This is a genomic window from Streptomyces sp. NPDC091377, from assembly GCF_044757045.1.
Taxonomy (GTDB): Bacteria; Actinomycetota; Actinomycetes; order Streptomycetales; family Streptomycetaceae; genus Streptomyces.
Genome location: NZ_JBIVUE010000020.1, coordinates 1 through 55930, shown reverse-complemented (window position 1 = coordinate 55930; position 55930 = coordinate 1). Strand labels below are relative to the sequence as shown.

The window sequence follows — 55930 nt, the reverse complement described above, 5'->3', positions numbered from 1 at the left end:
AGGAAGACGAGCAGGGCGTAGGCGGCGGCCAGGGCAACGCCGGTGACGATCAGCGGGGTCCGGTCGATGACGAGGCCGACGACGAAGGCGGCCAGCGACGTACCGATCACACCCCCCGTCAGAAACCCCCATGCGAGGGCTGTGGGAGAGACCTGCGCGAGCGGAGCGCCCGTGGTGATCGTCATACCGGCGATTGTGCCGCTACCCGGATGCCGGTCGACAGACTTCGACGCAACCGAGTGCCCGTCGCTCAGGCCCAGACCGCCGCGGCCACGGCGGCACCGGCGAACGCGGCGCCGACCCCGGCGACCACGCTCGCCAGCACATTGGCCGCCGCGAAGAACCCCGCCCCCGCCTCGGCCAGCCGCATCGTCTCGTAGGCGAAGGTCGAGTACGTGGTCAGCGCCCCGCACAGCCCGGTGCCCACCAGCAACTGGACCGAGCCGGACGCCGCTCCGTACGTGACGGCACCGGTCACCACGCCCAGGATCAGACAGCCGGTCACATTGACGGTGAAGGTGCCCCAGGGGAAGAGGGTGTCGTGCCGCTTCTGCACCGCCACATCGGTCAGATAGCGCAGGGGCGCGCCGACGGCGGCCCCGGCGATCACCAGCAGCCAGTTCATCCCCCGCTCACCCCGCGGGTTCCCGGTCGCGGCCGACGTAGCGGATGACCTCGCAGTCGTCCAGGATCACCAGCCCCTCGGCGACCAGTCCGTCGAGGTGCGGCAGGAACGCGCGGACGCGGGGCTCGTCGTCCACGATGACCACGGCGACCGGCAGATCCTCGCTGAGTGACAGCAGCCGGGCGGTGTGGACCAGCGACGAGGCGCCGAACCCCTCGATCCCCCGGAACACCGACGCGCCCGCGAGCCCGGCCCGGTGCGCACGGTGCACGATCTCGGTGTACAGCGGCTTGTGGTGCCAGACGTCGTTCTCGCCGATGAAGATGGTCACGCGCAGCGCGCGCCCGGTCAGTCTCGTCATGCTTGCCTCCACGCCACGATCCGGCGGGTCACCCACGCCGCGCTCCACACCGCCGTCAGCGCCGCCGGCGGCGTCACTCCCAGATACACCAGCCCGGTCGGCACCCGGCCGCCGTCCACGAGCCGCTGGACGTCGGCCGCGTAGGCGGAGAAGGTGGTGAACCCGCCCAGCACACCGGTGCCGAAGAAGGGCCGCATCAGCCGGTGGGCGGCCCACACCTCGCTGATGACCACCATGAAGACGCCGATGACCGCACAGCCGGCCACGTTCACCCAGAACGTCGTCCACGGGAAGCCGTCACCGGCGGTCGGCCACAGCAGGGCCGCGCCGTAGCGGGCGCAGGCTCCGACGGCCCCGCCCAGGGCCACCACGGCGACCATCGGATGAGGCTCCATCAGTTCCGTGTCTCCTCCCGCTCGCCGGTACCCCCAGTGTCGGGGTACGCGCGACCGGGGACCGGGACCGCGGCGGCCCCGGTGTGCCGCAGGTCCGGTCACGGTACGGCAGCGGGAGGAAGGGAGGGGACGGATGGACGGGAGGAGCGAGAGGAGCGGGAGGTCACCCGCGGCTGCGGCCCCGGGGGGAGTTGTTCCTCGGCTGGGGCGTGTGGGGGGTGGAACGTGCCGGTTCCTGACGGCCGTTCGTCGAGGACGGCGACACGGACCGGTCCCGTTCGGTGGTCCGCGAGGTGGTGGTGTCCCGCGCCGCGGCCACGCCGAGGGGCCCGGCCAGGGAGCTTCGCTCGGGGCTTACTGGACTCACGGGGCTTACGGGGCTCGGTGGCGAGGCGGCGTCGGATCGGGCGGCGTCGGGTGCCTTGGGATCGGCTGCCTTGGGATCGGGAACCTTGGGACCGGCCGTGGTCCGCAGTTCCTCCCCCCTGGTCGTGGCGAAGAGGTTGCCGTCGTAGTGCTGGTTCGACTCCAGGTCCCGGATGGTGGCGGCGGCGGACGAGGAGTCCCGCTGCTCCTGGCCCTCCGGCGCCTCACGCACGAACCGCTGCCGCTCTTGCCGGGCGTCGTCGGCCCCGCGCCCTTGACCGGCCCGGTGGCGTGCCTCCACGGCGTCCCACAGCGCGGGGCCGTCCGGCAGTCTCGGGGCCGTCCGGGGCCGGTCGAGGCGCGGAGCACCGCCGGTCAGCTTGCTCTCGTACGCGCGGTTGGCGTAGTGCGAGACGGTCGGCATCTTCTTGCCCCAGCCGTCCTCATAGGCGTTCCGCAACGGCCCCTCGGCCTGGAGCAGCCGTAGCAGCGCGGTGTCGAAGGCCCTGCGCGCGGGGTCCGGCAGACGGTCGATCACGTCCACGAGCCGGGCCAGCCGCTCCTGCGGCGACTCCTCGGCCCCAGACGCCCCACGGTCCCGCCCACCCCGGTCCGGTCCGCCCCCGTCCCGCTCGGGCGCCGTCCGTCCGGACGAGCCGGTGTCCCGGCCTCCGGCGCGGGAGGCGTCCCGCTCGTCCGTCCCGGGCCTCAGCCGGCCCGTCAGTCCGCGCCACGCGTCCCGCAGCGCCTGCACGATCTCTTGTACGGCGTCCCTGAACCCCCCGCCGCGTTCGTTGCTGAGCGCGTACTCGGTCTCGACCAGTTCACGCGCCAGTGCGACTTCGGGGCGCTCGCGTGTGCCGGGAGGCTCCTTGGTCAGCCGCCTCGGTCGCTGGGGAGGTGGAGTGCTGTCGGCCATGGCTGCCCTCGCTTCCGAGCCGCTCAGGACGGGCCCGAACGGCCACCGCCGTGCCGCTTCCCGGACCGTGCCGATGAGGTCGTGTGCGCCGGGGCGTCGGCCCCGTGCCGGTGGCGACGGCGGGACGAGGTCACCTGGTACCACGCCTCGGCCGCGCCGGATGGCTGCGCCGACGCCTGCTGGGCCACCGAGTAGGGCCCCCTGTCGTCCCGGACGCCCTGACCGGCGTAGGGCTGACCGGCGTAGGGCTGACCGGCGTAGGGCTGGCCGGCGTAGGGCTGGCCGCCGTACTCCTGACCGCCCCCGTGAGGGAAGCCGAGTCCCACCGTGTAAGGGAGGGTGCTGTAGGCCACCTGGCTGAAGTCCCTCGTCGAGACGGGACCGAGGGCGTCCTGCGGCACGACACCGGCGTTGGGAGGCGCCGGAACGGTGTAGGTGAAGTCGGCGTACGCCGAGATCTGCTGCCCCGAGTACACCGGGTCCTGGACCGGTTCCCGCACCGACTCCTCCACCCCCTCGGAGAGGGCCTCTTCATAGGTCGGCGGTGGGGACTCAGGGTAGGAATCCGCGGGATCCGCCGCTCCGCGGTACGAAGCGCGGCCCCCCTGCCGGTTGCCGTGGCCCTGTCGGTTGCTGTGCCTGGGCATGTCGTCCTCATCCCCTTCCCCTGCGCGAGTGCGCGAGACCGAAGCCACAGGCACAACGGGGCGCCGGTGCCGGTCGGTTCACCCGGCGACTGAACCGACGGGCCTCGGCCCGCCGTAGTGCTGTGCGACCGCTCGGCAGTGATCGCGACCGAGTGAGCGAGTGAACGGAGCACCGCATGACCCTCGCGCCGGAGCAGAGGGAGGAGGGACCGCAGGAAGCGCAGGAGCAGCGACCGGCGTTCATCCTCTACATGGACGGCCCCGAGTACGACGACGCCCTGTACCGGCTGACCCTGTGGGTACGCCATCTGGTGCTCCCGGTGTACGGCCGTGAGGTCACCTCAAGTGACCCGTGGTGCCCGAGCTGGTGGAAGCACCCTGAGGCGGTGGCGCAGTTGTACGGGCTGTGGATGGCCTGGCAGGACCTGACGGGCCCCGGCTCCCCGCCGACCGGCCCCGCCAACTGGCACCGCGACTACCTCGGCCCCGTCATGGACTCCCTGCGCAACCCGACAGGCCCCTTCGCGGGCTGCAAACCCAACGGCCACCGCGAGAAGGAGACCCCGGGGATGAACCCGTTCCCTTAGGGCGGCAGACGAGTCGGGGCATACGCCGGGTTCTGTGCTCCAGGACCTCGCGGTCGGTGGAGTGACGGCCATCCATCTAGGGCCGGTGTTGCCACCGGCCTCGTGCGGTCTACCCGCGGACTCGGGCGGGCAGCCCTCGAACGTCCGCGCAGAGCGCTTTTCACGGCGCTCCTCTTGACCTTGCTCCGGGTGGGGTTTACCTAGCTGCCCAGGTCACCCTGGGCACTGGTGGTCTCTTACACCACCGTTTCACCCTTACCGAGGACCGAGGTCCCCGGCGGTCTGTTTTCTGTGGCACTGTCCCGCGGGTCACCCCGGGTGGCCGTTAGCCACCACCCTGCCCTGTGGAGCCCGGACGTTCCTCGGGGAGATCCATCAGGACCTCCACGCGGCCGTCCGCCCGGCTCGTCTGCCGTGTGGACCATGGTACCGGGCGCGGGGAGCGCCTCGGGCCGCCGCCGCCCGACGCCGTCGCCAGGACGGAGCCCAGGAGGATCAGGGTGAAGGCGGCGACCGTCCCCGCGGTCAGGGACTCGTCCAGGAACAGGGCGCCCGCCGCCACGGCCACCGCCGGATTGACGTAGGTGATCACCGTCGCCCGGGTCGGGCCCGCCTCCTTGATGAGTTCGAGGAACGCCACGAACGCGATCGCCGTGCAGATCACGCCCAGGGCCGCCAGCGCGAGGAGCACCTCCGTCGACGGCAGCGCCGACGGGCGGCTCACCACCGCCGCCGGGGCGTACACCAGGGCCGCCAGGGCCAGGCACGGGGCCGTCAGATGCAGGGACGGGACGTCCCGTAGATGGCGGGCCGCTATCAGCGGGGCCGTCGCATAGCCGAGGACCGTCAGGAACACCTCGCCCAGCGAGCGCGCGTCGCCGCCCGTGAGATGCGGGACGGTCAGCACCCCCACCCCGGCCAGGCCCAGGGCCAGGCCCGTGATCCGGCGCGGGCCCAGATGCTCCTCGCTGCCGAAGAAGCGGGCCAGCAGCACGCCCACGATCGGGACACCGGCGATGAGCAGGCCCGCCGTCGAGCTGGACAGATGGCGTTCGGCGTCCGTCAGGGTCCACCACGGGCCGATGACCTCGATACACGCGAAGGCCAGCATGGGCTTCCAGTGGCGGCGGACCGTGTCCGTCAGACCGCCCTGCCGGATCGCGAACGGCAGCAGCAGCGCCGCGCCCAGCGCACAGCGGACGAACACCACCGTCGACGGCGACAGATCAGCGTCCACCGCCACTTTGATCAGCAGGTAGGGGATGCCCCACACCACTCCCATCAGGGAGAACAACAGCCAGCCTCGTGCAGTCATGAGCGCAGTGTGCGGGGGGTGGGTGAGGGGTGTCTTGAACGTCGTTGCGTCCCCGACAAGATCGAGTCCGTCGCTACGCCTTGCGGTACGCCGCCGGGGTCACCCCCAGCACCCTGCGGAACCAGCGCGTCAGATGGGCCTGGTCGGCGAAGCCGACGAGGGGGGCCACCTCGGCGGGGCGCAGCCCGGTGTCCAGGAGGGTGCGGGCGCGGGCCACCCGGTGCTGGGCCAGCCAGGCGTACGGCGGCAGCCCCATCGCCGTACGGAAGGCCCGCAGGAGTTGGTAGCGGGAGAGGCCCAGTTCGGCGGCGAGGTCGGTGAGGGAGGGCGGGGCGAGGAGTTCGTCGGCCAGCCGGTCCCGGACCGTGTGGGCGATGCGGGCCGCGCCGGGGATCGCGTCGGGCGCCGCGGGCGCGGTGGAGTGGCGGCGGGCCAGTGCCGTCAGCAGCCACGGCAGCCGGGACTCCACCTCCAGGGGGTCGGGGTGGCGGTCGGAGAGGTCGGTGTGGGCCAGGTGGAGGGCGGCGGTGAGTTCCGGGTCGTCGATCACCGGTTCGGGGAAGTGGGGCAGGCCGCGGCCGAGGACTCCGTCGGTGAGGAGCGCGGGGGCGGCGTACAGGGCGCGGTACGCGTAGCCCTCGCAGCCCTCGGGGCCGCCGGTGTGGGTCTCGCCGGGGGCCAGGACGACGAAGGCTCCGGGGTGGGTGACGATCCGCTCGCCGCGGTAGTCGATGAACTCGCGCCCGGCCACGGTGACGCCGATCGTGTACTCGTCGTGGGCGTGCGGGGCGTAGACATGGCGGTCGAAGCGGGCCGTCAGGAGGTGGAGGGGCGGGCCGTCACGGCCCAGGCTCGCTCTCGTCCAGGTCGCCAGTTCCATCGTCTCCCCCTGTGCTCTCCGGTGCGCTTGCGGTGCTCTCCGGTGCGCTTGCAGTGCGCTTGCGGTGCTCTCGCGTGGCTCACACCACAGCACGGCCCTTTCCCGTGGCTCAACACCGCTCGGCGGTGATCCCATACCGAGGGCGCCCGCCGCGCCACGCGGCTCGCTTGACCTTGCCGTGGCGTCAACGTTTCTACTGAGGGCATGCGGATCGGAGAACTCGCCGCGGCGGTCGGTGTCACCACCCGTACCGTCCGGCACTACCACCATCTGGGCCTGCTGCCCGAACCGACGCGGCTGGCCAACGGCTACCGGGACTACACCCTGCGGCACGCCGTCGTGCTCGCCCGGATCCGGCGGCTGACCGAGCTGGGGCTGGGGCTGGCGGAGGTGCGGGACGTGCTCGCGGAGGACGCCGGGCGGGACCTGGCCGAGGTGCTGGAGGAACTGGACGCGGACCTCGCCCGCCAGGAGGCCGCGATCCAGGAGCGGCGGACCCGGCTGCGCGCGTTGCTGCGCTCGGAGGCGCTGACCCCGGAGGGGCCGGTCTCCCCGGAACTCGCCGAGCTGTTCGCCGGGATGGTCCCCTCCTCCAGCTCCCCGATGGCCGCCAAGGACCGGGAGATCTTCGCCCTGCTGGAGACCAACGCGAACCCGGAGGACCGGGAGCGGATGATGACCACGCTGCGCGACGCCTTCGACCGTCCGGGGGCGGTCGCGGCGGCCGAGCGTGCCTATGCCCTGCTGGACGCCCTGGCCGACGCCGACGCCGACGATCCCCGGGTGGAGGAGGCCGCGCGGGCGCTCGCCGGCTGTCTGCCGCCGGGTCTGATGCCGGCGGAGGGCGTCCCGGCCGAGGCGGACCACAGTTTCCTGCGGGCGTTCTTCTCGGACTTCCCGCCCGCCCAGGCCGCCGCGATCCGGCTGGCCATGCGCTTGATGACGGAGGGGTCGTGAACACGTCGGTTCCGTCGGTCCGGATGCGGGTGCCCATGGCGATACGGGTCGTGCTGCGGCTGGTCCGGCACGAGGTACGGCTCCTGCACAGTCTCGTGCTGTGGATCGCGCGGCGGCGGCAGGGCGCCGCGCTCGGTGAGCTGTTCCCGTCCGCGCGCGGTTCGGGGGCGCTGATGTTCGGGCTCGGGTTCGTGTGTGTCGTCGAGACGGTCATGCTGTCGATGCTGCTCGCCCCGTGGCCGACCGTGCACCTGGTGATGCTGGTGGTGGATGTGTACACCGTGTTCTTCGTGATCGGGCTGTACGCCGCTTCGGTCGTACGGCCGCACGTGCTGGAGAGTGACGCCGTACGGGTCCGGTACGCGGGCCATGTCGATCTGCGGATCCCGCTGGAGCGGATCGCGGGGGCGCGGCGCGAGCTGATGCTGACCCACCCCAAGGCGGAGGGCGTGCTGAACATCGCCGTGGCCGGTCAGACGTCGGTGACGATCGAGCTGGCCGAGCCGTTGACGTACCCGCCGCTGTTCGGGCGGGCCCGGGAGGTACGGACCGTGCGGGTGAACGCCGACGCCCCCGCCGCGTTCGTACGGGCGGTGAACGACGCGGTCACCCGGGCACGCGGTGACTCCCCGTACGCTGGCGCGGGGCCCGAACGCTGACGCCCGACCGAAGGAGAACCCGTGCTCGTCCTGCTCCCGCCCTCCGAGGGCAAGGCCGCCTCCGGCCGTGGCGCCCCGCTGAAGCCCGAGGGGCTGTCGCTGCCGGGGCTCGCGCCCGCCCGGGAGGCGGTGCTGACGGAACTGGTCGAGCTGTGCGCGGCCGACGAGACCAAGGCGAGCGAGGTGCTGGGGCTCAGCGAGGGGCTGCGCGGCGAACTGGCGAAGAACACGGAGCTGCGCACGGCCGGGACCCGTCCGGCCGGGGAGATCTACACGGGGGTGCTCTACGACGCCCTGGACCTGGCCTCGCTGGAACCGGCCGCCAAGCGGCGGGCGGCCCGCTCGCTGCTGGTGTTCTCGGGGCTGTGGGGCGCGGTGCGGGTCACCGACCGGATCCCGTCGTACCGCTGCTCGATGGGGGTACGGCTGCCGGGGCTCGGCGCGCTGGCCGGGCACTGGAAGGCGCCGATGGCGGAGGTGCTGCCGGAGGTGGCGGGCGGCGGGCTGGTGCTGGATCTGCGGTCGGCGGCGTACGCGGCGGCCTGGAAGCCGAAGGGCGGGACAGCGGAGCGCACGGCGACGGTACGGGTGCTGCACGCGCCGACGCGGAAGGTGGTCAGCCACTTCAACAAGGCGACCAAGGGGCGGATCGTACGGAGTCTGCTGACGGCGGGGGCCGCGCCGCGCAGGCCGGCCGAGCTGGTGGAGGCCCTGCGGGACCTGGGCTACGAGGTGGAGGCGGAGGCGCCCGCGCGGGCCGGGCAGGCGTGGTCCCTGGATGTGCTGGTCGCCGAGGTGCACTGAACCGGCGGGACATCGACAGCCCCCCTCTCGTTGCAGCCCACGCAACGCGCTTTGCGTGGGCTGCATCGCACCGGCAGGATGAGGCCATGGCTGCCTCCACCCCCTCCGCCCCCGGCTCCTCCGGCTCCCCCGGCTCCTCCGACGCCTCCGTGCTGGATCTCGCGCCCGTCGTCCCGGTCGTGGTCGTCGACGACCCCGCCGACGCGGTGCCCATGGCCCGGGCCCTGGTCGCGGGCGGGCTGCCCGCGATCGAGGTGACGCTGCGGACGCCGGGCGCGCTGGACGCGATCCGCGCGATCGCCGCCGAGGTGCCGGAGGCGGTCGTCGGGGCCGGTACGGTCATCGGCCCCGCGCAGGTCGAGGCGGCGGTGGCGGCCGGGGCGCGCTTCCTGGTGAGCCCGGGCTGGACGGACCTGCTGCTGGAGTCGATGCGGGGGTCCGGGGTGCCGTTCCTGCCGGGGGTGTCCACCACGTCCGAGGTGGTGGCGCTGCTGGAGCGCGGGATCACGGAGATGAAGTTCTTCCCGGCGGAGGCGGCGGGCGGGACGGCGTATCTGAAGTCGTTGTACGGCCCGCTGCCCCAGGCCCGTTTCTGTCCCACGGGCGGTATCGGGCCGGGGTCGGCGCCGACCTATCTGGCGCTGCCCAACGTGGCCTGCGTGGGCGGCAGTTGGATGCTCCCCGGGGACGCGGTGGGGGCGCGGGACTGGGCCCGGGTGACCGGGCTCGCGGCGGAGGCGGCCGGGCTCAGCGCAGGTGTGACGTCTCGTTGAACAGCCGGACGCTGGCGTTGCCGTCGGCGTAGTAGGCGACCACGGACAGGGACGCGGCCGACAGTTCCATGCGGAACACCGACTCCGGCGGGGCGCCCAGCGCCAGCCGCAGCAGCGTCTTGATGGGCGTGACATGGGTGACGAGCAGGACCGTACGGCCCGCGTACGCCGCCACCAGCCGGTCACGGGCCGCCGCCACGCGGACCGCCGTGGCCGCGAAGCTCTCGCCGCCGCCGGTGGGTTCGGCCTCCGGCGAGGAGAGCCAGGCGGTCAGGTCGTCGGGGTGACGCGCCCGCGCCTCGCCGAAGGTGAGGCCCTCCCACGCGCCGAAGTCGGTCTCGCGCAGACCGTCCTCCACGGCGACGGGGAGAGCGAGCCGCTCGGCGACGGCGGCGGCGGTCTCACGGGTGCGGGCGAGAGGGGAGGCGACGACGGCCTCGATCGTGCCGCGCCGGGCGAGGGCGGCGGCGGCCCGCCGGGCCTGTTCCCTGCCGACGTCCGAGAGGGACGGGTCGGAGCCGCCGCTGCCCGAGAAGCGCTTCTGGGGGGTGAGGGGGGTCTCGCCGTGGCGGAGCAGGACGAAGGTGGTCGGCGGACCGAGATCGGGCGCGCTCCAGCCGGCCTTCGCGACATTGCTCGCCGCCCGCAGATCGGCGGCGGCCTTGCCACTGACGGCGGCGGTCGCGGTGGTGGCGGCGGGCGCGGCGGGCGCGGCGGGCGCGGCGGGCGCAGGTTCGGTTTGAGCTACGACTTCGGCTTCGGCTACGGCATCTGCTTGGGCTACGGCATCTGCTTGGGCTACCGCCTCCGCCGGGGCGGTCTTGCCGGTCCCCGCGTCCATCGCCTCGTTCGCCAGCCGGTCCGCGTGCTTGTTCCGCTCGCGCGGGATCCACTCGTACGTCACCCGCGCCGCCGGGAACACCCGGGCCGCCTCCGACGCCAGCGGCTTCAGGTCGGGGTGCTTGATCTGCCAGCGGCCGGACATCTGCTCGACCGCCAGCTTGGAGTCCATCCGGACGTGAACCCGGGCCCCGGGGTCGAGGGCGTGGGCGGCGCGCAGCCCCGCGAGCAGGCCCCGGTACTCGGCGACATTGTTCGTCACCACACCCAGGTACGCGGACTCCTCCGCCAGCACCTCCCCGGTCACCGCGTCGAAGACCACCGCTCCGTAGCCCGCGGGCCCGGGGTTGCCCCGCGAGCCGCCGTCGGCCTCGACCATGAACTCCCGCACGCCGCCACGCCCTCCGAACGAACCGTCCGACCGTCCCCTGCTACAGACCCGACTCGCCCGTGCGCACCAGGATGCGGCGGCAGTTCTCGCACCGCACCACCGTGTCCGGCGCCGCCGAGCGGATCGCGTTGATGTCGGTGATGGCCAGCTCCTGGCGGCAGCCCTGGCAGGTGCGCTGGTAGAGCTTGGCGGCGCCGATGCCGCCCTGCTGCTCGCGCAGCTTGTCGTAGAGCTTGAGGAGGTCGGCCGGGAGGGTGGCGGCGATGACCGCGCGCTCCTTCGTCACCGACGCCGTCTCCCCGTCCAGCGCCTCGAACGCGGCGTCACGGCGGGCGGTCGTGTCATCGACCCGGCCCTGGACGGAGCCGACCCGCTCGGTCAGCTCGGTGACCCGCTCCTGCGCGGACTCCCGGCGCTCCATGACCTCCAGGACGACGTCCTCCAGGTCGCCCTGGCGCTTGGCGAGGGAGGTGATCTCGCGCTGGAGGTTCTCCAGGTCCTTGGGCGAGGTGACCGCGCCGGAGTCCAGGCGCTGCTGGTCGCGGGCGGCGCGCTGGCGGACCTGGTCGACGTCCTGCTCGGCCTTGGTCTGCTCGCGGGCGCAGTCGCTCTCCTCGGTCTGCGCGGCCACGAGCAGGTCGCGCAGCTGGGTGTGGTCCTTGGTCAGCGACTCCAGTTCGGCGTGCTCGGGGAGCGACCTCCGCTTGTGCGCGAGCTGCTGGAGGCGGACGTCGAGATCCTGGACGTCGAGGAGTCGGATCTGGTCGGCGGGCGCGGCGTTCAGTTGGGGGCTCCAGGTGATCCAGGTGTAGATGAGGACGAAAGCGGTGCGGACGAGGGCGGTGCGGAAGCGGAGGATCCGGACGCGGGCTGCGCGGAGGGGTGCTGTGCGGAGGGGTGCCGGCCGGTCCACGGGTCGGTGACCGTGGCGGAGACATGGACCCGCAGGCCCCATCCGTGCCGGTCGGAGAGCTGGTCGAGCTGGGTGGCGGCCAGTTCGCACCAGGGCCACTCGGTGGCCCAGTGCGCCGCGTCGAGCAGCGCGAGCGGGGCCCCGGCGTGGTCCGCCATGAACTCGGACGCCGGGTGGTGGCGCAGGTCCGCGGTGAGGAAGGCGTCGACACCGGCGGCCCGCACCTGGTCGAAGAGGCTGTCGCCGGAGCCGCCGCTGACGGCGACCGTACGGATCGTGGCCTCCGGGTCGCCGGCCACACGGATGCCCTGCGCGGTGGCGGGCAGCCGCTCGGCGGCCCGCGCGGCGAACTCCCGCAGCGGCAGCGGATGGTCCAGCTCGCAGATCCGGCCCAGGCCCCGGCGCCCCCGCGGGTCGGACGCGTCCGGCACCAGCGGTCCCGTGATCCGCAGGTCCAGGGCGCCGGCGAGGGCGTCGGAGACCCCGGGGTCGGCGGTGTCGGCGTTGGTGTGGGCGACGTGCAGCGCGATGTCGTGCTTGATCAGGGTGTGCACGACCCGGCCCTTGAAGTGGCTCGCGGCGACGGTCGTCGTCCCCCGCAGATAGAGCGGATGGTGGGTGACCAGCAGATCGGCACCCAGCTCCACCGCCTCGTCCACGATCTCCTGGACCGGGTCGACGGCGAACAGGACCCGGGAGACCTCCTGGTCGGGGTCGCCCACGACGGTGCCGACCGCGTCCCAGGACTCGGCCCGCTCGGCGGGCCACAGGTTCTCCAGCGCGGCGATGACTTCTGACAGACGGGGCACGGGTGAAAGGCTACCTGGCTGTTTCCCGGGGCTGAACCGGTGGCGTACGGCTCCTTCCACGGCCCGCGACGGCCCGTGCCCCGCCCGCGGTCCCCCACGCGGAGCGACGAGAGACCCGCACGCCGACGCACGCCGACCCACCCGCGTCACATCCAGCACATGGTTCACCGGTTTCCCGGGCGAACTGCCGGGTGGCCATCCTTATGTGTGAAGCAGTCGCCCGCCGGTCCCCGACTGTGCGTACGAAAACTACCTTCGTCGCCGGAGGTGACCGAACGATGACAGCCTGTGCGACCGAGCCCGTGACGGTGGACCGGGACGACTCCGCGCCACCGGCGGGCTGTGTGATCACGGTGGACGGCGGCTACGCCGCGCGGCTCGCCGTCCGGGGGGACTCCTGGTTCCCGGAGCGCTGGACGCTGGCCGGGCCCGAGCCGTACGCGGTGCCGCTGCCCGCCCATCAGCCCGAGGAGCCCGGCTCCGGCACCGAGGTGCAGCCGATGGGCGACGGGCGGGTGCTGATCCGCCGTACCGCCGACGGCCGCTGCTTCTTCTCGCTGCTGTATCCGACCGGTCCCGGCACGGGCGAGGCGCTGCTGGGCGCGGTCGAGTGCCCGGCGGACACCCGGCTGCGGCTGCTGCCCCCGGCGCCGGGCGGCGCCCACGCGTACGCGCTCGCCGTGGGCCCGGAGTCCAGCACGGTGTGGCTGGTGGCGGGCGGCTCGTTCGGGCCCGAGCAGGTGGCGCGGATCCCGGGGCGCTGTTCCGGCGGGGTCTGGCTGGACCGGGCGGGGCGGCTGCTGGCCCTCGACCGGACCGACGACACCGGCCGCACCAAGGCGGTGGTGGTGGATCTGGGGCGGGCCGGTGAGGTCGCGCCGCTGCTCCAGATCGCCGACGACAGCGACGACCGGGTGCTGCTCGCCGATCCGGACAGCGCGCTGCTGCTGATCGGCTCCGACGCGCCCGCGCCCGGTGAGCCCGCCCGGCTGGGCTGGGGGGTGCTGGGCTCGACGCTGCCGGTGCGGTTCCCGGAGTGTCTGCGGGGCGCGGGCGGCGCGGTCACTCCGTTCGCGATCCAGCCGGGGCAGGTGCTGACGCCGGAGACCTGCGGGGTGGCGCTGCGGGTGGACGGACCGGCCGGCGCCTGGGTCGCCGTATGGCGGCCGTCGGACCGGCGGCTACGGCATCTTCCGGCACCGCGGGGATGGCTGGCGGGGGCCGGGCTGTGGACCCGGGAGGGCACGCTGCTGCTGCCGTACACGACGGAGGCGACCCCTTGCGGGGTGGGGCGGTGGGAGACGCCCTGGGGGCAACGGGCAGAGAAGGAGCAGGAGAAAGAGCAGGAGCAGGAGCAGGGCGGAGAGCTGGAGGGACGAGAGGAACCAGGGGGGCCACAGGGGCCACAGGGGCCGAAGGGGCCACAAGGGCCACAGGGGCCGGACGGAGGTGGTGGGGAAGCGGGCGCGGAACCCGCTTCGGCCGCCGCCGCCGTCACCCGCCCCGTCCCGCTGGCCCAGGCTCCCCTGGCCCGGTCCGCCGCGCCGTCCTGATCCTCGGCGCCCCCCGTCTTCACCCAGGTGACCGGCGCGAGACCGGTGGGTTGTAACGAACTCGCTGCGGTTGGTGGTGTCGCCTGGATCCGGTGCCTGGAGGGCCGGTTAAAATCCCCGGGCGGTTTTGAACGATCATATTTTGACGGGGTGGGTTCTTCCGATGAGTGACGCCAACACGGCCGAGCCGCTGTCCGCCGACGCCGAGGGGGCCGACAACGGCCACGGTCGGCACCGGGGGGAGATCTCGGCGCACGACACCGAGTCGCTGCCCAGCGGGCGGCACCGCAAGCCGGTGGAGCAGCAGACCGGGACGGCGGCCTGACGGCACGTCGCCCCGGTGGCTCGGACCCCGCTCACCCGAGAGGTGGGCGGGGTCTTCTCATGCGGTGCCCGACCGCTCCCGCCGCAGGCCCAGCACCTCCGTCGCCGCGAACGTCTCCCCGACCGGGCGCCCCGCGTAGTGCGGGGTGAGCAGCGCGTCGAGTTCGTCGTACGTGAAGGTCTCCTGCTTGCTGTCGAACTGCACCGCCACCCGGGGCCGTTCCATCACGGCGACCATGCCGCCGTGCACCACGAGCAACTGCCCGTTGACCCGGGCGGCGGCGGGCGAGGCCAGATAGCCGACGAGCGGGGCGACATGCTCGGGGGCGAGCGGGTCGAGGCCGGTGTCGGGGCGGGCCAGGCCCGCGAAGACGTCCTCGGTCATCCGGGTGCGGGCCCGCGGGCAGATGGCGTTGGCGGTGACCCCGTACTTGGCGAGGGCGAGGGCCGTGGAGGTGGTCAGCCCCACGATGCCCCCTTTGGCGGCGGCGTAGTTGGGCTGGCCCGCCGAACCGGCGAGGAACGCCTCGGAGGAGGTGTTCACGATCCGCCCGTACACCGGCGCGCCCGTCGCCTTGGACCGCTCACGCCAGTGCGCGGCGGCGAGCCGGGTGGTGGTGAAGTGCCCCTTGAGATGGACCCGGACGACCGAGTCCCACTCCTCCTCCGTCATCGAGAAGACCATCCGGTCGCGGAGGATCCCGGCATTGTTGACCAGCACGTCCAGTGCCCCGAACTCCCGTACGGCGAGGTCCACGAGGGCGCGGGCCTGTTCGGCGTCGGCGATGTCCCCGGTGTGGGCGAGGGCGGTGCCGCCCGCCGCGCGGATCTCGGCGGCGACCTGTTCGGCGGGGGCGGCGGACGCCTCGCCGGTGCCGTCGCGGCCGGGCTGCCCGTAGTCGTTGACGACGACGGCGGCGCCGAGCCGGGCCAGTTCCAGCGCCTCGGCCCGGCCGAGGCCCCGCCCGGCGCCGGTGACGATCGCGGAGCGCCCTTCGAGGGGCAGTGCCATGGGGTTGACCTCCTGGGGCTCAGATCTCGATGCAGGTACGCAGCGCGGTCCCGGTGCGCATCTGGTCCAGTGCCTCGTTGATCCCGGCGAGCGGCACCCGGTGGGTGATCAGCCCCTCCAGGTCGACCCGGCCCGCGCGCCACAGGGCGATGGTGCGCTCGTAGGAACGCAGGACGTCGCCGCCGCCGTACAGGGACGGCAGGATCCGCTTCTCGTCGAAGAACAGCTCGAACATGTTGAGCTGGAGGAAGTCGTCCATGGCACCGGCGCCGACGACGACCAGGGTGCCGCCGCGCCGGGTGGTCTCGTAGGCGGTGCGGGCGGTGGCGGACCTGCCGACGACCTCGAAGACATGGTCGAAGCCCTCGCCCGCGGTGACGGACTGCTTGGCGTCGGCCAGTTCGTCGGGGGCGACGGCCCGGGTGGCGCCGAAGCGCAGGGCGGCCTCGCGGCGGGACGGGACCGGGTCGACGGCGACGATCTCGGCGGCGCCCTTGAGCCGGGCCCCTTGGATGACGGAGACGCCGACGCCCCCGCAGCCGATCACGGCGACCGACGAACCGGCGGCCAGGTCAGCGGTGTTGAGCGCGGCGCCCAGTCCGGTGGTGACGCCGCAGCCGATGAGGGCGGCGATGTCGTACGGCACGTCGTCGGGGATCGGGACGGCGCAGCCGGCGTCGACCACGACCTCCTCGGTGAAGGTGCCGGTGCCGGCGAAGCCGAAGACGTCGCCGGTGGGGCGGGCGAAGTTGGGGGTGCCGGCGTTCATGAAGCCGGCGAGGCAGAGTTCGGTCTGGCCGCGCTTGCAGGCGGGGCAGGCGCCGCAGGAGGGCAGCCAGCAGATCACCACCCGGTCGCCGGGCTTCAGTCCGCTCACCCCCTCGCCGACCTCGGTGATCTCGCCCGCGCCCTCGTGTCCGGGGACGAAGGGGGCGGGCTGGGGCAGGACACCGTTCATGGCGGACAGGTCGGAGTGGCACAGTCCGGTGGCCCGGATCCGGATCCGTACCTTGCCGGGGCCGAAGCCCACCGCCTCGACGTCGTCGAGGACCTCCAGTTTGTCCTGGCCGATCTCGTGCAGTACGGCTGCGCGCATGGTGCGGCTCCCCTGGGTGGCTGGTTCAGGTGTGCTGGACGAGGGTGTCGGCGAGGACGGGCGCGTCGTCCCGTTCGACGGCGCTCACCGCGACCCGCACGGTGCCGCCGCTCCCGGCAGCCCCCGTGCCCGGCCCTTCTCGCCACATCCGGATGCGCAGGGTCTCGCCGGGATGGACGACACCGGCGAACCGGGTGTCGTAGGAGCGGACGCGGGTGGGGTCGCCGTCGAGCAGGGTGTCGACCACGGCCTTGAGGGTGATGCCGTAGGTGCACAGCCCGTGCAGGATGGGCCGTTCGAACCCGGCGACCTTCGCGAAGTCGGGGTCGGCGTGCAGCGGGTTCCAGTCGCCGGAGAGACGGTAGAGCAGCGCCTGGTCCTCGCGGGTCGGCCGCTCGACGGTCCGCTCGGGCTCGCCGGTGGGTGGTTCGAGCCGGGTGGAGGGGCCGCGCTCGCCGCCGAAACCGCCTTCACCGCGTACGAAGATCTGGGCGTCGTTGGTCCACAGCGGGCCGTCGGCGTCGGCGGCCTCGGTGCGCAGGACGAGGACGGCGGCCTTGCCCTTGTCGTACACGGCGGCGAGGCGGTTGGTGGTGGTGGCCGTGCCCTGCACCGGGATCGGACGGTGCAGTGTGAGGCGCTGCCCGCCGTGCAGGACACGGGAGAGTTCGACCTCGACGCCGGGCAGGGAGAGCCCGCTGATCACCCCCGGGGCGCCGGAGCCGGCGACGGTGGCGAAGCTCGGCAGGACGTGCAGCCGGGACTCCAGGGTGTAACGCAGTTCGGCGGGGTCGGTGGCGGGGACGCCCGCGCCGATGCCGAGGTGGTAGAGGAGGACGTCCTTGTGGGCCCAGCCGATCTCACCGGTCCGGGGTTCGGCGGCGAGCGCCTTGGCTGCGTCGATGGGCATGGGGCTCCTGAGGCGGTCGGCTGCGGGAAGGGCGGTTCGAGACCTCGGCACGGCCGTCCGCACCGTCGGCCGCACCGAGGTCGTCACGGGCCGCGGAACCGCTCCGCTAGAACGCGTTCCAGTGCGGCGACCCTCTGTATAGCCGAGCGCACCGGAGTTGGGAAGACTCCTGACGGTATGTCAGATGCGCCGCGATCCGGTGGCGGCCCTACGCTGGGGCCGTGAACGAGATGCCGCGTGATCACCGGCCCGCGAAGTCCGTACGGGTCCTGCTCGCCGAGGATCAGGCGATGCCGCGCGGGGCGCTGGCCCTGCTGCTCGGGATGGAGCCGGACCTCCAGGTCGTGGCCCAGGTGGCGGCCGGGGACCGGATCGTGGACGCGGCCGAGCTGCACCGGCCCGACGTGGTGCTCCTCGACCTCGCCCAGCTCGACGGCAGCGGTCTGGACGCCGCCGCCGAACTGCGCGCGCAGGTGCCGGAGTGCCGGGTGCTGATCCTGGCCACCTTCGGCGGGCCCGGGGATCTGCGCCGGGCCCTGGCGGCGGGCGTGGCGGGCTTCCTGGTGAAGGACGGCCCCGTGGAGGAACTGGCCGACGCGATCCGCCGGGTCCTGACCGGTGAGACGGTGATCGATCCCGCCCTCGCGGCGGCGGCCCTGCCCGAGGACCGGCAGGACTGAGCCGGGGGCTCGTGCCGGGCCGGGCCGCCGCTCAGGGGCAGCGGGTCGCCAGGACGCAGAACTCGTTGCCCTCGGGATCGGTGAGGGTGACCCAGCTGACGTCGTCGCCCTGGCCCACATCGGCGTGCCGGGCGCCCAGGTCGAGCAGCCGGCGGACCTCCTCGGCCTGGTCCCGGTCGGTCGGGTTCACGTCGATGTGGAGCCGGTTCTTGACCGTCTTGCCCTCGGGCACCCGCGCGAAGGTCAGCGTCGGCGGCACCGGGCCGGGCCGCTCCCTGCCCTCGGGCAGCAGCGGGGAGCCGATGCTGACGAACGGCCCCTCCTCGGCGCCCCCGGCGCCCCCTGCGCCCCCGGTGCCGCTCGGCTCCTCCGTGTGCTGCACCTCGTAGCCGAGGACCGCGCACCAGAAGCGGGCGAGGCGGTGGGGATCGGCGCAGTCGATCGCGAGTTCGGTGAACTTACTGGCCATGGCGGAACCTCCTGGTCGACAACGGGCCGCTCGGAGGGGCACACCCTAGTCTCCCCCCGGCCCCCTCACGGCTTCGCCGAGGGGCCTCCGGACGCGTGGGAGCGAGCCCTGATGAGCGTTGCGCTCTCGGGCTGATAAATGAAGGGGAGCCCCGCCGAGCCGGAGAATGGGACTCGGCGGGGCTCCCCTTGATCACGCGCTGAACCAGGCGGTCAGACGGTGTCGAACGATCCGCCCTTGACCCCCGACACGAACGCGGCGAACGCGTCGGCGGGGAGGCTCAGCATGGGACCGGTCGGGGCCTTGGAGTCGCGAACAGGGACCATGCCCGTCACGGACACGTCAGCGGGGGCCCATTCGACGCAAGACCCGCCGTTATTACTGTAGGTGGATTTGACCCAAAAGACTGCATAAGAGTCGGTGGTCACTGGGTGCCCTTTCGTGCCTGATTGATCATGGCGACAGACTCCGCTCTGGAGAGCGATTCGGCCTGCAATTGATGGTAGGACCTCACAAGCGGCAGGACTGAGGCCAGTTCGCGGTGGCCTGCGGGAGTTCGCCGCCTCCCGGGACTGGCTGACGATCTACTACCTGCCGCCCTACGCACCCGACCTCACCCCTGTCGAAGGGATCTGGTCCCTCCTGCGACGCGGCTGGCTCTCCAACGTCGCCTTCTCCACCCCCGAACACCTCATCCAGTGCATTCGACACGGCCTACGCCACATCCAATACCGCAGCCACCTCATAGACGGCTGCCTCGCCGAGACCGGCCTGACCATCAGAACCACCTGAGCGACCCAGCGACATCACGAGTTCAACATCAGTAGGCCGTTTCGGTGGAGGTGGCTTGGCTCGGCAATCCCCAGGCGGAAGCCCACGCCCCAGATTCAGGCCCGTTGACAGCGCCCCGCCGTACTTCCTTCGCAGGGGGTACGGCGGGCTTTTGCTATGCCGGAACCAGCTCAGGTCGAACGGTCTCGCGTGCGCGCTGGTACAGGGCTTGGGCGTCATGGTTTCTGATATGGGGGCGAATTAGGTTGAACATATCCGTCATCCGCTTGTCAATGCGCCCCGAGTTGACCAGAGGGTAATCATCCAGTGCGAGCCCCCATGTCCGGCACGCGGCTTCAAGGTGGCCCACGGCTAGTTGCCGCTCGGCAAGAATCGCCCGTTCCTTGACGCGCGTACGCCGATAGATGTCGTACCGAAGTCGGTCCGATTCCTGCATAGCGGCAACAGCGCCGTTCACGTCGCCCATTTCAAACCGCACTTGACTGGTGTGGTAATTGAGCGACGCGGGGTCATACGAGCCGAACACCTTCCCGCGCGACTCCGCCTTCTCCATGGCAACTTCAGCTTCCTGCAAGTACATGAGCGCGGACCGGCGGTCTCTGATCTGCGCGGCTGCATGTGCCTGCTGGCCAGCGAGGAAGGCACGCATCCGCGGACCGGCCTGCGGGGAGGAAGCCGCCGCAGCATCCGCGAGCCGCATAGCCATCGGCCCTTGATTCAGGTCCACCGCTTGCACGCTCATACCCCGGAGCGTGGTGCAGTACGTCAGGTGATCTTCCGAGGCTCCTGCAAGCTCTAGCGCTTTCAGGTAGTAGCGCTGCGCGAGACCGTGCAACCCCTCGTCAACGGCCATGTATCCGGTGAGGTAGCAGAGATCGGAGGCCGCAGACATCATCGCTTTGCGTACGTCCTCGGGACCGTCAGTCCGCAGGAACGGCGCAACCGTGTTCACCAGGAAAGTTGCGGCAAGGGGGCGGGCTGTCCGGCCCCCAAACTGGTCGTCCATTGAAGAAAGCTGTTCTGTCATGGCCGAGACCGTTTGCACGTCGGACATGCCGAGGCGAGTCCGGGTACCTTTCTGCGCGGCTTCCATGCGGCCCACGACGTCCGGCCAGCCGGGAACGGTGAGCGCGACGGAGAACAGCCCTGCGCCTAGGACGCTTCGGCGTGACGGGTCCATGTCTTGCCTCCCGAGATCGATCAGCCCTTCCACGGTAGTCGGGTGGCTGTCCGACTCTTCCGAGGGTGCTGGAAATCCCGCCTCGGCGTGCGTGATGGGCCGGAGCAGTCTCCGGGCGAGTGCTTCGAGAATCAGCGGTCGGACAGATTCTTTCGGTAGGTGGCCGCTCAACCACTGGTGAACTGAAGGCTGTTGGTACTTCATGGGGGTTCCGCGTTCGGTCCCGATGCGGTTCACCTCTTGAGCGAACTGCCGCAGGGTCCAACCGCTTTCGCGGTACAGCCGCTCAAGTCCGGCGTTCGGCCGTCGTGTCGTCACTGGCGCCAACTCCCGCGCTCTCGCCGGCTGCGCGCACTGCGACAAGGTCGCCATGGACCGTGACCACGCCAAAGCCAACGGCGACGGCAGCCGCGTGAGCGACTGCAACGTGAGGCTCAGCCGGCATCTCGCGGACGCGCACCGATGACCGCCACTCCGGCACGGCGTCAGCAGCGTCCCGTACGGCCTCTACCGGCCCCGCAGCTCGTGAGTCTCATAGATGAGAGGGACGGGCCGTACACGGACTCCCCGCCCGGGTGGTGGGACCAGTACGGCGGGGCTCTGAACGTGGCATCGCGCGTGGTCCACCTCCCGGGCCCGACGCACCCCCCGTCGCCGTTCCACCCCGAGGACTGCCCGAACTGCATCCCCCGACGGGACAGCCCGTGAGGCGGGTCCGGCGGTTCGGATGGGCCGCGTTCGTCTTCACGGTCGCCGCACTGGCAACGGCGATCCCCAACCTCGCGGCCGCTGGCCGTCTCTGACCCCCGTTCCCCTCGCGGTGTCGCACAGCTCCCCCGTGCTGATTGCACAGGCCGCGAGGGGGACGGGTTCCAACTCCCGCCCCGGCGGCGGAAACCCTGGACAGGTCGAGTGGCCGGGGCGGGATAGACAGCCTGGGCCGTTCGGCCCGAGCTAGTGAAGTCTCAGCACCACCAGGAAACGGAGGCACGGAACAGATGACGCAGACGCCCGCCCCGTGGGGCACGCAGCGAATGGGGCCGTACGCGGTCACCACAACGGTTCCGCAGTACACACCTGTGATCGACCCCGAAACCCAGATCGCCGTCATCGTGGACGAGCACGGCCGGACGGTCGAACTGGGCAACCATGGCACCAGCACGAGTGGCCTGACTCCTACCACGACCGCCCCGGGCGACGGGTCCGGCCCTGGTGGTGCGACCGACGCGGACAGCACCGAGTCGTACGACCAGGACCAGAGTGCCGGCTGATGCGTGACAGCAGGTTCTTGACGGTCTTGCCCTCGGGCACCCGCGCGAAGGTCAGCGTCGGCGGCACCGGGCCGGACCGCTCCCTGCCCTCGGGCAGCAGCGGGGAGCCGATGCCGACGAACGGCCCCTCCTCGGCACCCCCAGCGCCCCCTGCGTCCCCAGCGCCCCCGGTGCCGCTCGGCTCCTCCCTGTGCTGCACCTCGTAGCCGAGGACCGCGCACCAGAAGCGGGCGAGGCGGTGGGGATCGGCGCAGTCGATCGCGAGTTCGGTGAACTTACTGGCCACGGCGGAACCTCCTGGTCGACAACGGGCCGCTCGGAAGGGCACACCCGCTCCCCCGTAATTCCGCTGGTCCGAGTGATCGCCCCCCGCATAAGGTCACCAGGACATCCACCGACCCCGGGAGACCCCCCCTTATGCGACCGACCTTCGTTCTGGTGCACGGCGCCTTCTCGAACTCCTTCGCCTTCGCGCCGCTCCAGGCCGAACTGGGCCTGCTCGGACACCGGTCGGTCGCCGTGGACCTGCCCGGACACGGCTTCGCGGCGACCTTCCCGCGCGCCTACCAGGCGCCGCAGGACCCCGCAGCGCTCGCCACCGCGCCCAGCGGGATCAAGGGCGTGACCCTCGCGGACAACGCCGCCCATCTGATCGGGATCCTGGAGCGGGCCAAGCGCAACGGCCCGGTGATCCTCGTCTCGCACAGCCGGGGCGGCGCCACCGCCACGGCCGCCGCCAACGCCCGCCCGGACCTGATCGACCGGCTCGTCTACGTGGCTTCCTGGTGCCCGGTCGACCTGAACATCGGCGACTACTACACCGAGCCGGAGATGGCCTCGGTCGACGTCGCCGCGCTGGCCCCGGCGATGGCGGCGAACCCGGCCGAACTCGGCGCACTGCGCACCAACTTCCGGATCGCCGACCCGGACGCCCTCGCCGCGCTGAAGGCGGCCTTCCTCGCCGACGCCACCGACGACGAGTTCCTCGCGTTCCTCAACACCTTCCAGCCCGACGAGAACCTGGACGCCGGGACCGAGGACGACCGGGCGCAGGCCGCGACCTGGGGCCGGATCCCGAGGACGTACGTCCGGCTGGCCGAGGACACCTCGATGCCGCCCGCCCTCCAGGACCGCCTGATCCGCGAGGGCGACGCCCTCACCCCGGACAACCCGTACGACGTCCGCACCCTGCCCGGCAGTCACCTCAAGTGGCTCCTCGACCCGGCCCCGACCGCCCGCCTCCTCGGCGAACTGGCCACGCCGACGGGGCCCTCGGACGACTGACCGAACCGGGACGCGGGAGAGCCCGCCGAGCCGGAGAACGGGCCTCGGCGGGGGCTCCCCCGATCACGCGCGAAGCAGTGATCAGACGGTGTCGAACGATCCGCCCTTGACCCCCGACACGAACACGGTGAACGCGTCGGCGGGGAGGCTCAGCACGGGACCGGTCGGGGCCTTGGAGTCGCGAACAGGGACCAAGCCGTCGCCCGCGTCAGGGATCTCCGCGCGCCGCACGAGAACCAGGCGCACGAAGGGACACCGACGCATCGCCCGGTCTCCGGCACCCCCTGAGACCCCGCCCGACCGGAAGGGGTGTCAGCCGAGCGGTTCGCTGTCGGCCGGTGTCCGGCCGGCGCGGCGGGTCTTCTCCCGGGGCAGCCACACCGCCATCACCACCGCGGCGGCCAGCAGCACCCCCGTACTCACCCGGAACACCTGCGCGTACCCCTCGGTCAGGGCGACCGCCTCCCCGGCCGTGGAGTCCGCGGTGCGGGTCGCGGCGACGGTGGACATCACGGCGAGGCCGAGGGAACCGCCCATCGTGCGGGAGGTGTTGACGAGGCCGGAGACCAGCCCGGCCTCCCCGGCCGAGACGCCCGTCGTGGCGAGGGAGGTCAGCGGGGTGGTGGCCAGGCCCGCGCCGAGCATCATCAGGACGCCGGGCAGCAGGATCGCCGTGACGTAGCCGCCGTCCGCCGTCATGGTGGACTGCCAGGCGAACCCGGCCGCCGCGACCAGCGCGCCCAGCACCGCCACCGGGCGGGCGCCGATGCCGCGCATCAGACGGGGCGCGACCTTGGAGCCGACGATGACGGCCAGCGAGGTGGGGGCCTGGGCGAGTCCGGCCTCCAGCGGGGAGTAGCCGAGCACGTTCTGGGCGTACAGGGTCATGAAGAACCACATGCTGAAGGTGGCCGAGCCGCAGATCAGCATCCCCACGTTGGCCGAGGACACCGAGCGCACCCGGAACAGGCCGAGCGGCATCAGCGCGGTCCGGGTCCGGGCCTCCACGACCACGAAGAGGGCGAGGAGGACCAGCCCGGCGACGAGCGGCACCAGGGTCGCCGTCGCCGTCCAGCCCTCGGCCTCGGTCTGGGCGATCCCGTAGGCCAGCACCGCGAGCCCGGCCGTGACCAGCAGCGCCCCGGGCAGGTCCAGGCGGCGCCGCTCCCCGGCGCGGCTCTCCGGCAGCCAGCGCAGGGCGAGGAGCAGCGCGACCGCTCCCACCGGCACATTGATCAGCAGCACCCAGCGCCAGGACAGGCCCTCCACCAGCAGTCCGCCGACCAGTCCGCCCGCGGCGCCGCCGCCCGCCCCGACCGCCGCCCAGGTGGCGATGGCCCGCGCCCGTGCCGGGCCCTCGGGCACGGTGGCGGTGAGGATGGTCAGGGTCGCGGGCGCGAGCACGGCGGCGCCCAGTCCCTGGGCCGCCCGCGCGGCCAGCAGGTGCCAGCCCTCCTGGGCGAGGCCGCCGCCCAGCGAGGCCAGGGTGAACACGGCGAGCCCGACGAGGAACATGCGCTTGCGGCCGTAGAGGTCGGCGACCCGCCCGCCCAGCAGCATGAACCCGGCGAAGGCGATGGCGTACGCGTTCACCACCCACTGGAGTCCCGGGCCGCTCAGCCCGAGGTCGGCGCGCATCGACGGCAGGGCCACATTGACCACGGACACGTCGAGGACGACGAGGAACTGCCCGGCGCACGTCAGCGTCACCACCAGCCAGGTGGGCGGGGCGGGACGGCGCGGGCGGCCGGATATCGGGGCGGTGTCGGAGGTGTCGGAGGTGTCGGAGGTGCCGGGTGTCCTGAGCATGAGGGTCATGGTCTCAACCGGCCCGCGCCCCTTGCATCGGCATGACGCCCCGACCGCCTTCCGCCTCCCGACCTACGCCCCACCCTCCGCCGCGGGCACCGGGCCGCCGGTCACGCGCCCTTCCCGGGGAACGGCCCGGTCGCGTTCGCTCCCCAAGAGACCAGGAGCCCAGGCGCCCAAGCGCCCATGAGCCCAAGAGAAGGTCAAGGATTCCTTAGCCTTCCGAACCTTCGGAATAGTTGCCCCGGCACACCGGGTTCGGAGTACATGTATATAGCTGCACGCGCATGGACCGTAAGGATCGCGGAGATCGTGGAGGCCCCTCGCACATGACGTTCACGCCGAACGACCGGCCCACCCGGAGCCCCTCCGGAACCGTGGTACCGGTGCTCGCCTTCGCGGGCATCGTGGTCGCGGTGATGCAGACCCTGCTGGTCCCCGTCATCAAGGACCTGCCGCAGCTTCTGGACACCTCGCCCGCCGACGCCACCTGGGTGCTGACCTCCACCCTGCTCTCCGGGGCCGTCGCCACCCCGATCATGGGCCGCCTCGGCGATCTCCACGGCAAACGCAGACTGCTGGTGCTGAGCCTCGCCGTGATGGTGGTCGGCGCGCTGATCAGCGCGCTCACCAGCGCACTGATACCGATGATCGTCGGCCGTACCCTCCAGGGCTTCGCGATGGGCGCCATCCCCCTCGGCATCGGCCTGATGCGCGATCTGCTGCCGCGCGAACGGCTCGGCTCCGCCATGGCGCTGATGAGCAGTTCGATCGGCGTCGGCGGCGGTCTCGCCCTGCCCGCCGCCGCGCTGGTGGCGCAGCACAGCGACTGGCACGCCCTCTTCTACGGCGCCGCCGGGCTCGGCGTGCTCGCCATCGCGCTGACCCTGATCGCCGTACCGGAGTCCTCGGTGCGCGCGAAGGGGTCCTTCGACCTGCCGGGCGCGTTCGGCCTCTCCGCCGGGCTCGTACTGTTCCTGCTGCCGATCACCAAGGGCAGCGACTGGGGCTGGACCTCGGGCACCACGCTCGGGCTGTTCGCCGCCGCCGCGGTGGTGCTGGTGCTGTGGGGGGTGATGGAACTGCGCCGGGCGGCGCCGCTCGTCGACCTGCGGACCACGGCCCGGCCCGCCGTGCTCTTCACCAACCTCGCCTCCATCATGGTCGGGGTCTCCTTCTTCGTGGTCTCCCTCGTCCTGCCCCAGCTCCTCCAGCTCCCCACCTCCACCGGCTACGGCCTCGGCCAGTCCATGGTCGTCGCCGGACTGCTGGTCGCCCCGCTCGGCCTGACGATGATGATCACCGCGCCCGTCTACGCCCGGCTCTCCGCCCGCCACGGACCGAGGACCACCCTCATCCTCGGCCTGCTGATCATCGGCATCGGCTACGGCGCCGGGCTCGGCCTGATGAGCGCCGCCTGGCAGGCGCTGGTCATCTCGGTGCTGCTGGGCGCGGGTATCGGCCTCGCCTACTCCTCACTGCCCGCGCTGATCATCGGCGCGGTCCCCGCGGAGGAGACCGGCGCCGCCAACGGCCTCAACACCCTGATGCGCTCGGTCGGTACGTCGGTGTCCAGCGCCGTCATCGGCATGGTGCTGGCCAACACCGCGACCACCGTGAACGGCGTGGCGATCCCCACCCTGCACGGCTTCCGGCTCTCCTTCCTGATCGCCACCGGCGCCGTCGCCCTCGGACTGCTCCTGGCCCTGTTCCTGCCCAAGCCCGACCGCACCCCGCTGCTGCGCGCGAGCAGCGAGGAGGAGACCGGCCTCGCCCACGCCGAGGCGGTACTGCGCGGCTTCCGGGGCCGGGTGCTGGACCCCGCTGGGCTGCCGGTGGCCCGCGCCCGGGTCACCCTGATCGACCGCGGCGGCCGTCGCGCGGGGCAGCACCCTCTCCGCCGAGGACGGCTCGTACGCCCTCCCGGTCCCGGCCGCCGGGCCCTATGTGCTCGCCGCCCAGGCCCCGGGGCACGCGCCGCTGGCCTCGTCGGCGACCCATCCCGGCACCGAGCGCGCCGTCGACCTGGACCTCTCCCTCCCGGCCCGGCAGGTGGTCGCGTAGCGTCGGCTCCCATGACCACGAGGGAGCCCATGCCCGACGACCCCATGCCCGACGACCCCACGACCGAGGGCCCCGTGACCGAGGGCCCCGTGACCGACGGCCCCACGACCGACGACCCCGTGACCGAGGGCCGCATGACGGACGGCGCCGTCACTGACGACCCCGCGTCCGTCGTCCCCCCGCCGGACGTGCTGGCCGCCTTCGAGGGGGCGCAGGGCTTCATGCCCGTGGACGAGGGACTGGCGCTGTACGCGGCGGCGGTCGCCGCCGGGCGGCTCGGGCTGCCGCTGCTGGAGGTCGGCACCTACTGCGGGCGCTCCACCGTGCTGCTCGCCGACGCCGCCCGCGCCGCCGGGGTGAGCGCGCTCACCGTCGACCACCACCGGGGCAGCGAGGAGCAGCAGCCGGGCTGGGAGTACCACGACCCGCGGACCGTGGACCCGGAACTCGGTGTGATGGACACCCTGCCCACCTTCCGCCGCACCCTGCACCGGGCGGGCCTGGAGGAGCATGTGGTGGCGCTGGTCGGCCGCTCCCCGCGGATCGCCCGGCTCTGGGGCACCCCGCTCGGCCTGGTCTTCATCGACGGCGGCCACACCGACGAGCACGCCAACGCCGACTACGAGGGCTGGGCGCCGCGGGTCGCCGAGGGCGGGCTGCTCGCCGTGCACGACGTGTTCCCGGACCCGAAGGACGAGTTCACCGGCCAAGCGCCCTACCGGATCTATTTGCGGGCGCTGCGGTCGGGCGCGTTCACCGAGATCGCGGCGACGGGCTCGCTGCGGGTGCTGCGCCGTACGGGCCCGGGGATCTGACGCTCCGGACGGCGTCCCCATTCCCCCGCCAGCGTCCGGGGCGCGACCCCGGCAGCGGCGTTCCGGCACGCCGGGCGGTGAATCCCGTGTGCGGGGTTGACGGGGGCTAGGGTGTCAGGCGTGTCGTACACAGGCCCTGGCTTCGAACCGTCCCCCACCGGCCGGCCCCGCCGCAGGACGCTGACCGTGGCGCTCGCCGCGCTCGTTCCGGGCGCGCTGCTGGGCTGGCTGGTGTACGAGGCGGTGGGCGGCGGCGACGAGGGCGGATCGGACGCCGCGGGCGCCTCCGCGTCGGCGGCGGTGAGCGGTACGGCCACCGCCCCCACGGACGACGCCAAGAAGCCCGCCACCCGCTCCCCGGCGGCGAGCCCCGCGAAGAGCCCGGACCGCGGTCCGGGCCCGTCGCGGACCGACCCGGAGCCCTCGGCCTCCGCGCCCGCCGCGTCCGGCCCGCTCAAGGGCAAGGTCGTGGTGGTCGACCCCGGTCACAACCCCGGCAACTTCCAGCACACGACCGAGATCAACCGCAAGGTGGACATCGGGACGGACTGGAAGGAGTGCGACACCACGGGCACCTCCACCAACGACGGTTACACGGAGGCCCGGTTCACCCTGGACGTCGCCCACCGGCTGCGGGACGCGCTGGAGGGACAGGGCGCGACGGTGCGGCTGACCCATGACGCCGACCGGCCCTTCGGCCCCTGCATCGACGAGCGGGCCGAGATCGGCAACAAGGCGAAGGCCGACGCGGTGGTCTCGATCCACGCCGACGGCTCGGGCGAGGGCAACCGCGGCTTCCATGTCATCCTGCCGGGCAGTGTGCAGGGCGGCGCCGCCGACACCCGCCCCATCGTGGGGTCCTCGCGCGACCTGGGCGAGCGCATCGCGGGCAACTTCGTGCGCGAGACCGGCACACCGCCTTCCAACTACGTCGGCGACGGCACCGGTCTGGTCACCCGTACCGATCTCGGCGGTCTCAATCTGTCAACGGTTCCCAAGGTGTTCATCGAGTGCGGCAATATGCGTGACAGCGCGGACGCGGCTCAGCTCACCAGCGGAGACTGGCGTCAGCGCGCGGCGAGAGGGATCTCTGAGGGAATCGTGAGTTTCCTGCGCGGGTAGTGATCTACGCCCCGATCCGGGCGGACAGCCCGTTCCCCACGGGGGTAGGGTCCCTACGATGAGGGCCACCCCCGCGCTCGCACCGGAGCCGCACGGCGGCACGGTGGCAGCGACGCCTCCAGCACTGCCGATGACGCGACGACTGACGAAGGACCTGAAGTGAATATCCGCTCCCTCACTAGAGGCGACGGCGTGGTGATCGGAGCAGCGGTGTTGCTGTTCATCGCGTCGTTCCTCGACCTCTACTCGTTCGACGGCCTCAGCGACAGCGTCGACCTTCCCAGCCTGTGGGGCAGTGGCCCGGTGGTCATGAGCGTGGTGCTGGCCGGCATCATCGGGGCCGCGCTCATCGTCGTGGGCCACGGTCTGCCGCAGCCGCGCAAGGTCGTGGGGCTCGACCTCCACCAGTTCGGCGTGGCGTTCACCGTGTTCGCCGCGTGGAGCGCCCTCGGCAATGTCTTCGACGCCCCCGGTGGCCTCAACAACATCGGCCCCGGTTCCGGCGAGGGTGCCCCCACCGCGGGCACCGGACTGATCATCGCGCTTATCGCGACGCTGGTCATGGCCGCCGCGGCGGTCGCCTCGCCGCTGGTGCCGGCGCTCAAGGCCGCCCTCGTCCCCGCCCCCCGCCCGGCCGCGCCGCAGCCGCCGTACGGGGGTCAGCCGCAGGGCGGTTACGGCTACCCCGGCGCCGCGGGTGCCCCGGGGGCTCCCGGTGCCGGGCAGCCGCAGGCGTCCTCGTTCGGCGGTCAGCCGCAGCAGCCGTCGTACGGCGGTCAGCCGCCGGCCGCCGCGCAGGCCCCAGCCGCCGACTTCTCCCCGTTCTGGTTCGCGGTCCCGGTGGCCCGTCCGCTGTTCGCGGAGGACGGTTCGCCCGCCCCGATCGCCGAACTGGCGCCGGGCACCTGGTACCTGGCCGTCGAGCAGCGCGGCCCGGCCCTGGTGGCGCAGACCCAGGACGGCCGTCGCGGCGTCCTCCAGGACACCACCGGCATCCAGCGGGGCTGACCCGCCCGCCGCTCCACGGCCCCTCTCCCTTCCGGGCGAGGGGCCGTTGCCGTACAGTCACCCCCTCGAACTGACGACCCATCAGATGGAGGAAGGGGGCGGTGGTATGCGGCTGGGACTGGCGCTCGGCTACTGGGGCCGGGGGCCCTCCCCGGACCAGGTCGCGCTGGCCCGGGAGGCCGAACGCCTCGGGTACGGCTCCGTGTGGACGGCGGAGTCCTGGGGCTCGGACGCCTTCACCCCGCTGACCTGGATCGCGGCCCACACCAGCCGGATCCGGCTCGGTACGGCGGTCGCGCAGATGTCGGCCCGCTCCCCCACCACCACGGCCATGCACGCCCTCACCCTCGACCATCTCTCCGGCGGCCGGATGATGCTGGGCCTCGGCCTGTCCGGGCCGCAGGTGGTGGAGGGCTGGTACGGCCGCCCGTTCCCCCGCTCCCCGCTGACGGCGACCCGCGAGTACGTCGAGGTCGTACGGCAGGTGCTGCGGCGCGAGGCGCCGGTGGAGGTGGACGGCCGCTTCCACCCGGTGCCGTACCGGGGTGCGGACGCGACCGGGGTCGGGAAGCCCCTGAAGCCGATCACCCACCCGCTGCGGCCCGATCTGCCGGTGCTGCTGGGCGCGGAGGGGCCGAAGAACGTGGCGCAGACCTGCCGTATCGCCGACGGCTGGCTCCCGCTGTACTGGTCCCCCACCCGCCCGCCCGAACTCCCCGCCCTGCCTGCGCACTTCACCGTCGCCCCGATGGCCCAGGCCCGGATCTGCGACGACGTCGCCGAGGGGCTGGGGCCGGTGAAGGCGATGCTGGGCTTCTACATCGGCGGCATGGGCCACGCGACCCGTAACTTCCACGCCGATCTGATGGCCCGCATGGGCTACGCGGAGGAGGCGCGGCGGATCCAGGACCTCTTCCTGGCCGGGCGCCGCGAGGAGGCGATCCGGGCCGTCCCCGACCGTTTCGCCGACGAGATCTCCCTGGTGGGCCCGAGGCAGCGGGTGGCGGAACGGCTGGAGCTGTGGCGCCGGTCTCCGGCGACGGATCTGCTGCTGCTCTCCCCCGACCGGCACACCCTGCGGGTTCTCGCGGAACTGAACTCGTAGCGCGGGAAGCAGGTTTGCGCGGGGCGACGGCGGCAAACCGAAGTCCATGTCCTCCAGAAACCGCAAGGGTACGCACCAGGCGGGCACGGCTGTGGCCGTGGTCGCCGACATCATGGCCGCCATCCTGGGCCTGTGGATCCTGATGTACCTGCTGGACGCCAACCGCGGCAACGACCTCGTGGAGTTCATCCACGAAGCCGCGCGGTGGCTGGCCGGCTGGTCCCACGACCTCTTCACCTTCGACGAAGCCTGGGCCCGAGTGGTCTCCGGCTACGGCCTGGCCGCCGTGGTCTACCTCTTCATAGGCCACGCAGTAGCCTCCCGCCTAAGGCGCAGCTGAAGCCCCCCAACGCCCCCAAGGGGCGCGGGGAACGGCGACCATCACCCTCCAGGCCAACGCCCCTAAGGGGCGCGGGGAACTGCGCACCCAGCCACATCCAACCCGCACCCACCCCACCACGGCGACAACCAACGCCCTCAAGGGGCGCGGGGAACTGCGCAACCAACCCCACCCAACCCGCACCCGCCCACCACGGCGACGACCAACCCCCCTCAGGGGCGCGGGGAACTGCGCAACCAGCCACATCCAACCCGCACCCGCCCACGACGGCGACGACAAACGCCCCTAGGCGCAACAATCCGCCTCCAGCCCGGAGGGCAACCGCTCACCACCGAACACCGCACACGTCGCGTCATGCCCCCCGATCGCGGCCACGGCCAACAGCAACGCCCCCGCCGTCCACGTCGTCAGCTCGCGCGGCCAGATCGCGTCGTCCTCGTACACGTATCCCGTCCAGTACAGCCCTGACGTCGGCTCGCGCAGATGCCGGAGCGACTGGAGCACCTCCAGCGCCCGGTCCGACTCCCCCGTCGCCCAGAGGGTGAGCGCGAGTTCGGCGGACTCCCCGCCGGTGACCCACGGGTTGGGGACGACACAGCGGACGCCGAGGCCCGGCACCACGAACCGCTCCCAGCCCTCCTCCAGCCGGGCCTTGGCCTCGGCCCCGGTCAGGGCGCCGCCCAGCACCGGGTAGTACCAGTCCATCGAGTACCGGCTCTTGTCCAGGAACCGCTCCGGGTGGCGCCGTATGGCGTGCCGGAGCGTCCCGGCGGCCAGTTCCCAGTCCGGCTGGGCCTCCTCGCGCTGCTCGGCGACGGCGAGGGCGCAGCGCAGGGCGTGGTGGATGGAGGAGGAGCCGGTGAGCAGCGCGTCGGCGGTGCCGGTGCCGTCGTCCTCGCGCCGCCAGCCGATCTGCCCGCCGGGCTGCTGGAGCCGTAGCACCCATTCGATCGCGGCGTGCACGGTCGGCCACATGCGGTCGAGGAAGGTGTCGTCGCCGGTGGAGAGGTAGTGGTGCCAGACGCCGACGGCTATGTAGGCGACGAAGTTGGACTCGCGGCCCCGGTCGGTGACGGCCTGGGGGTCGCCGTCGGCGTAGGCGGCGTACCAGGAGCCGTCGTCGTTCTGGTGGGCGGCGAGCCACAGGTAGGCGCGTTCGGCGGCCTCGTGCTCGCCGGCGGCGTCCAGGGCCATGGCGGTCTCGACATGGTCCCAGGGGTCGAGGTGGTGGCCTCGGAACCAGGGGATCGCGCCGTCCTCGCGCTGGGCGGCGAGGAGTCCGGCGACGGTGGCGGCGGCCTGTCCGGCGGTGAGGACCCCGGGCAGCACGAGGTGCTCGGTCCGGGGCGTGGTCACTCGGCGGACACCCCGTCGGCGGTGAGGGAGGGCAGGTGCGGCTTGGTCGCGTAGGCCACGAAGCTCTTGCCGATCAGGGGGTTGAGGGCCTGTTCGGCGACGCGGGTGGCGAGCGGCTTCTTCATGATGTCCCAGACGAGCAGCTTGTGGTAGGCGCGGACCGGCAGCGCCTTGTCGTTGTCGACGCCGAACGCGCACTTGAGCCACCAGTAGGGGCTGTGCAGGGCGTGGGCGTGGTGGGTGCCGTAGGGGCGGAGCCCGGCCTCGCGGATCTTGGCGATCAGTTCGTCCGCGCGGTAGATGCGGATGTGGCCGCCCTCCACCTCGTGGTAGGCGTCGGAGAGGGTCCAGCAGACCTTCTCGGGGCCGTAGCGCGGGACGGTGACGGCGATCCGGCCGCCGGGTTTGAGGACGCGGACCATCTCGGCGAGGACGCCCTTGTCGTCGGGGATGTGCTCCATCACCTCGGAGATGATGACGACGTCGAAGGAGGCGTCGGGGAAGGGCAGTTGGAGGGCGTCGCCCTCCATGGCGGTGGCGGTGGCGCCCTCGGGGGCCTCACCGGCCTCTTTCATCGCCGCGAACCACTTGGCGACCTCGCGGATCTCCTCGGCGTTGCGGTCCAGTGCCACGACCCGCGCGCCGCGCCGGTAGCACTCGAACGCGTGCCGCCCGGCTCCGCAGCCCAGGTCCAGGACGCGGTCGCCCGGCGCGAGCGGGAACCGGGAGAAGTCGACGGTCAGCACGTGGCCCTGCTTTCACGGTCGGGTTCTGTGGGGGTGGGGGTGGGGGCGAGGGTCGGTGCGGGGCGCCTGCGGGCGGTCTCCTCGGTGGTCCGGCCCCGGGACGTGGAGTGGCGGGCGACGGCCTCGCGGTACCGGGTCACCGTGCCCTGCGCCGCCCGGGCCCAGGTGAAGTGCGCGAGGACGCGTTCGCGGCCCGCGGCGCCGAGGCGGGCCCGCAGGGCGGGGTCGCCGAGGAGGCGGTTCAGGGCGACGGCGAGGGCGCCCGCGTCGCCGGGGGGCACGGCGAGGCAGGTCTCCCCGTCCGGTCCGGCGACCTCGGGGATGGCGCCGCCGGTCGTGGCGAGCAGCGGGGTCCCGGTGGCCATGGCCTCGGCCGCGGGCAGCGAGAAGCCCTCGTAGAGGGAGGGGACGCAGGCGACGTCGGCCGAGCGGACCAGGTCGACCAGTTCGGCGTCCGAGATGCCCTTGACGAACTGGACGGCGTCCTGGAGGCCGTAGCGGGTGAGGGCCTGGGCGACCGGCCCTTCGGTGGGGCGTGTGCCGACGACGACGAGATGGGCGGCCGGGTGTTCGGTACGGGCCTTGGCGAGCGCCTCGACCAGGAAGACCAGGCCCTTGAGGGGGACGTCGGCGCTGGAGGTGGTGACGATCCGGCCCGGCACGCGGGCCACGGACGGGTCGGGTGAGAAGAGGTCGGTGTCGGCGCCGACGGGCACGACATGGACGCGTTCCGCGCGTACGCCGAGGTGGTCCACGATCTCGGCGCGGGAGGTGCCGGAGACGGTGAGGACGGACGGCAGCCGGCGCGCGACCCGCTTCTGCATCCGGGTGAAGGCGTACCAGCGGCGTACGGACCAGCGGCGCTGCCAGGTGTCGGCGGCGTCCAGTTCGAGTCCGCGGTCCACGGTGACGGGGTGGTGGACGGTGGTGACGAGGGGGGCGCCGAGGTCGCCGAGGAGTCCGTAGCCGAGGGTCTGGTTGTCGTGGACGACGTCGAACTCGCCGCGGCGGGCGCGCAGGTGGCGGCGGGCGCGCAGCGAGAAGGTGAGGGGTTCGGGGAAGCCGCCGGTCCACATGGTGGCGACTTCCAGGGCGTCGACCCAGTCGCGGTACTCGTCGCGCTTCGGGGTGCGGAAGGGGTCGGGCTGGCGGTAGAGGTCGAGACTCGGCAGCTCGGTCAGGGCGAGGCCCTCGGGTCCGGCGTCGAGCACGGGGTAGGGCTGGGCGCCGATGACCTCGACGCGATGGCCGAGGCGGGCGAGTTCACGGGAGAGGTGGCGGACGTAGACGCCCTGGCCGCCGCAGAACGGGTTCCCCTTGTAGGTGAGGAGTGCGATGCGAAGCGGTGGTTCGCCGTCGGCGGCGACACCGCCCTCGGCCTCTGTCCGACCGGCCTCAGCGGTCACCCTCGGCCCCCTTCCCTGCCTGCCCGCCTGCGAGACTACGGGTGGACGCTAATCTAGAACAAGTTTCAGACTTGATCGTTCAAGAAGCTCTGAATCTACCGGCAGGTAGGGCCAGGTTGAGAAGTGGATCAGGTGATTCGCGCCACGGCGCGCACGATCGCCCCGGTCCTGCCATGCTGTCTGATCGTCCCCCTCACGGACTGTCACGGAACGGGATCCATGCCTGCGGAAGCCAAGGTGACGAAGGTGGAAGCCAGCAGCGCGAGAAACGGCTCGCCGCCGCTCACCGAGCGGCAGGAGGCGCGGCGGCGCCGCATCCTGCACGCGAGCGCCCAGCTCGCCAGCCGGGGTGGTTTCGACGCGGTGCAGATGCGTGAGGTCGCCGAGGTGTCGCAGGTGGCGCTGGGCACGCTGTACCGGTACTTCCCGTCCAAGGTGCATCTGCTGGTCGCCACCATGCAGGACCAGTTGGAGCATATGCACGGCACCCTGCGGAAGAAGCCGCCGGGCGGCGAGACGGCGGCGGAGCGGGTCGCGGAGACCCTGATGCGGGCCTTCCGCGCGTTGCAGCGGGAGCCGCATCTGGCCGACGCGATGGTGCGCGCGCTGACCTTCGCGGACCGGAGCGTGTCGCCCGAGGTCGACCAGGTGTCACGCCAGACGACGCTGATCATCCTGGACGCGATGGGCCTGGAACACCCCACCCCCGAGCAGCTCTCCGCGGTCCGCGTCATCGAGCACACCTGGCACTCCGCCCTGATCACCTGGCTCTCCGGCCGGGCCTCGATCGCCCAGGTGAAGATCGACATCGAGACGGTGTGCCGGTTGATCGACCTGACGGAACCGGGGGCGACCTGACGGGGCGTGGGCGCCGTCTCGGGTGGGTCCGTGGGACGGGCTACTCCTCCGGCGGGAACACCACCTCCCCGCTCCCCGGCAGCGTCAGGGTGATCGCCTCCACCGGGCAGTTCTCCGCCGCCGCGAGGACGCGTTCATGGGCGTCGGTCTCGGGGGTCACCGGGTGGGACTGGCGGCCCGGGTCCAGACGGAAGGCGTCCGCGGCGTGGTGGACGCACTGGGCGGAGCCGATGCACAGGGAGCGGTCGACCTCGATCCGCCAGCGGTCGCCCATGGCCTAGCCCTCCCAGCCGGCCGGGAGGTGGATCATCTTGTGCTCCAGATACTCCCCGTACCCCTCGGGGCCGAACTCCCGCCCCAGACCGGAGTCCTTGTAGCCACCGAACGGGCCCAGCATGTCCAGGCTGAAGGTGTTGACCGAATAGGTGCCGGTACGCACCTGCCGGGCGACGCCGAGTCCCCGTTCCACGTCCGCCGTCCACACGCTGCCGCTCAGCCCGTACGCGGAGTCGTTCGCGATCCGTACCGCGTCCGCCTCGTCGCCGTAGGGCAGCAGACAGATCACCGGCCCGAAGATCTCCTCGCGGGCGATCCGCATGGAGTTGTCGACGTCGCCGAAGAGCGTCGGCTCCACGTACCAGCCCCGTTCCAGGGCCGCGGGGCGTCCGCCGCCGGTGAGGATCTTCGCGCCCTCGTCCTGGCCGATCCGGATGTAGTCGAGGCTGCGCTCGCGCTGGCGCCGGGCCACCAGCGGGCCGACCTGGGTGGCCGGGTCCAGCGGGTCGCCGACCACCAGCGCACCCGCCGCCGCGGTGAGCGCCTCGGCGAACTCGTCGTAGCGCGAGCGCGGCAGCAGGATCCTGGTCTGGGCGACACACGCCTGTCCGTTGTTCATCCAGGCCGCCGGGACGATCCCCGCGACCGTGGACTCCACCTCGGCGTCCGGCAGGACGACCGCCGCCGACTTGCCGCCCAACTCCAGGGTGACCCGGGTGAGATGGCGGGCGGCCACCTCCATCACCCGCTTGCCCGCGGCCACCGACCCGGTGAAGGAGACCTTGTCCACGTCCGGGTGCCCGACCAGGTACTCGCTCACCTCCCGGTCGGCCGGCAGGATCGACAGCACCCCCTCCGGCAACCCGGCGTCCCGGGCGATCTCCCCGAGCAGATAGGCGTCCAGCGGCGACTCCGGCGACGGCTTCAGCACCACCGCGCACCCGGCGAGCAGCGCGGGCGCGAGCTTGGCGGCGGCGACGAACTGCGGGACGTTCCAGGGGACCACGGCCGCGACCACGCCCACCGGTTCGCGGCGTACCAGGATCGGGCCGAGCACCCCGTCGCGGGTCTCCTCGTGGGTGAATCCGCGGGCGACCGTGATCGCCGTGTCCCACACCATCATCGCGCCGAGCGCCTGGGCGAGGACGCTCCAGGAGTAGGGCGAGCCGTTCTCGGCGGAGATCACCCGCGCGATCTCGTCGTGCCGGGCGGCGATGCCGTCCTTGACGCGGCTGACGACCCCGATCCGCTCGTCCAGGGACATCCGCGGCCAGGGCCCCTCGTCGAAAGCGCGCCGCGCCGCCGCGACGGCCCGGTCCACATCGGCCTCGCAGGCGTGCGGGACCCGTCCGATGACCTCCTCGGTGTGCGGTGAGATCACCTCGATGACGCCCTCGCCCAGGGGATCGGTCAACTCCCCGCCGATGAACAGCTGTCCGTGTTCCACCAGATCGGTCATGACCGGCCGCCTCCCACCGCTGCTTCCGACACTCGTCTCCGACACTGTTCTCCGACACCCGTCCTGACACCTGACACGTCTTCTGACGCTCCATCAGATCGAGGGCTACGAAGACTGATACCAGCAAGCCGGGAAGGAGTCCACGGAACGGACAGCACCGACGATGGATGACTGGGGCTCCTATAGAAACTCGTTCTAGTTATAGTGGCCGAAAGGCGGCGACGGGGTGGGGAGTCCAGTCATGGCACACACGCACGACCACGGCGGAGGCGTCCACTCCCTGCGGGTCCCGATCCCCGACAACCCCCTCGGCCACACCCTCGTCCATGTCCTCGACACCGACCGCGGCCCGGTCCTGATCGACACCGGCTGGGACGACCCGGACTCCTGGGACGCCCTCACCGAGGGACTCACGGCCTGCGGCACCTCCGTCGCCGAACTCCACGGGGTGGTCATCACCCATCACCACCCCGACCACCACGGCCTCTCCGGCAAGGTCCGGGCGGCGTCCGGTGCCTGGATCGCGATGCACGCGGCGGACACCGCGATCGTCCGACGCACCCGCGAGACCCGCCCCGAGCGCTGGTACACCTATATGTCCGCCAAGCTCACCGCGGCCGGCGCCCCCGAGAGCCATGTCGCGCCCCTGCGCGCCCCGCGCACCCCGCGCCCCCGGCCCGCCTTCTCCCCCGCGCTGCCGGACCGGGAGATCGTCCCCGGCGAACTCCTCGACCTGCCCGGCCGCCGACTGCGCGCGATCTGGACGCCGGGCCACACCCCCGGCCATGTCTGCCTCCACCTGGAGGAGGAGCACCCGGCGCGGCTCCCCGGCCACGGCCGCCTCTTCTCCGGCGACCACGTCCTGCCGGGGATCACCCCGCACATCGGCCTGTACGAGGACCCGGACGACACCACCGTCACCGACCCGCTCGGCGACTACCTCGCCTCCCTGGAACGGATCGCCGCACTCGGACCCGCCGAGGTGCTCCCGGCCCACCAGCACGCCTTCACCGGCGCCCGCGCACGCGTCCGCGACCTCCTCGACCACCACGAGTCCCGGCTGCGCGACCTGCTGGCCCTGCTCGCCGAGCCCCTCACCCCCTGGCAACTGGCCGAGCGCATGACCTGGAACCGGCCCTGGGCGCAGATTCCCCCCTCCTCCCGCACCATCGCCGTCTCGGAGGCGGAAGCTCATCTGCGCCGCCTGGTCAAACAGGGCCGCGCGGAACCGGTGCCGGGCGGGGAACCGGTGACGTACATCGCGGTGTGACCTCGGCGCGGACACGTCGTACGGCCTCGGCGCGGACACGTCGTACGGCCTCGGCGCGGACACGTCGTACGACCCCGGCGCGGCCGTGACGTATGTCGCCGTAGGAGCCGTCGGGGGCCCGGGGACCGACCGGTACAGTAATCAGGTCGTATCACATCCGTACACGGAGAAGCCGGTGCGAATCCGGCGCCGGCCCTCTCCCGGAGCCTTGAGGGCCTGGGGGTCCGACCGGACACCCTCAACGGCCCCTGGGCCGTGAGCCGGAGCACCGGGTGCGGAGCGTGACCGGCTCAAGCGCACCGGCGTCCGCCGGGTGCGGCACCGTCGAGGTCTACGGAGCCGAGCCGCCGGGGTGTCCCCGCGCCGCCCGGCTCCTCAGCAGGAAAGGGCACCCGCCGATCATGTACGTCCGCCGCAGTGCCGCGGTTCTCGCCGCCGCCTTCGGGATCGGCGCCGTCGCCGCTCCGCTCGCCCAGGCCGACAGCCCCTCGCCGTCGCCGTCGGCGACCCTCCCCGCCGGGCTCTTCGGCGACTCCGACCCGACGTACGACGGTGTCTGGCGGCAGTCGCTCACGCTGCTCGCCCTGGACTCCTCGGACATCCAGACCTCCGGCCGGGCCAAGGACTGGCTCGCCCGGCAGCAGTGCGACAACGGTGGTTTCGCGGCGTACCGGCCCGACCCCCGCCCGGACTGCGACGCCAAGACCGTCATCGACTCCAACAGCACGGCCGCCGCCGTCCAGGCCCTCGCCGCCGTCGGCTCCTACGAGGCCGCCACCGAGAAGGCCGTCGGCTGGCTGAAGTCGGTGCAGAACAAGGACGGCGGCTGGGGCTACACCCCCGGCGGCCCCAGCGACACCAACTCCACCGCCGTGGTGATCGGCGCCCTCGGCGCGGCCGGCGAGAAGCCCGCCGAGGTCCGCAAGGACGGCAAGTCCCCGTACGACGCCCTGCTGACGCTGGCCCTGCCCTGCGACGACGGCGGCGCCTTCGCCTACCAGCCCGGCAAGAAGGGCGAACTGGTCGCCAACGCGGACGCCACCGCCGCCGGTGTGCTGGGCGCCCTCGGCCGGGGCATGGTCGGCGGACCGGGGACGGCGGCCGAAGCCGGGGCCGGGTGCACCGACGCCGACAGCCCCGAGCAGGCCGCCGCCAACGGTGCCGCCTGGCTGAACAAGTCCCTGGCCGAGGACGGCCATCTGCTCTCCGTCCTGCCCGGCGCCGAGGACCAGCCGGACTACGGCAACACCGCCGACGCAGTCGTGGCACTGGCCACGCTGGGCGACACCGCGCAGGCGAGGAAGTCGCTGACCTGGCTGGAGCGGAACGCCTCGCAGTGGGCCTCCGAGAGCGGCCCGGCCGCCTACGCGCAGCTGATCTTCGCCGCGAAGGCGGCGGGCGCCGACCCGCGCGAGTTCGGCGGCCAGGACCTGGTGGCCCAGCTCTCCATGACCGGCCCGTCGGCGGAGGGGATGCAGATGACGGACACCGCCGTAGTCAAGGAGGAAGGGGAGAAGAAGGACGACTCCCCCTTCGGTACCTGGTGGTACGCCGGGGTCTTCCTCGTCTTCGGCGCCGGCATCGGCTTCCTGATCACCCGCCGCAAGGGCAAGCAGCGGTGACGACCGCGACAGCGACCACCGAGGCCGCACCGACCGCACGGGCGACACCGATCTCATCCGCCTCACCCGCCACACCGGCTACATCGGCCGCGAAGGTCATGACCGCGGGGGCGGTGGCCCGTCGGCTGGCCGTCCTGTCCCTGGCCGCGCTGCTGCTCGTGCTCACCGGCGGCGCGGCGCAGGCCCAGGCGGCCGGCTACCGCTACTGGTCGTTCTGGGAGCGCACCGGCGACCAGTGGGTCTACGCCGAGCTGGGCCCGTCCCTGGCCCGCCCCTCCGACGGGGACGTCCAGGGCTTCCGGTTCGCGGTCAGCGAGAACTCCCAGGACGCGACGAAGCCGCGGGGCGCCACCGGCTTCGACACGATCTGCGCCGACACCCCCGCGAAGGACGGCACCAAACGGGTCGCGCTCGTCCTCGACTTCGGCACGAGGACCGACGCCCCGTCCGGCGAGTCACCGCCACCGGCCCGTACCGCCTGCGCCCAGGTCGCCCCCGACGCCAGCACCGCCGAGGCGCTGGCCGAGGTGGCCGCGCCGCTGCGCTACGACTCCAACGCCCTGCTCTGCGCCATCACCGGCTACCCCCAGCAGGGCTGCGGCGAACAGATCAAGAACTCCGACGGCGACCACGCCTCCGAGTCGTCCTCGGATCCCGGCCCGTCGCTGGGGATCTGGGCGGGAGCGGCGGCGGTCGCTGCGCTGGGAGCGGCTGCCGTCTGGCAGACCCGACGACGCCGACGTGGCTGAGCGGCTGCGCCGAGCACAGATACACCCGGGTGCGTGGTGGCTGTGGTCCCTCGCCCTCGGCACGGCGGCCACCCGCACCACCAACCCCCTCCTCCTCGCCCTCCTCATCGCCGTCTCGGCGTATGTCGTGGCGGCCCGGCGCCCCGACACCCCGTGGGCCCGCTCCTACAACGCCTTCGTCAAACTCGCCCTCGCCGTCATCGTCATCCGGCTCTTCTTCGCGGTGGCGCTCGGCTCCCCCATCCCCGGCACCCACGTCCTCGTCACCCTCCCGGAGATTCCCCTCCCCGACTGGGCGCAGGGCATCCGCCTCGGCGGCCGGGTGACCGTGGAGTCCCTGCTCTTCGCGTTCTACGACGGTCTGCGCCTGGCCACCATGCTGATCTGCGTCGGTGCGGCCAACGCCCTCGCGAGCCCGTCGCGGCTGCTGAAGTCGCTGCCGGGCGCGCTGTACGAGATGGGCGTCGCGGTGGTCGTGGCGCTCACCTTCGCACCGCACCTGATCGCCGACGTGCGCCGGCTGCGGGCCGCCCGGCGGCTGCGGGGCCGTCCGGACCGCGGGATCAGGGGCCTCGCCCAGGTCGGGCTGCCGGTGCTGGAGGGCGCGCTGGAGCGCTCGGTCGCGCTGGCCGCCGCGATGGACGCGCGCGGGTACGGCCGTACGGCCCAGGTGCCGGTCGCGGTGCGCCGTACGACGGCCGCGCTCACCCTGACCGGGCTGCTCGGTGTGTGCGCGGGGACGTACGGGCTGCTCACGGCGGACGGCGGCACCTACGGGCTGCCCGTGCTGCTGCTCGGACTCCTCGCCGCGCTGGCCGGGCTGTGGCTGGGCGGCCGGCGGTCGCCGCGGACCCGTTACAGGCCCGACCCCTGGGGACCGCGGGCCTGGCTGGTGGCGGGGTCGGGCCTCGCGGTCGCCGCCGCGACGGTGCTGGCCCGCTCCGCCGACCCGGCCGCGCTGAACCCGGGTGTGGTCCCGCCGACCGCACCCGAGCTGCCGCTGTGGCCCGCGGCGGCGATCCTGCTCGGCCTGCTCCCCGCCTTCGTCACCCCCGCGCCCGCCTCTGCGCGGGATACGCGGGAAAGGAGCCGTCATGATCCGTTTCGATGATGTCTCCGTCAGCTACGCCGGGGCCGCCGGCCCGGCCGTCCAGGGCATCGACTTCGAGGTCCCGGAAGGGGAACTCGTACTGCTCGCGGGCCCGTCGGGGGTGGGCAAGTCCACGGTCCTCGGCGCGGTCGGCGGACTGGTCCCGCACTTCACCGGCGGCACCCTGCGCGGCCGGGTCACGGTGGCCGGCCGGGACACCCGGCTGCACAAGCCGCGCGAACTGGCGGACGTGGTCGGCACGGTGGGCCAGGACCCGCTGTCCCACTTCGTCACCGACACGGTCGAGGACGAACTCGCGTACGGCATGGAGTCGCTGGGGCTGGCCCCGGACGTGATGCGCCGCCGGGTGGAGGAGACCCTCGACCTGCTGGGCCTCGCCGAACTGCGGGACCGCCCGATCGCCACCCTCTCCGGCGGCCAGCAGCAGCGGGTGGCGATCGGTTCCGTGCTCACCCCGCACCCCCGGGTGCTGGTCCTGGACGAACCGACCTCCGCGCTCGACCCGGCGGCGGCCGAGGAGGTGCTCGCCGTGCTCCAGCGGCTGGTCCACGACCTCGGTACGACCGTGCTGCTCGCCGAGCACCGGCTGGAGCGGGTCGTGCAGTACGCCGACCAGGTCGTCCTGCTCCCGGCACCGGGGGCGGCGCCGGTGCTGGGCGCTCCGGCCGAGGTGATGGCGGTGTCGCCGGTGTTCCCGCCGGTGGTGGAGCTGGGGCGGCTGGCGGGCTGGTCCCCGCTGCCGCTGACGGTCCGCGACGCCCGGCGCAGGGCGGGCGGGCTCCGGGAGCGGCTGACGGGGCGGGAGCCGGGGCCCACCCTGGAGCGGCCCGCGCCGGACGGTTCCGCACCGGACGGGTCCGCGTCGGACAGGTCCATGCCGGACAGGTCCATGCCGGACGGGTCCGTGCCCGTGCGGGAGGTGGCCGCGGCCCGGCGTGGGCTGCGGCGCGCGCGGGTCGCCGCGGGCCCTCAGGCGCTGGCCGAGGTGCGGTCGCTGGGGGTGCTCCGGGACCGGATCACCGCCCTGCGGGGGGTCGATCTCACGGTGGGTCCGGGTGAGACGGTGGCGCTGATGGGCCGGAACGGGGCCGGGAAGTCGACCCTGCTGTCCGCGCTGGTGGGGCTGATCGCCCCGGCCTCCGGGTCGGTGCGGGTCGGGGGCGCGGTGCCGCACCGCACCCGGCCCAGGGAACTCGTACGGCGGGTCGGGCTGGTTCCGCAGGAGCCCCGGGACCTGCTGTACGCCGACACCGTGGCCGGGGAGTGCGCGGCGGCCGACCGGGACGCCGGGGCGGCGGCCGGGACCTGCCGGGCGCTGGTGTCGGACCTGCTGCCCGGGGTGGCGGACGAGGTCCATCCGCGCGACCTCTCCGAGGGGCAGCGGCTGGCGCTCGCGCTGGCGGTGGTGCTCACCGCCCGGCCCCCGCTGCTGCTCCTGGACGAGCCGACACGCGGTCTGGACTACGCGGCCAAGGCCCGCCTCGTCGGACATCTGCGGGGGCTGGCGGCCGAGGGGCACGCCATCGTGCTGGCCACGCACGATGTCGAGCTGGCGGCGGAGCTGGCGCATCGGGTGGTGCTGCTGGCGGAGGGCGAGGTGATCGCGGACGGTCCGACGGCCGAGGTCGTGGTGGCGTCGCCGTCCTACGCCCCGCAGATCACCAAGGTGCTGGCGCCGCAGCGATGGCTCACCGTGACGCAGGTGAGGGAGGCGCTGGCGTGAGGACGGGAGAGGTGACGGCGGCTGAGGCCGGGAAGGGCGCGAAGGGGACGACCGGAGCGACGGGGGCGACGGGGGCGACGGGGCCGTCCGGGGGGCTACGGCCCTCGGGGCGCGTCCGGCCGCCGGTGACCCCGCAGGCGCGTGCCGTGCGGCTGGGGCCGCGGTCCGTCGCCGCGCTGGCGCTGGTCGGGGCGGTGGGCGTGGGGGCGCTGGGGTGGCCGTTCCTGGCGCCGCCGGAGTCGAGCGTGGCCGCGCACGCGCAGGACGCGCCCTGGCTGTTCGCGGGGCTGCTGGTGCTGCTGGTCGCGGTGGTGGCGGCGACGATCTCCGAGTCCGGCCTCGGCCCGAAGGCGGTGGCGATGGTCGGTGTGCTGGCGGCGACCGGGGCGGCGCTGCGGCCGATCGGGGCGGGGACGGCCGGGATCGAGCCGATGTTCTTCCTGATGGTGCTGAGCGGCCGGGTGCTCGGGCCGGGCTTCGGCTTCGTGCTCGGCTCGGTGACCATGTTCGCGTCGGCGCTGCTGACGGGCGGTGTGGGGCCGTGGCTGCCGTTCCAGATGCTGTCGATGGGCTGGTTCGCGATGGGCGCGGGGCTGCTGCCGGGGCCCGACCGGCTGCGGGGGCGCGGTGAGCTGGTGCTGCTGGCGGTGTACGGGTTCGTGGGGGCGTTCGCGTACGGCACGGTCATGAATCTGGCGGGCTGGCCGTTCATGGACGAGAACAGCACGCGGATCGCCTTCGACGCGGACGCGCCGGTCGCGGCGAATCTGGCCCGCTTCGTGGCGTACTGCCTGGCGACGTCCCTGGGGTGGGACCTGGGCCGGGCGCTGGTGACGGTGGTGCTGACGTTCCTGGTGGGTCCGGCGGTGCTGCGGGCGCTGCGGCGGGCGACGCGCAGGGCCGCGTTCGAGGCGCCGGTCACGTTCGACGCTCCCGCTCGGTGAGGGCGCGTACGCCCGGGGTCACGGAACCCGTGAAGCGCCCCACATGACGCAGATCACCAACGAGGGGGCTTCGTAGATCGATCGGCGTGTCATGCACGCGCCTTTATAGCCTCTGACCTGGGCAATGAGAGCCAGGTCACACAGCAGGCGAATGCCTCGCATGCGACCACAACTAGTAAAAGGGGTCATTGCGGTGGATTCCTGAGCCTGCTTCTCTGGTCGACGTCGCCAGGTGCCGACGCCCCCCGGGGCCACGGCACCGACGCATCCCCGTATCCCGGCAGTACGCACCACAGGGTCACGGGGGTCGGGCGGCCACCCCGTCCCCGAAGAAAAGGTTCACTGTGTCCGTCTCGTTCATCCGAAGCATCGCGTCCCCCAAGAAGGCCCTCACCGTCGCCGCCGTGGCCGCCGCCACCGCCGGTATGGCCCTCTCCGCCGCCCCGGCCAACGCCGCGACCCCCATGGCGTCGCCCGCCGAGGCGAAGGCGATCGCGAAGAAGATGATCCCGAACACCGCGCACTACACCGCCTTCTCGAAGATCGTCGAGAAGGAGAGCAACTGGGACGTCAACGCGACCAACCCCTCCTCCGGCGCGTACGGCCTGGTCCAGGCGCTGCCCGCCTCGAAGATGTCGACGGCCGGCTCCGACTGGAAGACCAACGCCGCGACCCAGATCGAGTGGGGCATCGACTACATGAACTCGCGTTACGGCAGCCCCACCGGCGCCTGGAGCTTCTGGCAGGCCAACGGCTGGTACTGAGCCGGCGAGCTGAAGCTGAAGCAGCGCCCTGCACCGGCAGGCTGAGCCCGCGCGAGCGGGCACCGGGACTCGGGCGGCGGCCCCGCGATCACAGCGGGGCCGCCGCCTTCGTCATGCCCGCACGCGCGGGCCCGCCGGTCCGGGCGCCTCCCCTACCCCCGTGGTCCACTGGTCCCATGACCTCCGCCGAGGCCGAGGAGCCATCCGAGCCACCCGAGCCACCCCCGGAACCAGGACCGGAACCGACACCGGAATCGCCCCCGGGGCCGTCCCCGGGGCGGAGCGAGTCCCCCCGTCTGCGCCTCACCTACTCCCTGCTCGCGCTCACTGTGAGCAGCGGCATGATCGACGCGGTGAGCTTTCTGGGCCTGCACAACGTGTTCACGGCGAACATGACCGGCAATGTGGTGGTCCTGGGCTTCGCGACGGCCGGCGCGAAGGGCTTCTCCGTGGCGCACACGGCGACCTCGATCGGCTGTTTCGTGGCGGGAGCGGTGGGGGGCGGCCGGCTGGCGGGCCGACTGGCGGCGCACCCGCGCGGACGCTGGGCGAGAGCCTCCCTGGCTCTGGAGGCCGCGCTGCTGCTGGCCGCCGCGATCGCGGCCTTCACCCTCCCGGACGACGCCGTACGCCCCTACGTGCTGCTGGCGGTCACCGCGCTGGCCATGGGTATGCGCAACGCGACGGTCCGCAAACTGGGGGTCCCCGGGATCGCGACGACGACGGTGGTCACCACGACCCTGACCGCCCTGCTCTCGGACTCCCCCCTCGGCGGCGGCCGGGGCGAACACGGGCTGCTGCGGGCCGCCGCCGTGCTCTCCCTCTTCTGCGGCGCCCTGCTCGGCGCCTGGCTCTACCTGGACCACGGCCTCGGCGTCCCGCTCCTGGTGGTGGCGCTGCTGGCGGCGCTGCTGGCGGTGACGACATCGGGACGGGACTGACCGCCCCCGCCCGGCCGACGGGCCGCGCCGCCGACCTCAGCCGCTACTGACGGTGACGGGCCGACGGCGCCGGGAGGCCGTCGGCCCGCGTTCGAGGGGTCAGCCCGCGCTGACCTGGAGTTCCTTCACGCCGTTGATCCAGGCGGAGCGCAGGCGGCGCGGGTCGGTGACCATGCGCAGGCCCGGCATGGCGTCGGCTATGGCGTTGAAGATGAGGTCGATCTCCAGCACGGCGAGGGACTTGCCCAGGCAGAAGTGGGGGCCTCCGCCGCCGAAGCCGAGGTGGGGGTTGGGGTCGCGGGTGATGTCGAAGCGGTCGGGGTCGGTGAAGACCTCGGGGTCGTGGTTGGCGGAGGAGTAGAAGATGCCGACGCGCTGGCCCGCGCGGATCGTCGCCCCGCCCAGTTCGGTGTCCTCGGTGGCGGTGCGCTGGAAGGCGACCACCGGGGTCGCCCAGCGGACGATCTCCTCGGCGGTGGTGACCGGGCGCTCCCGCTTGTAGAGGTCCCACTGGTCGGGGTGGGTGAGGAAGGCGTGCATGCCGTGGGTGATGGCGTTGCGGGTGGTCTCGTTGCCCGCGACGGCCAGCATCAGTACGAAGAAGCCGAACTCGTCGGAGCCGAGGTTGCCCTCGTCCTCGGCGGCGACGAGCGTGGTGACGATGTCCTTCGCCGGGCACTGCTTGCGGTCGGCCGCCATGTTCATCGCGTACGCCAGGATCTCGGTCGCCGCCTCCGTGCCGACCTCCTCCGTGATGGCGTACTCGGGATCGTCGTAGGCGATCATCTTGTTCGACCAGTCGAAGATCTTGGAGCGGTCCTCCTGAGGGACCCCGATCAGTTCCGCGATGGCCTGGAGGGGCAGTTCGCAGGCGACCTCCGTGACGAAGTCGAAGGGGCCGGAGCGGGCCAGTGCCCCCTGGACGATGGCCCGGGCGCGTTCGCGCAGCCGCTCCTCCAGGGCGCGGATGGCCCGGGGGGTGAAGCCGCGCTGCACGATCTGGCGGACGCGGGTGTGCTCGGGCGGGTCCATGTTCAACAGGATGAGCCGCTGGGCGTCGATGGCGTCCCGGCGGATGCGGTCGTTGAAGCGGATGATCGCGGTGTTGACGTGGGACGAGAACAACTCGGGGTGGGTGGAGACGTATTTGACGTCGGCGTGCCGGGTGACGGCCCAGTAGCCCTCGTCCTGGAACCCGGCGACGTTCCGGGTCTGCGGGATCCAGCGGACCGGCTCGGCCTGGCGCAGCGCGGCGAACTCGGGCAGGGGCACTCGGCGGTGCAGCACGTCGGGGTCGGTGAAGTCGAACCCGTCGGGCAGCGCTGGACAGGGCATCGGCGGCTCCAGCCATCATCTGACGGACCATCAGAAGGTGAGTTGCCGCGAAGGTAGTAACGGGTTCTAGAACTGGCAAGGGGTACGACACCTCCGATCTCACCTCCGGCCACCGACCCACCCCGCCCCCACCTCCCTGACCCACTCGGGACGTTCACCCCGTGCAAGACCCTTGCGGTGACGCGCGCCCCATCAGCAGACTGCACCCAGAACTAGAACGCGTACTAGTTCTGCGTGGCGGGCGGGCCGGGACACCCGCGCCGCGCGGGTACCGGAGGAGAGGACCACCCGATGGCCGCCGAACCCGTGATAGTCGAAGCCGTACGCACCCCCATCGGCAAGCGCGGCGGAGCGCTCGCCAACCTTCATCCCGCCTACCTCCTGGGCGAGACCTACCGTGAACTCCTCGGCCGCACCGGCATCCCCGCCGACTGTGTCGAGCAGATCGTCGGCGGCACCGTGACCCACGCCGGCGAGCAGTCCATGAACCCCGCGCGCACCGCGTGGCTGACCATGGGACTGCCGTACGAGACGGCCGCGACCACCGTCGACTGCCAGTGCGGCTCCTCGCAGCAGGCGTCGCACATGGTGGCCAACATGGTCGCCGCCGGAGTGATCGACGTCGGCATCAGCTGCGGTGTCGAGGCGATGTCCCGGGTCCCGCTGGGCTCGGGCTCCAGGCACGGCCCCGGAAAGCCCTTCCCCGAGGAGTGGAACGTCGACCTCCCGAACCAGTTCGAGGCGGCCGAGCGCATCGCCCGCCGCCGGGGGCTGACCCGTGAGCGCGTCGACTCCCTCGGACTGCTCTCCCAGGAACGGGCCGCCGGGGCCTGGGCGGAGGAGCGCTTCAAACGCGAGACCTTCGCCGTCCAGGTGCCGACCACCGAGGAGGAGCAGCACGCCGGTCACGGCATGTGGCGCCTGGTCGACCGCGACGAAGGGCTCCGCGACACCTCCATGGAGGCGCTGGCCCGGCTGAAGCCGGTGATGCCGTCGGCCGTCCACACGGCGGGCAACAGCTCCCAGATCAGCGACGGCGCGGCGGCGATCATGTGGGCCTCCAAACGGATGGCGCGCGCCCTGAAGCTGAAACCGCGGGCGAGGATCGTGACCCAGGCCCTGGTGGGCGCCGACCCGCACTTCCACCTGGACGGCCCGATCGACGCGACCCGCGCCGTCCTCGGCAAGGCGGGCATGACCCTCAAGGACATCGACGTCGTCGAGATCAACGAGGCGTTCGCCTCGGTGGTGCTGAGCTGGACCCAGGTCTTCGAGCAGCACCTGGAGAAGGTCAACGTCAACGGCGGCGCCATCGCCCTCGGCCACCCGGTCGGCGCGACGGGAGCCCGTCTGATCACCACGGCCCTGCACGAACTGGAGCGCACGGACAAGGAGTTCGCCCTCATCACCATGTGCGCGGGCGGCGCCCTGGCCACGGGCACGATCATCCAGCGGCTGTAGCCGGCGCCCGGCACGGCGGCAGCGGCGACGGCGCCCCCGCCCCGGGGCCCGCCCCCAGGACCCGGCGGTGGTCCGAGGGGGCGGGGGTGCGGGGGGCTTCCGGGGTCAGATGCTGAAGCGTTCCCTCTGGAGGAGGGGGCGGACGCGGCTGCGGAAGCCGGCGGTGCGGAACGGGCGCTGGAGGAGGCCGGGGCGCAGGTGCTGGGCCAGGGCGGCGGCGATCATGCCCTGGTCGAGGGCGAGGACGAAGTCGCTGACCCGGCCCGTCGTGACGTCGACCGAGTCGCGGAAGCCGTAGCGGTCGTCGTAGGCGCCGAAGTCGCGGTCCAGCGCGCGCAGGTTGGCCAGCGCCTCACGCTCCGCGTACGGCAGGGCGAGGAAGGAGGCGTGCGGGGTGACGACGGCGTGCGGGTGGTAGCCGTCCTCCTGCATGCCGATGGCGTCGACGCCGTACTCGCGGTATCCGCCGTCGGGGATGTTGGACGGGGAGAAGCCCCAGTAGCCGTAGCCCTGCTCGGTCAGGCCGTGCTCGATCTGGCTGCGGACGTAGCGGTGGTGGGTGGTGCCCCAGGACCGTGGGGACCAGGTCGGCTCGGGGACGAACAGGGGCACCATCAGCGCCTCGAACATGGAGCCGCCCCAGGTGGGGACGAGCTTGCGGCCGCGGTGGGTGTAGTGGCCCTGCCAGACGCGGACACCGTCGATGGTGACCCACTCGCCGCCGGGCGCCTGCTCCTGGCCCATGCCGGGCAGCAGGGTGCGGAACAGGTGCCAGTAGTGGTCGCCGGGGAGGGAGCCGTCGGCGATACCGAGGTAACTGGCCATGCGCGGCTCGGTGTTGAGGGCGCCGTAGTGGTGGCCGGTGGGCTCGCCCTTGCCGGGGCGGTCGGGCCAGTAGCCGCCCCGCAGCTGACCGGGGCCGGCCACCGGGTCCGCCGGGTCGTAGGGGGTGTAGTAGTACGACCAGTCCGCGTCCGCCAGCAGCCGGGCCACCCGCGGGCGCAGCGACGGGGCCGCGTCCGCGGCGATCATCAGGCCGGTCACGAGCCACGCGTTGTCGACCGAGGAGAGGAACGGGCGGACCGTGGCACCGGTCTCGGGCCAGGCCGTCAGCACCGAACCGTCGTAGGAGTCGTACCAGTTGAACCAGAAGCCGTGGGCGCGTTCCAGCTTCTCCACGGCCGCGACGGTACGGGTGAGGCGGCGCTCCATCACGGAGTCGGAGACCATGCCGAGGCCGGCGGCGGCCACGGTGGTCCACAGGCCGCAGCCGATGTTGGTCGGGGAGGTCTGCGGCGACGGCACCGGTGTGCCGCTCCCGCTGACGTCGATCTTGTCCGCGGCCAGACCGAAGTCGGTGGTCATGGCCAGCAGGGAACGGTGGGTCGCCTCGAACCAGGTCCGCAGGGCCTTGCCGTCTCCCGACGGGGGGCGCTGCGGGGTCGCCGCGTGGGCGGTGGTGAGCGGGGCGGTACCGAGGGTGGCGGCTCCGGCGGCGGTGGCCGCGCCGGCGAGGAACGTACGACGCTTCATTGCGGGTTCGGCTCCTGATGAGAGGGGCGGAAGGTACGAACGAAGGAAGGCTCACGTGGGGGGGGTGGGCGGAGTGGGGGGAGTGGGGGGATGGGGGGGATGGGGGGGATGGGTGGGGATGGGCGGAGTGAGGGGGGGAGGACGGGAGCCGGTGGGGTCAGGTCCACCGGCTCCCGGGTCGGGGGGCGCCCCGCGCCGGGAGGGCCGGGCGGGCGCCTCGGGCCGGGCGGGGTGCGAAGGTACCTCGGGTCAGGCGGTGGTGCGGGGCAGTGCGCGGGTGCGGCCCAGGCCGCCGAGCCAGACGGCGGACGGCTTCGCGGTGCGGGCGAAGGTGACCGGGTCGACGGCGATCAGGCCGAACGTCGGCTTGAAGGAGCCCCACTCGTAGTTGTCGAGCGCGCTCCAGGCCAGCCAGCCCTGGATGTTGAGGCCGTCCTCGATCGCGGCGGCGACCTCGTTCAGGGCACCGGCGCAGTAGTCGACGCGGCGGGTGTCGTCGGCGGTGGCGATGCCGTTCTCGGTGACGATCAGCGCCACGTCCGGGCCGATGACGTCGGCGGTGTGGCGCAGCGCGTGGCCGACGGCGGCCGGGTAGTACTCCCACTGCGTCAGGGTGCGCTCGACGTCCTCGGGCGCGGGGATCGGACCGTCGGCGCCGATCTTCGTACGGGTGTAGGACTGGACGCCGATCCAGTCGTCGCCGCGCGCGGCCTCGATGAAGATGTCCTCGCGGGGGTACCGGTAGGCGGCGGTGACCTCCTCGGCGCCGGGCAGTGCCTGGTAGACCTGGTTGGCGATGGTCCAGCCGACCTCGGCGGCGGGGGCGACGGCCCGGACGACCTCGCGGGCGGCGTGGTGGGCGGCGATGACCGCCTGGGTGGTCCCGTCGTCCGGGGTGGGCAGTCCGGCGGGCGGGAAGCCCTGCTCACCGCGCTTGGCGAGGCCCGCCATCACGGCGATCATGTTGGGCTCGTTGATGGTGCAGACGTGCCGGACGCCGTCGGCGATGATCGGCGCGCAGTGCTCGACGTAGCGGGCGAACAGTTCCACCGCGCCGTCGGCGGTCCAGCCGCCCCGGTCCTCGAACCAGCGCGGCACGGTGAAGTGGTGCAGGGTCACCATGGGGCGCAGGCCGCGTGCGAGGGCGCCCTCGACCATCCGGCGGTAGTGGGCGATCTCGGCGCGCGAGAAGGTGCCCTCGACGGGCTCGATCCGGGCCCATTCGACGCTGAAGCGGTAGTCGGTGAAGCCGAGTTGGGCGAGCAGGTCCATGTCCTGCTCCCAGCGGTGGTAGCTGTCGCAGGCGTCCAGACTCGGCTCGGCGATCTTCGCGGCCGGGTCGTGCTCCTTGCGCCACCAGTCGCTGTTGACGTTGTTCCCCTCGATCTGGTGGGCGGCGGTGGAGGCGCCCCACAGGAAGCCGGCGGGGAAGGCGGTCGAAGTGTGCGTCATCGTCCGTTCTCTCTGGTGGTGAGGGGGGTGGGTGGGGGGTGGGCGGGTCTGGAGAGGGGCCCGGGCGAGGCCCGGGCGGGGTCCGGGCGGGGCCCGGGGCGCACGGGAGTTCCTTGTGCTCCTTGTACTCCTTGTGCTACTTGAGCCCGGCCGTGGCGATGCCCTGGGTGAAGTGGCGCTGGAGCACGATGAAGACGAGCAGGACGGGCAGCACGACCAGCAGTGAGCCGGCCATGAGCATCCCGTTGCCGCCGCCGACGGTCCGGTTGGGGTCGTTGGCGAAGGTCGCCAGCGCCACGGGCAGGGTGTACTTCTCGGGGTCGTTGGTCGCGATGAGCGGCCAGACGAAGTTGTTCCAGGAGCCGAGGAAGGTGAAGATCGTCAGCGTGGCGAGCGCGGGCTTCACCAGCGGCATCACGATGCGCCAGAAGATGTACCACTCTCCGGCGCCGTCGATGCGCGCCGCCTCCAGGAGTTCGTCGGGGATCGACTGCATGAACTGCCGCATCAGGAACACCCCGAACGCGCCCGCCGCGAACGGCAGCACGAGCCCGGCGTAGGTGTCGATCAGACCCAGCTTGGTCATCAGGACGTACAGCGGCAGGATCAGCAGGTTGCCGGGGACCATGAGCGCGGCCAGCACGACGCCGAAGATCTGCGAGCGTCCGGCGAACTCCAGCTTGGCGAGGGCGTAGCCGAGCATCGAGCAGAACAGCAGATTGCAGACGGTCACCAGGACGGCGACGATCAGCGAGTTGACGAAGTAGGTCGGCATGTCGAGCTGGTCGAGCAGCGCGGTGAAGTTGCCGAGCGTCCAGTCGGAGGGGAGCCACACGGGCGGGCTGGCCGTGAGGTCCTGCTTGGTCTTGAAGGCGGACAGCGCCATCCAGAGGAACGGCGCCGACATCACCAGCAGACCGAGCGAGGCGACGACGTACAGCAGTGGCCTGCGGATCCGGCCGCCGGTGCGGCGGCGCGGCGCGGGGGACGGGGCGGCGGCCGGGTTCTTCGACGTGGGGGCCGGGTGGTCCGCGGAGGCGGGGGCCGTCGGGGCGCTCATCGGGTGTTGTCCTTCAGCAGTCGGAGCTGGAGCACCGTGATGCCCATGATCACGACGAACAGGACGTACGCCATGGCGCTCGCATAGCCCATGTGGAAGAAGTTGAAGCCCTGCCGGTACATCTCCAGGGACACGGTGAGGGTGGAGTCGGAGGGGCCGCCCTGGGTCATCACGAAGGGCTCCTCGAAGACATTGAGGTAGCCGATGGTGGTGATGACGGTGGCGTAGAGCATCGTGGGGCGCAGCAGCGGCACGGTGATCCGGCGCAGTTCCTGCCAGCCGCTCGCCCCGTCGAGCCGGGCGGCCTCGCGCACCTCGGTGGGGATCGCCTGGAGTCCGGCGATGAACAGCACCATCACGGTGCCGAGGTTGCGCCAGACGGCCATCACGATCAGCGAGGGCATGGCCCAGGTCTCGGAGCCGAGGAAGTCGGGGGCCTTGAGGCCGACCTCGGCGGCGAGGCCGGCGATCAGTCCGTCGGAGGGGTCGAGGACGAAGCGCCATACGACGGCGACCGCGACGATGGCGGTGACGACGGGGGCGTAGAAGCCGACCCGGAAGAAGGTGCGGGCGCGGTCGATGCCGTTGTTGAGCAGGACCGCGACGAGCAGGCCGAGCAGGACCGTCAGCGGGACGCCGACGACGACGAAGTACGCCGTGTTGAACAGGGCCGTGAGGAACTTGTCGTCGCTGAAGAGCTTGACGTAGTTCTCGAAGCCGATGAACTCGGCCTCCAGCGGGCGGGTGACGTTCCTGGCCCCGAAGTCCGTGAAGCTCATGAGGAGCGTCGCGAGGATCGGGAACGCCATGAACACGGCGAACAGCACGAGGAACGGGGTGGAGAACAGCCAGCCGTGCAGAGTGCGTCTGCTCAGCTTGTCCGTCCGGCGCTTTCGGCGCGGCTCGCGCCCCGGCGCCCTCCGGGTCTTCGCGGGGGCCGCCGGGTCGGCGGCCGGTCCGGTCACGAGGGACATGTGCGTGCGCTCTCTCTGCTGGGCCTGGGCGGGTACCGGCGTCCGTGACGGCGGGGGGGTGTCACGGACGCCGGTAGCGCCTTCCTACGGGGGCAGGCTCGGCGGGGCCGTCCGGCCGCTGCCGGGCCTGCCCCGGGATCAGGGGGTGTGACCTGGCGCCCTGCTTACTGGACCAGGCCCTCGATCTCGGTCTGGGCCTTGTCCAGGGCGTCCTTGGCGGAGGACTTGCCCTGGGTGACGGACTCGATGGCGGTGTCGACCTTCGAGGTGATCTCGGTCCAGCGCGGCTGCGAGGGGTTGGCGCGGGCGGTCTCCATCTGCTCGCGCCAGACCTTCAGGCTGGGGTCGGTGGCGAGGTCGCCGGACTCCCAGGCGGTCATGTTGGCGGGCAGGTCCTTGGTGCGCTCGTACCAGTCGGCCTGGCCCTTGGCGTCGGTGAGGTGGGAGACGAACTTCTTGGCGGCGGCCTTGCGCTCGCTGTCGGCGGAGATGGCGAGGCTGGAGCCGCCGGCCATGGAGACGGACGCCTGGTCGGCGGGGACGGGGGCGACGGCCCACTTGCCCTTGATGTCGGGGTAGTTGTCGTCCAGCAGGCTCATGATCCAGGGGCCGCCGAAGAACATCGGCACGGAGCCGCTGTTGAAGTCCTTGGTGACGTCGTAGCCGGGGCGTACGGACTTCTCGCTGAGGCCCTTGTCGAAGAAGCCGCCGTAGGTCTCCAGGGCCTTGACGGCCTCGGGGCTGTTGACGACCGGCTTGGAGTCGTCGTCGAGGATGGCTCCGCCGTGGGAGTACAGGAAGGCGTAGAAGCTCTGGACGGTGTCCAGGCCGCCGGGCTGGATGGACAGGCCCCACTCGGTGTCGGCCTTGTCCTGGAGGGCGGAGGCGGCCTCGGACAGCTCGGTCATGGTCTTCGGGGGGCCGTCCAGACCGGCCTTCTCGGCGAGGTCGGTGCGGTAGTAGAGGACGCGGGTGTCGACGTACCACGGGACGCCGTAGACCTCGCCGTCGTAGGTGGACTGGTCCCAGGCGGCGGGGAAGAAGTCCTCCTTCTTGACGGTCTTGGTGTCGACCGGTTCGAGGACGTCCATGTCCGCGAACTCGCCGAGGTAGCTGCCGCCCATCTGCATCACGTCGGGGAGCTTGCCGGCCGCGGCGGCGGCCACCAGCTTCTGGTGCGCGACGTCCCAGCCGACCGGGGTCACCTTGACGGTGATGTTCGCGTTCGCCTTCTCGTACTCCTTGGCGACGTCGACGAGCTTCTCACCCTCGGTGCCCATCGCCCAGACGGTGAGGGTCTGCTCGGCGTCGGCCGCGGTGTCCGTGCCACCGGATCCGCCGCAGGCGGTGAGGGTCAGCGCGGACGCCGCCGTGAGGGCGATCGCGGTGTTTCGGGCGGCGCGGTGCATGGACGGCTCCTCCTTGAGCTTCCAGATGTATGCGCTTCCTGTAAGCGCATACATCACTCTGTGCCAGACCTTCGGGGCGTGACAAGGGGTGCTTTGGTCACACTCCGATAACGGTGGCCGTGGCGGCTGAACCGGCCGACGTGGCCGCCGTTCGCCCGGGTACGGGGGGTTTCACCCCGGTTGGGCGCACTGGTCACCGTAGGTGGGCGGGGGGAGGGGGCGGAAGCGGATGTGATGGATGCCGCGTCGGGGGTGCGGGCGGGAGACCGGCTCCGGGGTGGTCCAGGCGCTGTCGTTCGGGTCGTCGCGGGGGGGGTGCCTCTATGTCCTTCGTCAAGGCGTCTCTGTGGGGTTTGGGGTGATTCGGGCTGGCTGGGGTCATGCGGCGAGCTCGACGTCCGCGGGC

The 55930-nt window shown here is 72.5% G+C and carries 54 protein-coding genes, 1 other RNA gene and 4 pseudogenes (1 of these 59 cut by a window edge); 27 read left to right on the top strand and 32 right to left on the bottom strand.

What is annotated here, in order from left to right:
• From ACIQNG_RS32380 to ACIQNG_RS32355, 6 genes are all read right to left on the bottom strand, one after another.
• Positions 1-185: the start of a DUF3592 domain-containing protein gene (locus ACIQNG_RS32380; protein ID WP_401489956.1), read on the bottom strand. 931 nt of this gene lie to the left of the window's left edge; only the first 185 of its 1116 coding nucleotides appear in the window; it begins with the start codon at positions 183-185; the stop codon falls past the left edge of the window.
• Between the two features lie 65 nt (positions 186-250).
• The gene (gene crcB / locus ACIQNG_RS32375) at positions 251-625 is read right to left on the bottom strand and encodes a fluoride efflux transporter CrcB (protein ID WP_401426617.1); all 375 of its coding nucleotides are present in this window, start codon (positions 623-625) and stop codon (positions 251-253) included.
• A gap of 7 nt (positions 626-632) precedes the next feature.
• Positions 633-986 carry a DUF190 domain-containing protein gene (locus ACIQNG_RS32370; protein ID WP_401426615.1) on the bottom strand — a complete coding sequence of 118 codons (354 nt, stop codon included), beginning with the start codon at positions 984-986 and terminating at the stop codon, positions 633-635.
• Positions 983-1381, bottom strand: coding sequence for a fluoride efflux transporter FluC (locus ACIQNG_RS32365; protein WP_401489952.1), 399 nt, complete (start codon positions 1379-1381; stop codon positions 983-985). The genes ACIQNG_RS32370 and ACIQNG_RS32365 overlap by 4 nt, the downstream gene beginning before the upstream one ends.
• 163 nt (positions 1382-1544) lie before the next feature.
• Complete coding sequence (locus ACIQNG_RS32360) at positions 1545-2666, bottom strand: hypothetical protein (RefSeq protein WP_401489950.1); 1122 nt, start codon at positions 2664-2666, stop codon at positions 1545-1547.
• Between the two features lie 23 nt (positions 2667-2689).
• Positions 2690-3313 carry a hypothetical protein gene (locus ACIQNG_RS32355; protein ID WP_401489948.1) on the bottom strand — a complete coding sequence of 208 codons (624 nt, stop codon included), beginning with the start codon at positions 3311-3313 and terminating at the stop codon, positions 2690-2692.
• Between the two features lie 176 nt (positions 3314-3489).
• Here ACIQNG_RS32355 and ACIQNG_RS32350 point away from each other — a divergent pair, with 176 nt between their 5' ends.
• The gene (locus ACIQNG_RS32350) at positions 3490-3900 is read left to right on the top strand and encodes a DUF4913 domain-containing protein (protein ID WP_401426607.1); all 411 of its coding nucleotides are present in this window, start codon (positions 3490-3492) and stop codon (positions 3898-3900) included.
• 5 nt (positions 3901-3905) lie between these two features.
• Here the strand turns inward: ACIQNG_RS32350 and rnpB are convergent.
• From rnpB to ACIQNG_RS32335, 3 genes and pseudogenes are all read right to left on the bottom strand, one after another.
• An RNA gene (gene rnpB, locus ACIQNG_RS32345) (RNase P RNA component class A) lies at positions 3906-4308 on the bottom strand.
• A gap of 76 nt (positions 4309-4384) precedes the next feature.
• Positions 4385-5182 (bottom strand): annotated as a pseudogene (locus ACIQNG_RS32340) (DMT family transporter); the annotation flags it as partial.
• A 106-nt stretch (positions 5183-5288) separates the two neighbouring features.
• A complete protein-coding gene (locus tag ACIQNG_RS32335; protein ID WP_401427783.1) occupies positions 5289-6095 on the bottom strand; it encodes an AraC family transcriptional regulator in 807 nt (268 codons plus the stop codon).
• A gap of 204 nt (positions 6096-6299) precedes the next feature.
• Here ACIQNG_RS32335 and ACIQNG_RS32330 point away from each other — a divergent pair, with 204 nt between their 5' ends.
• From ACIQNG_RS32330 to eda, 4 genes are all read left to right on the top strand, one after another.
• Positions 6300-7052 (top strand): MerR family transcriptional regulator, encoded by a 753-nt coding sequence (locus tag ACIQNG_RS32330; protein ID WP_401426605.1) that lies wholly within the window; start codon positions 6300-6302, stop codon positions 7050-7052.
• Positions 7049-7711, top strand: a complete 663-nt coding sequence (locus tag ACIQNG_RS32325) for a hypothetical protein (RefSeq protein ID WP_401489945.1) — start codon at positions 7049-7051, stop codon at positions 7709-7711. The genes ACIQNG_RS32330 and ACIQNG_RS32325 overlap by 4 nt, the downstream gene beginning before the upstream one ends.
• Before the next feature lie 21 nt (positions 7712-7732).
• Positions 7733-8515, top strand: a complete 783-nt coding sequence (yaaA, locus tag ACIQNG_RS32320; protein WP_401489942.1) for a peroxide stress protein YaaA — start codon at positions 7733-7735, stop codon at positions 8513-8515.
• 86 nt (positions 8516-8601) lie between these two features.
• A complete protein-coding gene (eda, locus tag ACIQNG_RS32315; RefSeq protein ID WP_401489940.1) occupies positions 8602-9288 on the top strand; it encodes a bifunctional 4-hydroxy-2-oxoglutarate aldolase/2-dehydro-3-deoxy-phosphogluconate aldolase in 687 nt (228 codons plus the stop codon).
• On the opposite strand, the gene ACIQNG_RS32310 is transcribed toward eda, so the two are convergent.
• Genes ACIQNG_RS32310 through ACIQNG_RS32300 form a run of 3 tightly spaced genes read right to left on the bottom strand, consistent with a single transcriptional unit; the run spans position 9263 to position 12241 of the window.
• Entirely contained in the window at positions 9263-10519 is a 1257-nt protein-coding gene (locus ACIQNG_RS32310) for a bifunctional RNase H/acid phosphatase (protein WP_401489938.1), read from the bottom strand. The genes eda and ACIQNG_RS32310 overlap by 26 nt on opposite strands.
• Positions 10520-10559: 40 nt before the next feature.
• Positions 10560-11303, bottom strand: coding sequence for a zinc ribbon domain-containing protein (locus tag ACIQNG_RS32305; protein WP_401427781.1), 744 nt, complete (start codon positions 11301-11303; stop codon positions 10560-10562).
• Positions 11300-12241: a Nif3-like dinuclear metal center hexameric protein gene (locus ACIQNG_RS32300; RefSeq protein WP_401489936.1), complete on the bottom strand. Its 942-nt coding sequence runs from the start codon at positions 12239-12241 to the stop codon at positions 11300-11302. Before ACIQNG_RS32300 ends, ACIQNG_RS32305 begins: the two co-directional genes overlap by 4 nt.
• A gap of 278 nt (positions 12242-12519) precedes the next feature.
• Here ACIQNG_RS32300 and ACIQNG_RS32295 point away from each other — a divergent pair, with 278 nt between their 5' ends.
• Entirely contained in the window at positions 12520-13794 is a 1275-nt protein-coding gene (locus ACIQNG_RS32295; protein ID WP_401489934.1) for a hypothetical protein, read from the top strand.
• A gap of 163 nt (positions 13795-13957) precedes the next feature.
• Positions 13958-14119 carry a hypothetical protein gene (locus ACIQNG_RS32290; RefSeq protein WP_401426590.1) on the top strand — a complete coding sequence of 54 codons (162 nt, stop codon included), beginning with the start codon at positions 13958-13960 and terminating at the stop codon, positions 14117-14119.
• Between the two features lie 57 nt (positions 14120-14176).
• Here ACIQNG_RS32290 and ACIQNG_RS32285 read toward each other — a convergent pair whose 3' ends face one another.
• The 3 genes from ACIQNG_RS32285 to ACIQNG_RS32275 are packed head-to-tail and all read right to left on the bottom strand — an operon-like array spanning position 14177 to position 17136.
• Entirely contained in the window at positions 14177-15130 is a 954-nt protein-coding gene (locus ACIQNG_RS32285) for a 3-oxoacyl-ACP reductase (protein WP_401489931.1), read from the bottom strand.
• Between the two features lie 19 nt (positions 15131-15149).
• Positions 15150-16226 (bottom strand): Zn-dependent alcohol dehydrogenase, encoded by a 1077-nt coding sequence (locus ACIQNG_RS32280; protein WP_401489929.1) that lies wholly within the window; start codon positions 16224-16226, stop codon positions 15150-15152.
• Positions 16227-16251: 25 nt separating this feature from the next.
• Complete coding sequence (locus tag ACIQNG_RS32275) at positions 16252-17136, bottom strand: MaoC/PaaZ C-terminal domain-containing protein (protein ID WP_401489926.1); 885 nt, start codon at positions 17134-17136, stop codon at positions 16252-16254.
• A 230-nt stretch (positions 17137-17366) separates the two neighbouring features.
• Here ACIQNG_RS32275 and ACIQNG_RS32270 point away from each other — a divergent pair.
• Positions 17367-17795 (top strand): annotated as a pseudogene (locus tag ACIQNG_RS32270) (response regulator); the annotation flags it as partial.
• 52 nt (positions 17796-17847) lie between these two features.
• Here ACIQNG_RS32270 and ACIQNG_RS32265 read toward each other — a convergent pair.
• On the bottom strand, positions 17848-18285 hold the full coding sequence (locus tag ACIQNG_RS32265) for a VOC family protein (RefSeq protein WP_401489923.1): 438 nt from the start codon (positions 18283-18285) through the stop codon (positions 17848-17850).
• 212 nt (positions 18286-18497) lie between these two features.
• The gene (locus ACIQNG_RS32260; RefSeq protein WP_401426565.1) at positions 18498-18713 is read right to left on the bottom strand and encodes a DUF397 domain-containing protein; all 216 of its coding nucleotides are present in this window, start codon (positions 18711-18713) and stop codon (positions 18498-18500) included.
• Between the two features lie 118 nt (positions 18714-18831).
• On the opposite strand from ACIQNG_RS32260, the pseudogene ACIQNG_RS32255 reads away from it, so the two are divergent.
• A pseudogene (locus tag ACIQNG_RS32255) lies at positions 18832-19077 on the top strand (transposase); the annotation flags it as partial.
• A gap of 154 nt (positions 19078-19231) precedes the next feature.
• Here ACIQNG_RS32255 and ACIQNG_RS32250 read toward each other — a convergent pair.
• On the bottom strand, positions 19232-20575 hold the full coding sequence (locus tag ACIQNG_RS32250) for a tetratricopeptide repeat protein (RefSeq protein ID WP_401489920.1): 1344 nt from the start codon (positions 20573-20575) through the stop codon (positions 19232-19234).
• A 680-nt stretch (positions 20576-21255) separates the two neighbouring features.
• Here ACIQNG_RS32250 and tgmA point away from each other — a divergent pair.
• Positions 21256-21528, top strand: a complete 273-nt coding sequence (gene tgmA / locus ACIQNG_RS32245; protein WP_401426574.1) for a putative ATP-grasp-modified RiPP — start codon at positions 21256-21258, stop codon at positions 21526-21528.
• Here the strand turns inward: tgmA and ACIQNG_RS32240 are convergent.
• Positions 21434-21814 carry a VOC family protein gene (locus ACIQNG_RS32240; RefSeq protein WP_401489918.1) on the bottom strand — a complete coding sequence of 127 codons (381 nt, stop codon included), beginning with the start codon at positions 21812-21814 and terminating at the stop codon, positions 21434-21436. The genes tgmA and ACIQNG_RS32240 overlap by 95 nt on opposite strands.
• 131 nt (positions 21815-21945) lie before the next feature.
• Between ACIQNG_RS32240 and ACIQNG_RS32235 the strand changes: the two genes are divergently transcribed.
• Positions 21946-22812, top strand: coding sequence for an alpha/beta hydrolase (locus tag ACIQNG_RS32235; RefSeq protein WP_401426556.1), 867 nt, complete (start codon positions 21946-21948; stop codon positions 22810-22812).
• 81 nt (positions 22813-22893) lie between these two features.
• On the opposite strand, the gene ACIQNG_RS32230 is transcribed toward ACIQNG_RS32235, so the two are convergent.
• Both ACIQNG_RS32230 and ACIQNG_RS32225 read right to left on the bottom strand, forming a co-directional pair.
• Positions 22894-23058 (bottom strand): DUF397 domain-containing protein, encoded by a 165-nt coding sequence (locus ACIQNG_RS32230; protein ID WP_401489914.1) that lies wholly within the window; start codon positions 23056-23058, stop codon positions 22894-22896.
• 66 nt (positions 23059-23124) lie between these two features.
• Entirely contained in the window at positions 23125-24621 is a 1497-nt protein-coding gene (locus tag ACIQNG_RS32225; protein ID WP_401489912.1) for an MFS transporter, read from the bottom strand.
• A 329-nt stretch (positions 24622-24950) separates the two neighbouring features.
• On the opposite strand from ACIQNG_RS32225, the pseudogene ACIQNG_RS32220 reads away from it, so the two are divergent.
• From ACIQNG_RS32220 to ACIQNG_RS32195, 6 genes and pseudogenes are all read left to right on the top strand, one after another.
• Positions 24951-26685: pseudogene (locus ACIQNG_RS32220) on the top strand (MFS transporter).
• Between the two features lie 11 nt (positions 26686-26696).
• Positions 26697-27500, top strand: coding sequence for a class I SAM-dependent methyltransferase (locus ACIQNG_RS32215; protein WP_401489910.1), 804 nt, complete (start codon positions 26697-26699; stop codon positions 27498-27500).
• A gap of 120 nt (positions 27501-27620) precedes the next feature.
• Entirely contained in the window at positions 27621-28622 is a 1002-nt protein-coding gene (locus ACIQNG_RS32210; RefSeq protein WP_401489908.1) for an N-acetylmuramoyl-L-alanine amidase, read from the top strand.
• Positions 28623-28781: 159 nt separating this feature from the next.
• Positions 28782-29630, top strand: coding sequence for a hypothetical protein (locus ACIQNG_RS32205; protein ID WP_401489906.1), 849 nt, complete (start codon positions 28782-28784; stop codon positions 29628-29630).
• A gap of 106 nt (positions 29631-29736) precedes the next feature.
• Positions 29737-30735, top strand: a complete 999-nt coding sequence (locus tag ACIQNG_RS32200) for an LLM class F420-dependent oxidoreductase (protein WP_401489904.1) — start codon at positions 29737-29739, stop codon at positions 30733-30735.
• A 46-nt stretch (positions 30736-30781) separates the two neighbouring features.
• A complete protein-coding gene (locus ACIQNG_RS32195) occupies positions 30782-31075 on the top strand; it encodes a hypothetical protein (protein ID WP_401426541.1) in 294 nt (97 codons plus the stop codon).
• A 285-nt stretch (positions 31076-31360) separates the two neighbouring features.
• Here ACIQNG_RS32195 and ACIQNG_RS32190 read toward each other — a convergent pair whose 3' ends face one another.
• From ACIQNG_RS32190 to ACIQNG_RS32180, 3 genes are read right to left on the bottom strand one after another with little or no spacing between them, the layout of a single operon-like run.
• The gene (locus ACIQNG_RS32190) at positions 31361-32431 is read right to left on the bottom strand and encodes a prenyltransferase (RefSeq protein WP_401489902.1); all 1071 of its coding nucleotides are present in this window, start codon (positions 32429-32431) and stop codon (positions 31361-31363) included.
• On the bottom strand, positions 32428-33177 hold the full coding sequence (locus ACIQNG_RS32185) for a class I SAM-dependent methyltransferase (RefSeq protein ID WP_401426536.1): 750 nt from the start codon (positions 33175-33177) through the stop codon (positions 32428-32430). The genes ACIQNG_RS32190 and ACIQNG_RS32185 overlap by 4 nt, the downstream gene beginning before the upstream one ends.
• Positions 33171-34583 (bottom strand): glycosyltransferase family 4 protein, encoded by a 1413-nt coding sequence (locus ACIQNG_RS32180; RefSeq protein ID WP_401489899.1) that lies wholly within the window; start codon positions 34581-34583, stop codon positions 33171-33173. Before ACIQNG_RS32180 ends, ACIQNG_RS32185 begins: the two co-directional genes overlap by 7 nt.
• Before the next feature lie 219 nt (positions 34584-34802).
• On the opposite strand from ACIQNG_RS32180, the gene ACIQNG_RS32175 reads away from it, so the two are divergent.
• Positions 34803-35441 carry a TetR family transcriptional regulator gene (locus ACIQNG_RS32175; RefSeq protein WP_401489897.1) on the top strand — a complete coding sequence of 213 codons (639 nt, stop codon included), beginning with the start codon at positions 34803-34805 and terminating at the stop codon, positions 35439-35441.
• 40 nt (positions 35442-35481) lie between these two features.
• Here ACIQNG_RS32175 and ACIQNG_RS32170 read toward each other — a convergent pair whose 3' ends face one another.
• Complete coding sequence (locus ACIQNG_RS32170) at positions 35482-35715, bottom strand: ferredoxin (RefSeq protein WP_401426527.1); 234 nt, start codon at positions 35713-35715, stop codon at positions 35482-35484.
• Between the two features lie 3 nt (positions 35716-35718).
• The gene (locus tag ACIQNG_RS32165; protein WP_401489894.1) at positions 35719-37176 is read right to left on the bottom strand and encodes an aldehyde dehydrogenase; all 1458 of its coding nucleotides are present in this window, start codon (positions 37174-37176) and stop codon (positions 35719-35721) included.
• A 241-nt stretch (positions 37177-37417) separates the two neighbouring features.
• Here ACIQNG_RS32165 and ACIQNG_RS32160 point away from each other — a divergent pair, with 241 nt between their 5' ends.
• The 8 genes from ACIQNG_RS32160 (at position 37418) to ACIQNG_RS32125 (ending at position 46300) form a co-directional block, all read left to right on the top strand.
• Positions 37418-38446 carry an MBL fold metallo-hydrolase gene (locus ACIQNG_RS32160; RefSeq protein WP_401489891.1) on the top strand — a complete coding sequence of 343 codons (1029 nt, stop codon included), beginning with the start codon at positions 37418-37420 and terminating at the stop codon, positions 38444-38446.
• A 401-nt stretch (positions 38447-38847) separates the two neighbouring features.
• Positions 38848-40068: a prenyltransferase/squalene oxidase repeat-containing protein gene (locus ACIQNG_RS32155; protein WP_401490057.1), complete on the top strand. Its 1221-nt coding sequence runs from the start codon at positions 38848-38850 to the stop codon at positions 40066-40068.
• Positions 40069-40166: 98 nt separating this feature from the next.
• Positions 40167-40817 (top strand): SCO2322 family protein, encoded by a 651-nt coding sequence (locus tag ACIQNG_RS32150; protein ID WP_401490055.1) that lies wholly within the window; start codon positions 40167-40169, stop codon positions 40815-40817.
• Positions 40780-41928: an energy-coupling factor transporter transmembrane component T gene (locus ACIQNG_RS32145; protein ID WP_401490053.1), complete on the top strand. Its 1149-nt coding sequence runs from the start codon at positions 40780-40782 to the stop codon at positions 41926-41928. The genes ACIQNG_RS32150 and ACIQNG_RS32145 overlap by 38 nt, the downstream gene beginning before the upstream one ends.
• On the top strand, positions 41912-43651 hold the full coding sequence (locus ACIQNG_RS32140) for an ABC transporter ATP-binding protein (protein ID WP_401489888.1): 1740 nt from the start codon (positions 41912-41914) through the stop codon (positions 43649-43651). Before ACIQNG_RS32145 ends, ACIQNG_RS32140 begins: the two co-directional genes overlap by 17 nt.
• Before the next feature lie 125 nt (positions 43652-43776).
• Entirely contained in the window at positions 43777-44595 is an 819-nt protein-coding gene (locus tag ACIQNG_RS32135; protein WP_401490051.1) for an ECF transporter S component, read from the top strand.
• A 344-nt stretch (positions 44596-44939) separates the two neighbouring features.
• The gene (locus tag ACIQNG_RS32130; protein ID WP_401426515.1) at positions 44940-45359 is read left to right on the top strand and encodes a transglycosylase SLT domain-containing protein; all 420 of its coding nucleotides are present in this window, start codon (positions 44940-44942) and stop codon (positions 45357-45359) included.
• A gap of 176 nt (positions 45360-45535) precedes the next feature.
• Positions 45536-46300, top strand: a complete 765-nt coding sequence (locus tag ACIQNG_RS32125; RefSeq protein ID WP_401426513.1) for a YoaK family protein — start codon at positions 45536-45538, stop codon at positions 46298-46300.
• A 99-nt stretch (positions 46301-46399) separates the two neighbouring features.
• Here ACIQNG_RS32125 and ACIQNG_RS32120 read toward each other — a convergent pair whose 3' ends face one another.
• Positions 46400-47635 (bottom strand): cytochrome P450, encoded by a 1236-nt coding sequence (locus tag ACIQNG_RS32120; protein ID WP_401489884.1) that lies wholly within the window; start codon positions 47633-47635, stop codon positions 46400-46402.
• Positions 47636-47926: 291 nt separating this feature from the next.
• Here ACIQNG_RS32120 and ACIQNG_RS32115 point away from each other — a divergent pair, with 291 nt between their 5' ends.
• Entirely contained in the window at positions 47927-49096 is a 1170-nt protein-coding gene (locus ACIQNG_RS32115; RefSeq protein WP_401489881.1) for a steroid 3-ketoacyl-CoA thiolase, read from the top strand.
• Positions 49097-49201: 105 nt separating this feature from the next.
• On the opposite strand, the gene ACIQNG_RS32110 is transcribed toward ACIQNG_RS32115, so the two are convergent.
• The 5 genes from ACIQNG_RS32110 to ACIQNG_RS32090 form a co-directional block, all read right to left on the bottom strand.
• Positions 49202-50629, bottom strand: coding sequence for a glucoamylase family protein (locus tag ACIQNG_RS32110; protein ID WP_401426506.1), 1428 nt, complete (start codon positions 50627-50629; stop codon positions 49202-49204).
• A 249-nt stretch (positions 50630-50878) separates the two neighbouring features.
• Positions 50879-52081, bottom strand: coding sequence for a glycoside hydrolase family 1 protein (locus ACIQNG_RS32105; protein ID WP_401489879.1), 1203 nt, complete (start codon positions 52079-52081; stop codon positions 50879-50881).
• A gap of 136 nt (positions 52082-52217) precedes the next feature.
• Entirely contained in the window at positions 52218-53141 is a 924-nt protein-coding gene (locus ACIQNG_RS32100; RefSeq protein ID WP_401426501.1) for a carbohydrate ABC transporter permease, read from the bottom strand.
• Positions 53138-54115 (bottom strand): carbohydrate ABC transporter permease, encoded by a 978-nt coding sequence (locus tag ACIQNG_RS32095; RefSeq protein WP_401426498.1) that lies wholly within the window; start codon positions 54113-54115, stop codon positions 53138-53140. Before ACIQNG_RS32095 ends, ACIQNG_RS32100 begins: the two co-directional genes overlap by 4 nt.
• A gap of 164 nt (positions 54116-54279) precedes the next feature.
• Complete coding sequence (locus ACIQNG_RS32090) at positions 54280-55524, bottom strand: sugar ABC transporter substrate-binding protein (RefSeq protein WP_401489876.1); 1245 nt, start codon at positions 55522-55524, stop codon at positions 54280-54282.
• Positions 55525-55930 lie beyond the last annotated feature (406 nt).

Coding starts and splice junctions, on each gene's coding strand:
- crcB (WP_401426617.1), bottom strand. CDS start 625: ATGAACTGGCTGCTGGTGATCGCCGGGGCCGCCGTCGGCGCGCCCCTG.
- ACIQNG_RS32370 (WP_401426615.1), bottom strand. CDS start 986: ATGACGAGACTGACCGGGCGCGCGCTGCGCGTGACCATCTTCATCGGC.
- ACIQNG_RS32365 (WP_401489952.1), bottom strand. CDS start 1,381: ATGGAGCCTCATCCGATGGTCGCCGTGGTGGCCCTGGGCGGGGCCGTC.
- ACIQNG_RS32360 (WP_401489950.1), bottom strand. CDS start 2,666: ATGGCCGACAGCACTCCACCTCCCCAGCGACCGAGGCGGCTGACCAAG.
- ACIQNG_RS32355 (WP_401489948.1), bottom strand. CDS start 3,313: ATGCCCAGGCACAGCAACCGACAGGGCCACGGCAACCGGCAGGGGGGC.
- ACIQNG_RS32350 (WP_401426607.1), top strand. CDS start 3,490: ATGACCCTCGCGCCGGAGCAGAGGGAGGAGGGACCGCAGGAAGCGCAG.
- ACIQNG_RS32335 (WP_401427783.1), bottom strand. CDS start 6,095: ATGGAACTGGCGACCTGGACGAGAGCGAGCCTGGGCCGTGACGGCCCG.
- ACIQNG_RS32330 (WP_401426605.1), top strand. CDS start 6,300: ATGCGGATCGGAGAACTCGCCGCGGCGGTCGGTGTCACCACCCGTACC.
- eda (WP_401489940.1), top strand. CDS start 8,602: ATGGCTGCCTCCACCCCCTCCGCCCCCGGCTCCTCCGGCTCCCCCGGC.
- ACIQNG_RS32295 (WP_401489934.1), top strand. CDS start 12,520: ATGACAGCCTGTGCGACCGAGCCCGTGACGGTGGACCGGGACGACTCC.
- ACIQNG_RS32290 (WP_401426590.1), top strand. CDS start 13,958: ATGAGTGACGCCAACACGGCCGAGCCGCTGTCCGCCGACGCCGAGGGG.
- ACIQNG_RS32285 (WP_401489931.1), bottom strand. CDS start 15,130: ATGGCACTGCCCCTCGAAGGGCGCTCCGCGATCGTCACCGGCGCCGGG.
- ACIQNG_RS32280 (WP_401489929.1), bottom strand. CDS start 16,226: ATGCGCGCAGCCGTACTGCACGAGATCGGCCAGGACAAACTGGAGGTC.
- ACIQNG_RS32275 (WP_401489926.1), bottom strand. CDS start 17,136: ATGCCCATCGACGCAGCCAAGGCGCTCGCCGCCGAACCCCGGACCGGT.
- ACIQNG_RS32265 (WP_401489923.1), bottom strand. CDS start 18,285: ATGGCCAGTAAGTTCACCGAACTCGCGATCGACTGCGCCGATCCCCAC.
- tgmA (WP_401426574.1), top strand. CDS start 21,256: ATGACGCAGACGCCCGCCCCGTGGGGCACGCAGCGAATGGGGCCGTAC.
- ACIQNG_RS32235 (WP_401426556.1), top strand. CDS start 21,946: ATGCGACCGACCTTCGTTCTGGTGCACGGCGCCTTCTCGAACTCCTTC.
- ACIQNG_RS32225 (WP_401489912.1), bottom strand. CDS start 24,621: ATGCTCAGGACACCCGGCACCTCCGACACCTCCGACACCTCCGACACC.
- ACIQNG_RS32215 (WP_401489910.1), top strand. CDS start 26,697: ATGACCACGAGGGAGCCCATGCCCGACGACCCCATGCCCGACGACCCC.
- ACIQNG_RS32200 (WP_401489904.1), top strand. CDS start 29,737: ATGCGGCTGGGACTGGCGCTCGGCTACTGGGGCCGGGGGCCCTCCCCG.
- ACIQNG_RS32195 (WP_401426541.1), top strand. CDS start 30,782: ATGTCCTCCAGAAACCGCAAGGGTACGCACCAGGCGGGCACGGCTGTG.
- ACIQNG_RS32175 (WP_401489897.1), top strand. CDS start 34,803: ATGCCTGCGGAAGCCAAGGTGACGAAGGTGGAAGCCAGCAGCGCGAGA.
- ACIQNG_RS32170 (WP_401426527.1), bottom strand. CDS start 35,715: ATGGGCGACCGCTGGCGGATCGAGGTCGACCGCTCCCTGTGCATCGGC.
- ACIQNG_RS32165 (WP_401489894.1), bottom strand. CDS start 37,176: ATGACCGATCTGGTGGAACACGGACAGCTGTTCATCGGCGGGGAGTTG.
- ACIQNG_RS32160 (WP_401489891.1), top strand. CDS start 37,418: ATGGCACACACGCACGACCACGGCGGAGGCGTCCACTCCCTGCGGGTC.
- ACIQNG_RS32155 (WP_401490057.1), top strand. CDS start 38,848: ATGTACGTCCGCCGCAGTGCCGCGGTTCTCGCCGCCGCCTTCGGGATC.
- ACIQNG_RS32150 (WP_401490055.1), top strand. CDS start 40,167: ATGACCGCGGGGGCGGTGGCCCGTCGGCTGGCCGTCCTGTCCCTGGCC.
- ACIQNG_RS32140 (WP_401489888.1), top strand. CDS start 41,912: ATGATCCGTTTCGATGATGTCTCCGTCAGCTACGCCGGGGCCGCCGGC.
- ACIQNG_RS32125 (WP_401426513.1), top strand. CDS start 45,536: ATGACCTCCGCCGAGGCCGAGGAGCCATCCGAGCCACCCGAGCCACCC.
- ACIQNG_RS32120 (WP_401489884.1), bottom strand. CDS start 47,635: ATGCCCTGTCCAGCGCTGCCCGACGGGTTCGACTTCACCGACCCCGAC.
- ACIQNG_RS32115 (WP_401489881.1), top strand. CDS start 47,927: ATGGCCGCCGAACCCGTGATAGTCGAAGCCGTACGCACCCCCATCGGC.
- ACIQNG_RS32110 (WP_401426506.1), bottom strand. CDS start 50,629: ATGAAGCGTCGTACGTTCCTCGCCGGCGCGGCCACCGCCGCCGGAGCC.
- ACIQNG_RS32105 (WP_401489879.1), bottom strand. CDS start 52,081: ATGACGCACACTTCGACCGCCTTCCCCGCCGGCTTCCTGTGGGGCGCC.
- ACIQNG_RS32100 (WP_401426501.1), bottom strand. CDS start 53,141: ATGAGCGCCCCGACGGCCCCCGCCTCCGCGGACCACCCGGCCCCCACG.
- ACIQNG_RS32095 (WP_401426498.1), bottom strand. CDS start 54,115: ATGTCCCTCGTGACCGGACCGGCCGCCGACCCGGCGGCCCCCGCGAAG.
- ACIQNG_RS32090 (WP_401489876.1), bottom strand. CDS start 55,524: ATGCACCGCGCCGCCCGAAACACCGCGATCGCCCTCACGGCGGCGTCC.